Origin of the sequence: Paenibacillus sp. 203 (genome assembly GCF_037027525.1) — a bacterium.
In the GTDB taxonomy this organism is placed as follows: domain Bacteria; phylum Bacillota; class Bacilli; order Paenibacillales; family Paenibacillaceae; genus Paenibacillus; species Paenibacillus polymyxa_B.
The window spans coordinates 57,672-115,342 of record NZ_JAXCHD010000009.1 but is presented as its reverse complement, the minus strand read 5'-3'; the positions used below and the strand labels follow the sequence as shown (position 1 = coordinate 115,342).

Annotated in this window: 48 protein-coding genes and 1 pseudogene (2 of these 49 cut by a window edge); 17 read left to right on the top strand and 32 right to left on the bottom strand. The window is 45.3% G+C overall.

Features of this window, described 5'->3' with window-relative positions; all coding sequences use genetic code 11:
• The 8 genes from cydC to WA407_RS20245 form a co-directional block, all read right to left on the bottom strand.
• Positions 1 to 192: the 5' portion of a thiol reductant ABC exporter subunit CydC gene (gene cydC / locus WA407_RS20280; protein WP_336078250.1), read on the bottom strand. 1,575 nt of this gene lie to the left of the window's left edge; the window shows 192 of its 1,767 coding nt (coding positions 1–192); it begins with the start codon at positions 190 to 192; its stop codon lies off the left edge, out of view.
• Positions 173 to 1,933 carry a thiol reductant ABC exporter subunit CydD gene (gene cydD, locus WA407_RS20275; RefSeq protein ID WP_336078249.1) on the bottom strand — a complete coding sequence of 587 codons (1,761 nt, stop codon included), beginning with the start codon at positions 1,931 to 1,933 and terminating at the stop codon, positions 173 to 175. Before cydD ends, cydC begins: the two co-directional genes overlap by 20 nt.
• Complete coding sequence (gene cydB / locus WA407_RS20270; protein WP_061828918.1) at positions 1,933 to 2,946, bottom strand: cytochrome d ubiquinol oxidase subunit II; 1,014 nt, start codon at positions 2,944 to 2,946, stop codon at positions 1,933 to 1,935. Before cydB ends, cydD begins: the two co-directional genes overlap by 1 nt.
• Complete coding sequence (locus tag WA407_RS20265) at positions 2,933 to 4,339, bottom strand: cytochrome ubiquinol oxidase subunit I (protein WP_336078248.1); 1,407 nt, start codon at positions 4,337 to 4,339, stop codon at positions 2,933 to 2,935. The genes cydB and WA407_RS20265 overlap by 14 nt, the downstream gene beginning before the upstream one ends.
• Positions 4,340 to 4,741: 402 nt before the next feature.
• Positions 4,742 to 6,400: a response regulator transcription factor gene (locus WA407_RS20260; protein WP_336078247.1), complete on the bottom strand. Its 1,659-nt coding sequence runs from the start codon at positions 6,398 to 6,400 to the stop codon at positions 4,742 to 4,744.
• A complete protein-coding gene (locus WA407_RS20255; protein WP_336078246.1) occupies positions 6,393 to 8,183 on the bottom strand; it encodes a cache domain-containing sensor histidine kinase in 1,791 nt (596 codons plus the stop codon). The genes WA407_RS20260 and WA407_RS20255 overlap by 8 nt, the downstream gene beginning before the upstream one ends.
• A 162-nt stretch (positions 8,184 to 8,345) precedes the next feature.
• On the bottom strand, positions 8,346 to 8,927 hold the full coding sequence (gene def / locus WA407_RS20250; RefSeq protein WP_336078245.1) for a peptide deformylase: 582 nt from the start codon (positions 8,925 to 8,927) through the stop codon (positions 8,346 to 8,348).
• A 217-nt stretch (positions 8,928 to 9,144) separates the two neighbouring features.
• Positions 9,145 to 10,200, bottom strand: coding sequence for a YrpD family protein (locus WA407_RS20245; protein ID WP_061828923.1), 1,056 nt, complete (start codon positions 10,198 to 10,200; stop codon positions 9,145 to 9,147).
• A 217-nt stretch (positions 10,201 to 10,417) separates the two neighbouring features.
• On the opposite strand from WA407_RS20245, the gene WA407_RS20240 reads away from it, so the two are divergent.
• Positions 10,418 to 11,827, top strand: a complete 1,410-nt coding sequence (locus tag WA407_RS20240) for an RCC1 domain-containing protein (protein WP_061828924.1) — start codon at positions 10,418 to 10,420, stop codon at positions 11,825 to 11,827.
• Positions 11,828 to 12,010: 183 nt separating this feature from the next.
• Here WA407_RS20240 and WA407_RS20235 read toward each other — a convergent pair whose 3' ends face one another.
• From WA407_RS20235 to WA407_RS20215, 5 genes are all read right to left on the bottom strand, one after another.
• Complete coding sequence (locus WA407_RS20235; RefSeq protein WP_023990345.1) at positions 12,011 to 12,985, bottom strand: polysaccharide pyruvyl transferase family protein; 975 nt, start codon at positions 12,983 to 12,985, stop codon at positions 12,011 to 12,013.
• Positions 12,960 to 14,339, bottom strand: a complete 1,380-nt coding sequence (locus tag WA407_RS20230; protein WP_023990346.1) for a lipopolysaccharide biosynthesis protein — start codon at positions 14,337 to 14,339, stop codon at positions 12,960 to 12,962. Before WA407_RS20230 ends, WA407_RS20235 begins: the two co-directional genes overlap by 26 nt.
• Before the next feature lie 72 nt (positions 14,340 to 14,411).
• Complete coding sequence (locus WA407_RS20225; protein ID WP_336078244.1) at positions 14,412 to 15,365, bottom strand: glycosyltransferase family 2 protein; 954 nt, start codon at positions 15,363 to 15,365, stop codon at positions 14,412 to 14,414.
• A 39-nt stretch (positions 15,366 to 15,404) separates the two neighbouring features.
• The gene (locus WA407_RS20220) at positions 15,405 to 16,346 is read right to left on the bottom strand and encodes a glycosyltransferase family 2 protein (protein ID WP_235309915.1); all 942 of its coding nucleotides are present in this window, start codon (positions 16,344 to 16,346) and stop codon (positions 15,405 to 15,407) included.
• Positions 16,347 to 16,551: 205 nt separating this feature from the next.
• Complete coding sequence (locus WA407_RS20215) at positions 16,552 to 17,352, bottom strand: DUF1836 domain-containing protein (protein ID WP_254350666.1); 801 nt, start codon at positions 17,350 to 17,352, stop codon at positions 16,552 to 16,554.
• 206 nt (positions 17,353 to 17,558) lie between these two features.
• On the opposite strand from WA407_RS20215, the gene WA407_RS20210 reads away from it, so the two are divergent.
• Both WA407_RS20210 and bacA read left to right on the top strand, forming a co-directional pair.
• The gene (locus WA407_RS20210; RefSeq protein ID WP_172828279.1) at positions 17,559 to 18,947 is read left to right on the top strand and encodes a hemolysin family protein; all 1,389 of its coding nucleotides are present in this window, start codon (positions 17,559 to 17,561) and stop codon (positions 18,945 to 18,947) included.
• Between the two features lie 127 nt (positions 18,948 to 19,074).
• Positions 19,075 to 19,872, top strand: a complete 798-nt coding sequence (gene bacA, locus WA407_RS20205; RefSeq protein WP_081112421.1) for an undecaprenyl-diphosphate phosphatase — start codon at positions 19,075 to 19,077, stop codon at positions 19,870 to 19,872.
• Between the two features lie 134 nt (positions 19,873 to 20,006).
• Here the strand turns inward: bacA and WA407_RS20200 are convergent, their stop codons facing one another.
• From WA407_RS20200 to WA407_RS20170, 7 genes are all read right to left on the bottom strand, one after another.
• Positions 20,007 to 20,333, bottom strand: coding sequence for a thioredoxin family protein (locus WA407_RS20200; protein WP_254329506.1), 327 nt, complete (start codon positions 20,331 to 20,333; stop codon positions 20,007 to 20,009).
• Positions 20,334 to 20,543: 210 nt separating this feature from the next.
• Entirely contained in the window at positions 20,544 to 21,455 is a 912-nt protein-coding gene (locus WA407_RS20195; protein ID WP_254329505.1) for an aldo/keto reductase, read from the bottom strand.
• Positions 21,456 to 21,612: 157 nt separating this feature from the next.
• Positions 21,613 to 22,356 carry an alpha/beta hydrolase gene (locus tag WA407_RS20190; protein WP_336078243.1) on the bottom strand — a complete coding sequence of 248 codons (744 nt, stop codon included), beginning with the start codon at positions 22,354 to 22,356 and terminating at the stop codon, positions 21,613 to 21,615.
• 33 nt (positions 22,357 to 22,389) lie between these two features.
• A complete protein-coding gene (locus tag WA407_RS20185) occupies positions 22,390 to 23,370 on the bottom strand; it encodes a siderophore ABC transporter substrate-binding protein (protein WP_336078242.1) in 981 nt (326 codons plus the stop codon).
• Between the two features lie 12 nt (positions 23,371 to 23,382).
• Positions 23,383 to 24,141 (bottom strand): iron ABC transporter ATP-binding protein, encoded by a 759-nt coding sequence (locus tag WA407_RS20180; protein ID WP_028541804.1) that lies wholly within the window; start codon positions 24,139 to 24,141, stop codon positions 23,383 to 23,385.
• On the bottom strand, positions 24,135 to 25,085 hold the full coding sequence (locus WA407_RS20175; RefSeq protein ID WP_336078241.1) for an iron chelate uptake ABC transporter family permease subunit: 951 nt from the start codon (positions 25,083 to 25,085) through the stop codon (positions 24,135 to 24,137). Before WA407_RS20175 ends, WA407_RS20180 begins: the two co-directional genes overlap by 7 nt.
• A complete protein-coding gene (locus tag WA407_RS20170; RefSeq protein WP_235309909.1) occupies positions 25,075 to 26,028 on the bottom strand; it encodes an ABC transporter permease in 954 nt (317 codons plus the stop codon). The genes WA407_RS20175 and WA407_RS20170 overlap by 11 nt, the downstream gene beginning before the upstream one ends.
• Positions 26,029 to 26,353: 325 nt before the next feature.
• Here WA407_RS20170 and WA407_RS20165 point away from each other — a divergent pair, with 325 nt between their 5' ends.
• From WA407_RS20165 to WA407_RS20125, 9 genes and pseudogenes are all read left to right on the top strand, one after another.
• On the top strand, positions 26,354 to 27,031 hold the full coding sequence (locus WA407_RS20165) for a response regulator transcription factor (RefSeq protein WP_336078240.1): 678 nt from the start codon (positions 26,354 to 26,356) through the stop codon (positions 27,029 to 27,031).
• Complete coding sequence (locus tag WA407_RS20160; protein WP_336078279.1) at positions 27,028 to 27,945, top strand: sensor histidine kinase; 918 nt, start codon at positions 27,028 to 27,030, stop codon at positions 27,943 to 27,945. Before WA407_RS20165 ends, WA407_RS20160 begins: the two co-directional genes overlap by 4 nt.
• A gap of 109 nt (positions 27,946 to 28,054) precedes the next feature.
• The gene (locus WA407_RS20155; RefSeq protein ID WP_336078239.1) at positions 28,055 to 28,732 is read left to right on the top strand and encodes an ABC transporter ATP-binding protein; all 678 of its coding nucleotides are present in this window, start codon (positions 28,055 to 28,057) and stop codon (positions 28,730 to 28,732) included.
• Positions 28,729 to 31,272 (top strand): ABC transporter permease, encoded by a 2,544-nt coding sequence (locus WA407_RS20150; RefSeq protein WP_336078238.1) that lies wholly within the window; start codon positions 28,729 to 28,731, stop codon positions 31,270 to 31,272. The genes WA407_RS20155 and WA407_RS20150 overlap by 4 nt, the downstream gene beginning before the upstream one ends.
• Before the next feature lie 158 nt (positions 31,273 to 31,430).
• Entirely contained in the window at positions 31,431 to 32,108 is a 678-nt protein-coding gene (locus WA407_RS20145) for an ABC transporter ATP-binding protein (protein ID WP_336078237.1), read from the top strand.
• Positions 32,105 to 34,648, top strand: coding sequence for an ABC transporter permease (locus WA407_RS20140; protein ID WP_336078236.1), 2,544 nt, complete (start codon positions 32,105 to 32,107; stop codon positions 34,646 to 34,648). The genes WA407_RS20145 and WA407_RS20140 overlap by 4 nt, the downstream gene beginning before the upstream one ends.
• 309 nt (positions 34,649 to 34,957) lie before the next feature.
• Positions 34,958 to 35,483 (top strand): annotated as a pseudogene (locus WA407_RS20135) (sensor histidine kinase); the annotation flags it as partial.
• A 125-nt stretch (positions 35,484 to 35,608) separates the two neighbouring features.
• A complete protein-coding gene (locus WA407_RS20130) occupies positions 35,609 to 36,286 on the top strand; it encodes an ABC transporter ATP-binding protein (RefSeq protein WP_336078235.1) in 678 nt (225 codons plus the stop codon).
• On the top strand, positions 36,283 to 38,823 hold the full coding sequence (locus WA407_RS20125; protein ID WP_336078234.1) for an ABC transporter permease: 2,541 nt from the start codon (positions 36,283 to 36,285) through the stop codon (positions 38,821 to 38,823). Before WA407_RS20130 ends, WA407_RS20125 begins: the two co-directional genes overlap by 4 nt.
• A 108-nt stretch (positions 38,824 to 38,931) precedes the next feature.
• Here the strand turns inward: WA407_RS20125 and WA407_RS20120 are convergent, their stop codons facing one another.
• Positions 38,932 to 39,462 (bottom strand): GNAT family N-acetyltransferase, encoded by a 531-nt coding sequence (locus WA407_RS20120; protein ID WP_336078233.1) that lies wholly within the window; start codon positions 39,460 to 39,462, stop codon positions 38,932 to 38,934.
• A gap of 250 nt (positions 39,463 to 39,712) precedes the next feature.
• Between WA407_RS20120 and WA407_RS20115 the strand changes: the two genes are divergently transcribed.
• Positions 39,713 to 40,684, top strand: coding sequence for a ring-cleaving dioxygenase (locus WA407_RS20115; RefSeq protein ID WP_061828937.1), 972 nt, complete (start codon positions 39,713 to 39,715; stop codon positions 40,682 to 40,684).
• 164 nt (positions 40,685 to 40,848) lie between these two features.
• Here the strand turns inward: WA407_RS20115 and WA407_RS20110 are convergent, their stop codons facing one another.
• From WA407_RS20110 to WA407_RS20095, 4 genes are all read right to left on the bottom strand, one after another.
• Complete coding sequence (locus tag WA407_RS20110) at positions 40,849 to 42,546, bottom strand: M3 family oligoendopeptidase (RefSeq protein ID WP_336078232.1); 1,698 nt, start codon at positions 42,544 to 42,546, stop codon at positions 40,849 to 40,851.
• Between the two features lie 237 nt (positions 42,547 to 42,783).
• The gene (thiD, locus tag WA407_RS20105; RefSeq protein WP_013312022.1) at positions 42,784 to 43,593 is read right to left on the bottom strand and encodes a bifunctional hydroxymethylpyrimidine kinase/phosphomethylpyrimidine kinase; all 810 of its coding nucleotides are present in this window, start codon (positions 43,591 to 43,593) and stop codon (positions 42,784 to 42,786) included.
• A gap of 197 nt (positions 43,594 to 43,790) precedes the next feature.
• A complete protein-coding gene (locus WA407_RS20100) occupies positions 43,791 to 45,197 on the bottom strand; it encodes a DNA-binding protein (RefSeq protein WP_254350656.1) in 1,407 nt (468 codons plus the stop codon).
• Between the two features lie 246 nt (positions 45,198 to 45,443).
• Positions 45,444 to 47,354, bottom strand: coding sequence for a bifunctional 2',3'-cyclic-nucleotide 2'-phosphodiesterase/3'-nucleotidase (locus tag WA407_RS20095; protein WP_336078231.1), 1,911 nt, complete (start codon positions 47,352 to 47,354; stop codon positions 45,444 to 45,446).
• 257 nt (positions 47,355 to 47,611) lie between these two features.
• Here WA407_RS20095 and WA407_RS20090 point away from each other — a divergent pair, with 257 nt between their 5' ends.
• The 4 genes from WA407_RS20090 (at position 47,612) to phnE (WA407_RS20075) (ending at position 51,129) form a co-directional block, all read left to right on the top strand.
• Entirely contained in the window at positions 47,612 to 48,580 is a 969-nt protein-coding gene (locus tag WA407_RS20090; RefSeq protein WP_025722520.1) for a phosphate/phosphite/phosphonate ABC transporter substrate-binding protein, read from the top strand.
• A gap of 133 nt (positions 48,581 to 48,713) precedes the next feature.
• Positions 48,714 to 49,484 carry a phosphonate ABC transporter ATP-binding protein gene (phnC, locus tag WA407_RS20085; RefSeq protein WP_336078230.1) on the top strand — a complete coding sequence of 257 codons (771 nt, stop codon included), beginning with the start codon at positions 48,714 to 48,716 and terminating at the stop codon, positions 49,482 to 49,484.
• Positions 49,481 to 50,335, top strand: a complete 855-nt coding sequence (gene phnE / locus WA407_RS20080) for a phosphonate ABC transporter, permease protein PhnE (protein ID WP_336078229.1) — start codon at positions 49,481 to 49,483, stop codon at positions 50,333 to 50,335. The genes phnC and phnE (WA407_RS20080) overlap by 4 nt, the downstream gene beginning before the upstream one ends.
• Entirely contained in the window at positions 50,332 to 51,129 is a 798-nt protein-coding gene (gene phnE / locus WA407_RS20075) for a phosphonate ABC transporter, permease protein PhnE (protein ID WP_336078228.1), read from the top strand. Before phnE (WA407_RS20080) ends, phnE (WA407_RS20075) begins: the two co-directional genes overlap by 4 nt.
• A gap of 95 nt (positions 51,130 to 51,224) precedes the next feature.
• Here phnE (WA407_RS20075) and WA407_RS20070 read toward each other — a convergent pair whose 3' ends face one another.
• The 7 genes from WA407_RS20070 to WA407_RS20040 all read right to left on the bottom strand — a co-directional run.
• On the bottom strand, positions 51,225 to 52,355 hold the full coding sequence (locus WA407_RS20070) for an aminotransferase class V-fold PLP-dependent enzyme (protein ID WP_336078227.1): 1,131 nt from the start codon (positions 52,353 to 52,355) through the stop codon (positions 51,225 to 51,227).
• Between the two features lie 162 nt (positions 52,356 to 52,517).
• A complete protein-coding gene (gene cysW, locus WA407_RS20065) occupies positions 52,518 to 53,393 on the bottom strand; it encodes a sulfate ABC transporter permease subunit CysW (RefSeq protein ID WP_336078226.1) in 876 nt (291 codons plus the stop codon).
• A 92-nt stretch (positions 53,394 to 53,485) separates the two neighbouring features.
• Complete coding sequence (cysT, locus tag WA407_RS20060) at positions 53,486 to 54,319, bottom strand: sulfate ABC transporter permease subunit CysT (protein ID WP_235306376.1); 834 nt, start codon at positions 54,317 to 54,319, stop codon at positions 53,486 to 53,488.
• A gap of 78 nt (positions 54,320 to 54,397) precedes the next feature.
• The gene (locus tag WA407_RS20055) at positions 54,398 to 55,462 is read right to left on the bottom strand and encodes a sulfate ABC transporter substrate-binding protein (protein WP_250260385.1); all 1,065 of its coding nucleotides are present in this window, start codon (positions 55,460 to 55,462) and stop codon (positions 54,398 to 54,400) included.
• Between the two features lie 354 nt (positions 55,463 to 55,816).
• A complete protein-coding gene (locus WA407_RS20050; protein WP_336078225.1) occupies positions 55,817 to 56,500 on the bottom strand; it encodes a hypothetical protein in 684 nt (227 codons plus the stop codon).
• A gap of 218 nt (positions 56,501 to 56,718) precedes the next feature.
• Positions 56,719 to 57,111 carry a hypothetical protein gene (locus tag WA407_RS20045; RefSeq protein WP_336078224.1) on the bottom strand — a complete coding sequence of 131 codons (393 nt, stop codon included), beginning with the start codon at positions 57,109 to 57,111 and terminating at the stop codon, positions 56,719 to 56,721.
• 28 nt (positions 57,112 to 57,139) lie between these two features.
• A protein-coding gene (locus WA407_RS20040) for a leucine-rich repeat domain-containing protein (RefSeq protein WP_336078223.1) crosses the window boundary here: on the bottom strand, positions 57,140 to 57,671 show its 3' portion. The gene runs 518 nt beyond the window's last position; the window shows 532 of its 1,050 coding nt (coding positions 519–1,050); its start codon lies beyond the right edge, outside the window — the gene reads right to left on this strand; it ends in the stop codon at positions 57,140 to 57,142.

Below are 57,671 nucleotides of genomic sequence, written 5' to 3'. Positions count from 1 at the left end.
TGGAACGTACACCATTAATATATTTTCCGGTTTTAAGGCCGAACGGGTAATCAGATGACCGGACGTAAAGAGCAACGCGCCCGCACATCCAATGGCCAATGCACCCAAAAGAGCAGCTACCAGAAAGGCCCAAAAATATTGTCTCAGATACGTCACAAACCAGCCTTGTCTGCTATTGTCCGTTACTCTCATATCGTCCGTTCCCTCCTTCCGACATCCCCGTCAGCAATCGGTAATATGCCCCCTTACGGGCAATCAATTGTTGATGGGAACCTACTTCTTCCAGACGACCTTGATTCATCATCCAGACACAGTCCATATCTGGCATCCAATGTAGCCGGTGGGTGGCAAGAAACACTCTTTTGTGTTTCAAAACCGATAAAATCGTCTGTTTTAGCTCCCACTCTGTCTCAATATCCAGATGCGCCGTAGGCTCATCCAATAAAATGACCGGACGATTACTGAGCAATGCCCGCGCCAATGCAATCCGCTGCGCCTGCCCTCCGCTCAGTGTCCTACCCGCTTCACCAATGGGCTCATTCATTCCACCCGGAAGACCGTCTACCAGTTCACGCAGTTCAACCGCGTCAATCGCCCACTCTACCTGCTGGTTGGATGCCTCAGGTTCATAAAAGCGGATATTATCTGCCAAAGATGCGCTAAACAGGTATGGATGCTGTGGAATATACGCAATATGACGCTGCCATTCAGTTTTGGCTTCCCCAGCCAATCCGCATCCATTCAGGAGTAGCTCGCCTGAAGTCGGATCAGCAAAGCCGCCAAGCAGACTAAGCAGCGTCGTTTTACCTGCACCGCTAGCTCCAACGATGCCGATCATGTTCATGTGCGGTTCAACATGTGCAGACACATGTTCAAGCCGAGCCGAACCGTCTTCATTAAGGAGGCACACATCAGACAGCTCAAGAATGTCCTGTCCCGTGATGTCCAATCCTTTATCGTTAGCTGCCTGTTTATTCGGCTTGGTCGCATCATCCTCTGTACTGAGAATGGAGCGTATTGCTCCCCAAGCCTCCTTACCATCCAGTGAAGCATGATAGTCTGATCCCAACTGGCGTATAGGCATAAAATATTCTGGCGCCAAAATAAGCACCGCCAGCGCTGCCTCCAAACCCACCGAGCCACTAATCAGGCGCAACCCCAAGCCTACCGCGACAAAAGCGACCGATAGCATACTAAAAAAATCAAGGGCAAATGAGGAAAGAAACGCTACCCGCAGCGTGCGCATCGTTGCCGTGCGGTATTGGTCGCTGACCTTCCCAACCGTTTCCCCATGCTCTTGGCTACGACCCAAAAACCTTAGTGTCTGAAGTCCACGCAGCGAATCCGTGAAATGATGAGATAACAGACGATAGGAACGCCACTGCTTGTCTGCCTGCTTCCGTGCCGCCAAGCCGAGCAAAATAAAGAAGCCCACCAGGATCGGCATCGTAGTCGACAAAATCACACCTGAAATGACATCCAATGTGAAAACATACACAAGCACAAGTATAGTTACAGCCATCATGTCGATCATACGAGGAATGGACAGTTCCAAATATGTGCGAAAACGGTCCATGCCGTCCAGCGCTAGCGTCACCAACTTGCCGCTACCTTCCCGCGCTGCAAAACCCGGCCCCCGTTCGAACAAACGTGCAAGCAGACGCTCCCGTAAGGAAGCGCCTGAAGCTTCAGCAAAACGGCCTGCTGTCCGGCGTTGCAGCCAGATCGCCGTATGCCTCGTTGCAAAAGCAGCGAAAAACAACGCCAGTGAAGGCCAAGCCATCACCAGCGGATTTTTATCAAATAAAATCGTAATAGCCTTTGCCAAGAAGACTGCTTGTGCAATCACTGCGGCCCCCTGGAGCAGGGAAAGGGCAGCCAGTAGCAGCATCACTGGCCGAATGCCCTTTAATTCAAACCATGCCTTATCCATTAGTATTCCAAATGATCCTTCTCACTGAGACGCTTATGGAAAACAAAATAGCTCCATGCCTGATAAGCCAACACAAAGGGTAAAAGCGTTGCTGCAACAATCGTCATGGCTTTCAGTGTGTAATGACTGGAGCTTGCATTATAAATCGTTAAATCAAAAGCACTGTTAATCGAGCTCACCATAAATCTTGGGAACAAACCGACGAATAACGATACGAAGGTCAGTAAAATCACTGCACCTGTCATCCCGAAGGCCCATCCTTCACGGCGCTGCTTCAGGAAGTACCATGTCAACACATAGGCGACAATTCCCACCGCAACCGCAGCATACATAAAGGGACCGCGACGTGCAAATAAATCCGTTGCAAAATAAGTCCATACCACCATGCCCGCGAGTAAAATGCCCAATACCGGAAGAAACTTGGACGCGATCACACGAGCGCGATCCCGTACTTCTCCAATCGTCCGCAGGGAAATAAACGTCAGTCCGTGCATTAGACACATTCCGACCACTGTCAGTCCAATCCATACGGTGTATCCATTGAATACATCGGAAAATCCAGCTTTCAAATCCATGTTTTGCTGAATAGGTACACCTTTCACCAAAGCCGCAAAAGCCATACCGAACAGCATCGGCGGTAGAAAGCTGCCAATCAGAATGCAGGCATCCCACGTTCCTGTCCACCATTTCCCTTCAGCCTTGCCGCGGAACTCAAAAGAAACTCCACGCAAGATCAAACCTAGCAAAATAAAGACAAATACCAGATAATATCCGCTGAACATGGTTGCATAAAAATGCGGGAATGCGGCAAACATCGCACCTGCTGCTGTAATCAGCCACACTTCGTTGGCATCCCAGAATGGACCAATCGTATTGATCATCAAACGTTTTTGTTGGTCATTACGCGGCACCAATCCTGTGGCCATTCCTACGCCAAAATCAAAGCCTTCCAGAAAAAAGAAGCCAGTAAACAGCACAGCAATCAATAGGAACCATAAATCATTTAGCGACAATGGTGTCACCCCCTTGAGCAAAAGGATCATGAATTACCGTTTGTTGATGCGGCTCAATATCTGGACCTTTGCGAGCCGTACGGTAAAACAGAAACGCCAGCACACCTGTTAAAATTAAATACAATGTGGTAAATGAGATGAACGAGAACAACACTTCTCCAGCCACAACAGTAGGCGAAACAGAATCTTTCGTTTGAAGTAAACCAAATACAGTCCACGGTTGGCGACCTATTTCAGTCATGATCCAACCTGAAGTATTCCCAATGAATGGAAGGGATATCCCCCATATGATAAGACGGAAGAACCAGCGATGTGAACCTTCCAACTTTTTACGGAACGTCAGGTAAGCTCCGTATAAAGCGAGTGCAATCATGCCACATCCCGCCGCAATCATAATGCGGAAGCTCCAGAACGTGGTTCTTACTGGCGGGATATAATCTCCCGGACCATAGGTTTTCTCATATTCTGCCTGAAGCTCATTCATACCAGGCACAGAGCCGGTAAATTTACTATAGGATAGAAAACTCAAAGCAAAAGGAACTTTAATCTCAAAGGTATTTTCCTTTTTTCCAGGATCAATCCATGCGATAACTGTCCAAGGAGCGGGGTCACCGCTGTTCTCCCATAAGCCCTCACTGGCAGCCATCTTCATCGGTTGTGTTTTCACTAAATATTGAGCCTGACCATGACCAAACAAAGGAATAGCTATGGCGCTGATTAAGGCAACAATAATGCTCAATTTGAAAGAAGGTTTAAAAAAGTCCATATTCTTTTTTTGCATCAGCTTCCATGCACTGATACCCGCGATCAGAAATGCTCCTGTCGCAAAAGCAGCAAACAGCGTATGCGGAAATTCCCATAGCAGTTGTTCGTTCGTTAGCAGAGCGGCAAAATCTTTCATTTCTGCACGTCCATTTTGAATCTCATATCCTACGGGACGTTGCATGAATGAATTAGCAGCTAGAATCCACAATGCCGATAACATCGTACCGATAGATACCAACCACATACAGATTAAATGGACCGTTTTGGACAATCTTTCCCAACCGAAAACCCATAATCCGATAAAGGTCGATTCCAGGAAAAATGCAAGCAATGCTTCAATCGCCAGCGGCGTACCGAATACATCACCGACAAAACGGGAAAAGTCCGACCAGTTCATCCCGAACTGAAATTCTTGCAAAATCCCGGTGACGACGCCCAGTGCAAAGTTAATCAGCAGAAACGTTCCCCAGAATTGAGCCATTTTTTTGTACAAGTCATTTTTCTTGATAACATACATCGTCTCCATAATTGCCACTAATAACGACAATCCAATGGAGATCGGCACATAAACAAAGTGAAGAATCGTTGTGGTTGCAAACTGCAACCGTGCCAAATCCAATACGTCCATGATGTTGCTCCCCCCTGCACTTCTCTTAACAATGATTTATAGTATTTATAATCTGAAGTCTTCTCCATTTGTGATAGTATTCACATTCTTACATATGCAGCGGTCACTTTTTAGATAATGACTCACCAACTACCTTCACCATGGTTGTCATGATCCGGCTTCAGATTTATCCCCATTATATAGAATAAATTTAAATGAAATAGAATCGAAAATGTGAACATCGTGTCGAAGCTGTGTCATAATGGTGTCGATTTGATGAAAACACCCTAAACTCTATAATAAATGTGACATTTTCGATTGATCTATCCATTTTTTCACCATAAAAAAGAGTCTCTCTTCGTTCGGAGGTTATACCTCCGACATCTGCAAGAGAGACTTCATAGCGTTAAATCTAGGAATCTATCAACAGCCATCTGTTCCTCCATTCTTTTGAACCCGATTACGGTAGGAGGAAGGTGACATTCCAGCATACTTTTTAAATTTACTATGAAAATAATCTGCATTCGCATATCCCACGCGTTCCGCCACCTGGTGTACCTTAATTCCTTGTGCAAGCAATTCCCTTGCTCGCTCAATCCTCACCTTATCCAGGTAGGCATTAAAGGCCTCGCCAGTATGACTTTTGAACAGTTTGCCCAAATAGCCACTATTGTAATTGAACATATCTGCCAGTAACTCCAGTCGCAAATTTTCATCATAATGACTATGTATAAAGTCAATCATTTGTTTCATGATGATGCCCTTGCCACCAGATTCTGTCTGGCCAATCCATTGCAACACATGCTCCAGCGAGTGATCCACCAGCTCGCCCAATGTGGAATAAGCATATACATCGGTTATAAAGCTGGAGTGCTCCTCCAGCACGGTTCTGCTGTGATCCTGTCCGGCTGCATACTTGTTCAACGCCAGTGTGAATGTTTGGGCGAACGCCGCCTTGATTGCAGATTCTGTGCGATAAATCCCTGGAAATTGGTCTTCCATTTCCTTAATGACACGGGTTGCAGCTTCACTATTAGCCATATCTAGCGCATAGTACAGCTTTTCTGCATAACGTAGGGGATCATTTGTAGCACGATCAGACGCTCCACTCATTTCAGTCTCAACTGTCTCCAATTCGTATAGGTCTCCGGAAAGCATGACTCTTTCTGCCCGGAACAAAAACGTACGTTCTAACAATCGTAGTGCCTGCTCAAAAGATCTGGGAATGTCGTTAAGAATGGATACAGGATCACCGGCAGCCACATAAATTTCCGTTGCCCACGGCTTTAGCTCCTGTCGCCAAGTAGCCAGTAACTGAACAGCATCTTTCTCCGTTTTTAACGTGGCGGGAAGCAAAAGACCCATATATATTCCAGCCTCAAACACGATACCTCTGCCCTGCTCATGACACAATTCCGTTAGCCGCTGCTTTGCTGCCGACTGCCGAGCTTGTCGATCCCAGTCAGGAATACGTAAATCCAGCAGAATAACCTGATAGCTACTCCAGTCCAAGGCTGGTAACGCGGGCTGTTGTCCATGTTTTCCGTTACCGCTTTGATGTTCAGCTTGCTCGGATGCTTTGTGCAGAGAATCGCTGCCTTCTACGGCCTTACGAGCATGCTCTCGATGAACCGGAAACAATAATGCTTCGATCCAATTACGCTCATGGGAAGGCGTACTTCCCCATTTGCCGTCTTCTTTCTCGTCCTCAATGTTTTGCCATATCCGTTTCAACTCTGTCGTCATTTCTTCCTCATCAACTGGCTTCAGTAGATAGCCATCTACCCCGAAGCCCAAGGCTTGCCGTGCATAATCAAAGTCTGCATATCCGCTTAATATGAGAAAATGAAACGGCTCTCCGTTCTTTTCACGTATGCTTCGTATGACCTCCAGTCCACTCATCCCGGGCATACGAATATCTACAATGACCAACTCCGGCCGATGCTCTCCGAACTTATCCAGAGCCTCGCGTCCGTTCCCTGCCGTATCGACAATACGGAAGCCACAATTCCCCCAGTCAATAATAGAGGACAATCCTTCACGAATCGCAGGCTCATCATCTACAATCATTGCTTTATACATTTGACTCTTCCTCCCTTGGTATGGAAAAGTATACGGTTGTTCCTACTTGTAATGCGCTTTCAATATGCAGTCCATAACGTTCGCCGTACATCAATGTCAGACGTTGATGTACATTACGCAGGCCAATACTGCTCCCTTCCGGCTCATCCGCCCCCCTGATCCGATCTAGCAGACGGGTCAGTTGCCCAGCTTCCATGCCGATCCCGTCATCTTCTACTTTAATTTTCAACTCTCTTTGTTCTATTGTAATATCTACCTTCACGGTAACTGGCTCTTCCTTATTTTCCAGGCCATGAATGACTGCATTTTCCACCAGCGGTTGTATGATTAAGGGAGGAATCGACATGTCCGTCGCGCTTTCTTCCAAATTCACTTCATAGATCAAACGATTTCCAAATCTGAACTGCTGAATTTGCAAATAGGATCGCACCATATCCAGCTCCTGTAGTACCGTCGTTTTACCACTACCAATCTCCAGATTCCGGCGCATCAGCCTGCCAAGCAAACGCACCGTCGTTGCAATTTCCGCTTCCCCATTCAGATGTGCTTTCATTCGAATGGACTCTAACGCATTAAACAGAAAGTGCGGATTAATTTGGCTGGCCATCATTTTTAGCTTGATATCCTTTTGTGCCAATTCCAGCCTGTTGTTGTGCTCACTCGTCTCATAGACCTGCGCCATGAGTTGGCGAATACTACTCACCATATAGTTGAAACGGCGGGATAAATCCCCGATCTCGTCCTTTCCCTCCACACTCGATACCACATGAAAATCGCCCGCGGCTACCTTACCCAGCTCATAGCTCAACCGCTGTAGTCGTTTGGTAATCAGCCAGGAAATGATGGTGATTAGAATCAGTGCCATAACCAGCACTGCAAGAACACATAAAGCACCAATCAGGCTGATTCGGTTGGCTCCCTGTACAATATGCTCCGTCGAAAACACTGAAATAATCGTAAATCCGCTCACACTGGAGGCGGGCAGCAGCTCATCCACGATGATGTTGGAGGGCACTCCGTTGATTTTCGCTTCATATATTCCCTTACCCGCACGCTGGACGTCAAAGCCCAAATGTAAATCTCCCAACGTCTGACCCACCGACTGCGGACGAGTAGCTGCGACCACAATCCCGTTACGATCTGCAATCAATGTTTCAAAAGGCTCCTTGCTCAGCATATGATTCAACTCGGTCTGGCTCAGCGATATCATCAGAACTCCCTTGGTATTGTATTCGGGAAATGGAATTTGCCGTACCAGGCTCAGGCGATTAACCGGGTTATCTTCCTTATCCTGAATGTAAAACCAGTTAATCGCCGTCCCCTTCAAAGCCGTCTGGAACCACTGCTGCCGCTCAATGTTAGAGTCCACTGGAATAAACTCCAGATTATTGACAAGCGTCGGATTGTACGAATAGAACCGGATGGTAGCAACTTCTCTATATTGCTGAGTATACTCATTAAAATCCTTGTATTGATGATACGCATTCATCAGCTCTACCATACCCGGATACCGTCGGTTCGCCATCTCCCTCAGCCTTTTATCGAACATGAGCCCATTTGAAATATCCGTTGGCACACGCAGTAAATTTGCCGTCTGGCTCTTGATCTTTTCCACATTGTTTACCGTCTGGGCAATTGCACTATTCAATGCCTGCTCTCGCAAATAAAAAGTAACGCAACCGCCCACCACCAGCACCGGGATCATGACAATCAGTACGTAGGAGAACAGCAGCTTATTCCGCATACGCATATTATTCATCAAAAGCCGTACTCCACGATTCATGCCATCCCTCCCATAAGATAAGCGCTTACATTTTTATGTATTTTCACATTCTCTATCACAATCTACACGTTTCCAGTTTAAAGCTTCGTAACCTCTATATCTATATTTTTGTAAAATTTAAAAATGTGGCGAACGGAGTCACCACACTTTACAATTCCTAAACTATTTACGTACAAAAGGTTCGATATGCACTCCCTGCGGCAGCCTGTGCGGATCTTCCGGGTTGATACGGTCATAGAACATAATGCCGTCCAAATGGTCCATTTCATGCTGCACGACAACCGCTGCATAACCTTTGAAAGTCAATAGCTCCTGTGTTCCGTCTGGTAAAGTGGCCTTAATACGAATTTTTTCGTAACGCGGTACATATCCGGCTACGTACCGATCTACAGACAAGCACCCCTCTCCCTGTTCCAAATAAATCATGGACGTGGAGTGACTGACCAGCTTCGGATTAAACAATGCATACTCTACCGTTTTGTCCCCATCTTCATAATAAATAGCGCACATTCTTTTGTTCAGACCTACCTGATTCGCGGATAGCCCCACACCCGGGCGTAGATCATAGCGAGTGGCCAGCTCTTCATTTTGGCTATTTTTCAGATAATCTAGCATCCATTGCATCTGTTGCAGGTCCTCTTCAGACAGCGGCAGGCATACCGGCTCAACCTTTGTGCGCAAAATCGGTTCCCCTTCACGCACGATATCCTTCGTGAGAAGCATGTCCATCGATTGATTACTCATTCGTCAGCCTCGATTCATTTAAATAAATATACTTTCATGTTATTCTGCAAAAGTTAGGGAGTTCCCAATATTCCTACAAGTTTTATCCCATAAATTATATCTATTCATGAAATGAATTGTCAAAATGAAGCGGTAGTGGAGTGTAAGCAAACAATATGGCTTTTAATAAAAAAATAAAACCGCTCCTTAGAACGGTTTTATAAACTATACTAATATACTATTTTGAAAGCTTAAAAGATGCACTATTTCCACTAATTGTGACTTGAGTATTGGCTACTTCATCTTTAACTGGTGTTTTGGCTATCCCGTCAATTGATATTTCACTTAGAGTAGAATTCATCTGCCCGCTTGCTCCGGAACCAGCAATAGTTGCTAACAACTTATAATTAACTACACTGTTCACTCCAATATTTGATTTAGAAAAGATAGTGGTCAGCTTAGTATCACCATGTCTTGAACATCCAAGATCTGCACATATAGCAGTCCCCGCAAGTTTTAATCTTACAGCGTTATGTTCAACACCACTAGTATAGTTCCTCCATAAGTCTATCTGAACTGGCTGTCCAGTAATATACCCATTTTTATATTGTACCTGATTATAACCATCAAGTAGATATGAAGTTGACAGTGGATCGTCCCCACCTATTTTAAGATAAGGCTGCCAAACTCCCGGAGCATCTCCTTTACTATAAGCCAATCCTGCATCAACTTCCAATCCTCTTGCTGTAAACCCTGTATACATATATGGGGTTCCATTTGTAGCCAGCAAAGTAGAGTTACTTGATGTAGTAGTGGCCCTAGTCTCAATGTAGTTACCTGTCGTACTATTGACCAATACCCTTCCTCCAAATCCTCCTTGTATTGCTTGTGGTTTAATAACGTGTGTTTCCTCTCTACCATTTTCAACTGGTAAAATAATCAACTCTGGATCTTTAATTGAAGAATCCTCATAAAAAAAGAGGTTAGTATCGTCCAAATAACAGTAGTCAATAGTTTCATATGTAGAAGATTCAATAGATGCATTAAATGATTGACTATTTGCTTTTTCTTCTCTAACAACTTTTTTGGCTTGAATAATAAAGTTGTTTATCTTTTCCTGGCTAACCTCAGCATCATTTTTTACTGTAACATTTTTAGAATGTTCTAATCCATAAGTTGATTGCGTTACTGAATCGCTAACTTTTTCCGTAATATCTTCGTTATTAGCCGAAGCAGTAACACCAATTGAAGAGAATAACAGAAAGATAATTATTGAGAACTTTACCTTTTTCATTCACTCTCACCTCATCCTAATTTTTGAGAAAAATTTTTGCTATACTCCTTCCCTAATTGTAAAAATTTTCACCCAAAACATATAATAGTATTTCATTATTCATTTGTCTACATTTTTTATGGAAATAAATGCATACTCACTGGATTTATTTGCAATTTCTTTCTTGTTTATGGTTATATGATATTAGAAGTTATTTAAAAAAAGGAGAGAGCATATTTTGAAAAATCAAAATTCAAAGCAATGTTTCATAGCTTTATCAGTTATTTTACTAATTTTCTCCTCTTGCTTAGTTTCAAAAGAAGCATATTCAAACGAATATGTAAAACCATCTCCAGATATAGTTCAATTTTCAAGCAGTGGTGAACATACTTACGCTATTGACAAGCAAGGAAAGCTACTTGCATGGGGGCGTAATGAAGATGGGGAATTAGGCTCAGAAGACGGCATAAATCGTTCCGTACCTTCTCCTGTGGTTTCTATGTCATCTGATACTTTTAAACAGGTCACCACGGGTCGCTTTAGTTCTCTAGCCATAAAAACAGATGGTACCGTTGTTAGTTGGCAAAGTAAAAAAAATCAAGGTCGTAGTATTGCCCCTAAAACCTTCTCAAGCCTAAAAAATGTTGTTAAAATTGCTGCCGGAGGAGATCACTTTTTAGCATTAGATCAAAGCGGGCAGGTTTGGGGCTGGGGTGATAATTCTCGGGGCCAATTAGCCAACTTTCAGTCATCTTTCATCAATGAACCAACTTTAATAAAAGATCTACCCATGAATATTGTGGGTATAGCAGCTACGAATCAGGGTTCCTTTGCACTTTCCAAGGATGGAACATTGCTCTATTGGGGCGGCGACAATGAAGATGCGAATATTAAAGAACCACAGCTGCTTAAACAACTTAAAAAAATTAAAATGATTAAAAGTGGAGATTTTGCTATAAGTGCAATTGATATGAATGGCAACGGGTGGACATATAATCCGCTAGAGAGCAAAACCAAACAGTTTAAAATTCCACAGAAGTTAAAAGATATCTCTGCTCAGTTCGACCACACTGTTTCATTTGTAACAACTACTGGCGATGTCTGGATTTCTGCTGGTAATTCCAATCCAGAGAAAGTAAAGGGGCTTGCTAATATATCGGAAGTAAACTCTGGAAACGACTTTACAATCGTAAGAACGGAAAACAATAAATTATGGAGTTGGGGGAGCAACGTTAACGGTCAACTTGGAATTGACTCGACATTGAAAAATGTAAAGCAACCGACTATTGTAGTGAAGCCTATTCAATTGACCGTAGATGGCTCTACCATGGATCTGACTACCACTCCCAAATTACTGAACGGCTCAGTCTATGTTCCTTTCAGAGGAATATTTGAAAAATCAGGAGCTAAAGTCATTTGGAATAATAGCCAAAGGGATCATGTCACCATCACAAAAGGTAAACTGACTATAGAACTAGTTGTAAACCAAAATTTCGCATTGGTTAATGGAAAAAAAGTAAGTCTCGCTGCTCCTCCAAAATATATAAACGGGAGCATTTTGGTACCGATCAGATTCATTTCTCAAACCTTGGGTGCAAAGGTAAACTGGAACGCATCAAAATATGAGGTAACTGTCAATAATCAATAGAAGCCAAGAAAGAACGAGCGATCATCCCATTAAATATGAATAGCCTTAATAGTTCACAAGCTTAACTCTTAACTATTCTTATTAATTTAACACAAGCAAAAATCTCCTATACCAATGAAGTGGTCAGGAGATTTTTTGCCGTTATCATACCTTTGAAATTAATCTACGTATCTTTTCTTACTATTAAGATGGCTGCTCCAACGCACTTGGAGCTTCACTAAACAGCTGCGCCTTTGGATTCGGCTGTGTCCAGGTATTATAATATTGCGAGTTCTTGCCGTAGGAGTTGTCAATGACAACATGCGGCATATCAAGCAGACAGGCCAGAATGTGACCGTGCAACCGTGAAGTGCGAACCTCTCGGTAAGAGCTGAACAGCGTAACCGCTTTGTTCATGAGATGGTCTGTATACTTGTACCAGAATGTACGCGTAGGCAACGGACCACCAATTTTCTTATCCAGTCGATAAAACTTCTGGAAATAGACAATTCCCTTCACTTCCAGCGGAGTGAACAAAGTATCCCAGTCCAGCCGGTGAGCGGCATCTGCCTCGTCATCGAACTTCTTTTGTCCACCCACCGTTTCAATATCTGTGCGCAGGAAATACAATACATCCTTCACGGTTTCCGTAGTCGGCTTCAATGGCCAGAGCTGGTGTGCCATATCAGGACATAGTGTGATACTGCACTGGTTCAGCTTGTCCTTAGCCCACTGATAAGAGCGTGTATCCCGCACAAACATATGTAGATCCGGATGAGCATTGAACAAGGCAGCGACTTCATTAGCCTTCTGTTCAGATTGAAAGTGGATCGTCTGCGGCATAATCACAATTCGGTGGTTAGGGAAATCGCGAACGATGCGTTCTCGCAAATTTTGGTGATTTGAATAGAGATCGCCGAAGTTGCCGCCGCCGTGGCACACGATAATCCAGTCACCCGGAATTTGAAGTCGATCGGGAATATCCATAGCGCTATAACGGGCACGGACACGGATGCCATTATCCTTGAAGAACGCCTCGGTGCCTTTCATGATGAGTACATCCCCACCGTTATTATAGACGGGATAATCGACATAAATGATATTCGAACCTTGGGGGACTACGTCGAGAATGACGCTCAGCTTATTTTTCAGTTTAGCCATGGGATGCAAATTCGGCATCTTTCAGTTCTCCCTTCCTGCGCTTCTTTTGTATAGTCTGAATGACAAATGTAATATCACTTTTATCAAAAATGATCCGTGATAGCGGAACATTGAAAAACATCGGGAATGAGAACAGTGAGAACGCCAATCGTACACAAGCGCCTACAAGCAAAGCAATCGCAATGCCATCCAGACCAAAGATCGGTGTACAAATAAAAAATAGACCGACGGTGATCGCATAGGCTACAATTTGCCGGAACAATACCAGTCCCGGACGTCCCAGCGCGTTAAAGGCCGAAGCTAGAATCCATGAGCCGCCACCAATGATACATTCCAGTGACAGCAGGTAGAACGTTAGCGATGCTTCCAGGAAAGCGGGGCCGTACAGCAAACCCAGCATGTATCGTCCAATGAAGAGAGCAGGCACAATGACGATTAGCATCGCAGCCATAGAGATGCGAAAAGCACGTCCTACCGTTTCGACAATCTTGCTATGCTCCATCCCCGTCACTTTTGGAAAGGTAACGTTAGTGACGGCATTTTGCACCACATTGAACACACGAGACAAGGCGTAGACGACAGAGTACAGGCCGAACGCTTTGGGTGATAGCAGCGCCACTATAACGATTTTGTCCGTTTGTGTGGACAGCGTCCCCATCAGCTCCATCCCGTAAACCCTCGCTCCATAGCTATAATAAGGACGAAGCACTTGGCGGCTGGTAAATGGGCGGAAAGCACGCACATTCATATACTTGCGCAAACGGAGGAACGCCCACACTAATGCAAGGAAACTCGCGGCAAAATTCACTGCTCCTGCCAGCTGCACATTGAGCAAGCCCATCAGCCACAGTGTCACCAGACCGATGAAATTCAGTAACGGGTAGTAAAACAACAGACCATTATATACGCTAAACCGATCCAGTCCTTGCGACAATGCTGTCGTCAGCGCTGTAAGCACTGCCAGTGGTATGGCTGCCGCACAATAAAGCTGGGACAGTTGGATGATGTCCGCACCATAACCATTCAGCCACAGCGGCATGCATATCCAGGCCACAGCCCCTGCCAACAAGCTGGCAGGCAACTGAATCCAGAGCGACAACGCCAGCAGTTCTTCCGTCGTGCCTGTTTTCTTCTTGATGTTGTAAATTAACGACGTTGGTAATCCGAAGCTCAACACACTGCCGATCAGTGTAGGCCAGAACAGAACTGCCGCCAGTTCTCCTTTCCCCTCTACTCCGAGCATACGTGCGGTCAGGATGGAAGTCAGGGTCGTGACGATTAGCACAAAAAAATTGTTAAAGCTCGTGCGCATGATCGTTTTAGCGAGACTGTCACCCGTGAATACTTTCCTTGCTGCTGTCCATGTGCTCATGTTACGTCCAACTCCTGTTCCTTATTAAGCCTCTCGTCTCTATGCTCAATCGCGTCTTATGACGCACCTCCATCAGCCTACCGTTTTTTTGGAATTACGTTCAGGCAACTGTCCCCCGCCAACAGGCTCCTTCGGGCTTGAAAAGATCGCTTTCAGCGCTCTTCTATAGCCTTGAATGGCAGTATGATTTTTCTTGGGCTTTTCTCTCAAAATCTGATACAACGTCGTCCAGTATAGTGCTGCATAACCGATAGGCCCAGATCCCTCGTCACGCAGCAAATGAATATGATTCATCACCCGCATATAAGTAACCTGCTCCATATTGTCGCGTGAGGACGGCGATTCGTGATGAAGCAACGTAAGCGCCGGGTTAATGTACAATGGGCCGCTTTTCATCGCGATGCGCGAAAGTAACAAATCCTCGCCTACGCTATAGCTTTGCAACCAAGATACCGGCTCCAGACCGCGAATCGCCTCACGACGAAATGACATATTACAACCATGGAAAAACTGGGTTCTAAACGTCTTCTTGGCCTTATGCCAGTTATACATCGAGCCGGACTGACCGCTGAGGGACAGCCTTCCTTTGGACAAAGACTGCTGGAATGACAGCAAGCATCGAATTGTTCCCATGAAGCTGTTACTCATTCCCTGTGCGATACCGCCGACACCAGCGGCCTGCGGGTAAGCCTCATAGGTACGCATCAACTCATTCAAGTAGTTGCTCGGCAGCTCAACGTCATCGTCAAGGAACAAAATGATGTCACCCTGCGCAAGTTCAGCTGTCTTTACACGAGATAACCATAATCCCGGCTGCTCCTTACGATGATATCGGTAGGTAATTCCCGCTCTGCCCAACTGACGCTCATAACGTTCCAGCACATGTTTCGGCAGTTCTCCGTCGTCAATAATCCATAGCTCGGTTTCACATGCCTCCGGTGCTCCCCCAATGGCAATTGAATTGATGCATCGGGTCAGATCATCAACCCGATTTCGGGTGCACAGAGCAATGGACAAGCTTAACATCATACTCCCCCTTTATCCTGTCAATGTGTATAAAACGGATTACTGAACCGCCGGGCCTAAATATTCGTTATATTTTTGCTTGCGCGGGTTCAGAATGAACAACACCCCCTGCTTGTATCCATCTGCGGCATTAAAATTGCGACGCAGCGTTTCTTTGAGCATCAAGTAGGATAAGGTCCATAAAAGGGCTCCATACTGAATCACTCCAGCCTTTTTCAAGGCAAGAAAATAATAGTGGTTAATCGCTGTTGCCTTGGCTACTTTGCCCGCCTTATCGCGCGAGCTTGGGGATTCATGATGAATGATGGTTAAGTCAGGATTGATAACCAATTTGCCGTAACGGCTCGCCAACTGGCACATGTACAAATCGTCAGCCACGGCATAACTGGTCATCCACGGATACGGCTTCATGTCCCGAAGCGCATCCCTCCGAAATGACATATTGCAGCCATGGAAAAATTCTGTATCGAAAACCTCCGTTGCTTCGCCCCAACGCAGCAAAGAACCTGCCAGACTACTAGGCGAGAGCTTGCCGAGGGATGGAGACATCTGAAATGTCAAAACGCCCAGCAGCTTTCCTGCCCGGCTCGAATGTAATCCCTTTGCAATCCCTCCAACACCCACAATCGTTTCATCCTGATCATAGGTATCGAGCAAGCGCCGGATATAGAGTTTATCGTCCAGTTCTGCATCATCGTCAAAATACAGCACAATATCATACCGCACAAGGGACAAGGCCTCATAGCGGGATAACCAAACGCCGGGACGACTTTTTTTATAATATTTCAAAACGCTTTGAGGCAATCCGGATACCATGTGACGGTACTGCTCGATCTGTTGGTCGGAAATATCGCCGTCATCAACAATTAGCAGTTCTACAGCCGTATGCTCCAATTGCTGCTGTACTGCAATAGATTGTATACAGCGTGTCAGGTCTTCGATCCGGTTGCGGGTACAAATGATGATGGAGACATCGGACATGCCATTACCTCCTGTGTGTGTATCCAGATGCTTTGGAAGAGATATTCAAAGTTTTTCCAATTGCTGGATTATATATGTTTATTGTATCTTTGACAGCGTTTTAGTGTATATACCTCTTTTGTATACTTTTTCAGTCTCCAAAAGGGTAGACAATCCTCTAAAAAGAGCAAAAAAAATAGGATTGGCTTCTACTGCCAATCCTGATTTACCCTTGGAAGTCCAGGAACAACGTCGCATTTACATACCGACGTGCCATGGACAAAAAATAACTATTTTGTACCGCTACTGCTGCCACCAGCAAAGTATTACGCACCGCTTCACACTGGTTAGGGGTCAAATGCTGTAAACGACTGGTGTATTGATCAGCCGCCTGAACCAGCAACTCCTCTGTCGCACCTTCTTGACGCTGCTGTCCTGTAACGGAAATTCCGTTGTCTTTTGCAAAGCCTGCTACTGCCACATCAAGCAGTTGATCTCCGTTCGCATCCAGCTCCTCAAACAAAGTTGAATAGGCGGCGTACAAATCGACCGGCTGAATCAGATCGTCCGTATCATCTTCGGGTTGTTGGAACAGGATATGAAATAGCTGACGGATGGATTCAAAATCAAGACATGATTTTAAATCTTCTACAATGAGCAATATAGCTGCCTGGTTGACCGAGTATTTTTTGCCGATCTTCGGAGCGCCGAGAAATTCCTTGAAGTCGCGTTTGACCCAATTTTGCATAGAGGCCAGTGAGACATGGCTGTATTCGACCAGTTGACCCAGGGAAACAATCTCCTGCAGCGAAAAGGCTGCGCTATGCTTACCCTTGATGATTTTATCTAGCACAGGTGTCACGTCGGTGTATAAAAATGTCGGCATCGTGCTCCCGGAGCGGGCAAGATGGCTATGAGTGCGCCTCCAGGCGTCCTGCAGAACGGCCAAAGGCTGCAATTCGCGGCGACCTTCCATGGCCAGCAGCAAATGGGCCATATCACGACGAGTAAGGGTAAAAGACTCCATCTGCTTTCCTCCCTTTCTTGCATTTCAAGTTCATTTGAACTCATCATACGCCCTCAAACTAGGCTTGTAAAGCGAAGCAATGAGCCGTGCGGGTTCTATTATGCCTTATTTTCCGTGTAAATTGGAGGTAGGTGACCTGCTACGATTCCATATGAACCTTGTATATTTCCTTTTAAGTTCTTAAAATAAGTTCAAGTGAACTTAAAATGGAGTTCCTTAAAAAATTGAACGAAAAAGGGATGAGTGAAAATTATATGGGTATAGGTGTCAGTCTATTTTTGTTTGCGGTGTTGATTTTATTTAGTGCTTTCTTCGTGGCTACCGAGTTTGCGATTATTAAAATCCGTTCCAGCCGGGTCGATCAGCTGGTCGTGGAGAACCGTAAAAACGCACTGGCGCTACAAAAAGTCGTCAATAATCTGGACGGCTACCTGTCCGCCTGTCAGCTTGGTATTACGATTACAGCGTTGGGACTCGGCTGGCTCGGTGAACCGACCGTAGTCAAATTGCTGGAGCCTATCTTTCAACAGCTCAACATCAATGGGGATTTTTCACATATCCTGGCCTTTATTATTTCATTCGTCATTGTAACTTACCTGCACGTGGTGATCGGTGAACTGGCTCCCAAAACATTGGCGATCCGCAAAGCGGAAGCTGTCAGTCTGTTAACCTCTCCAGTCATCGTGTGGTTTAACCGGATTATGTATCCGTTTATTTGGCTCCTTAACGGATCGGCCAATCGTCTGGTTCGTCTGTTTGGTCTTCAACCGGCTAGTGAGCATGAAGAAGCGCACTCTCAGGAAGAAATTCAGATCATTTTGTCCGAAAGCGTGGAAAGTGGTAAGATCAATAACACCGAATATGGCTACGTAAATCGTATCTTTGCTTTTGACGAGACCGTTGCCAAGGAAATTATGGTGCCACGTACAGATATGGTATGCTTGTTTACGAATCGCTCGCTACAAGAAAACATGCTGACTATTCACGAAGAGCAGTATACCCGTTTTCCGGTGGCGACAGATAGCAAGGATCAGATCATTGGTATGATTAATACCAAACAGCTATTCCTTGAGTATGATCGCAATCCCGAGCTTGTTTTCGACAGCCTGATTCAACCGATCTTGACCGTTCCAGAAGTTATCCCCGTCAACACGCTGCTGAAACGTATGCAGAAGGAGCAGGTTCATATTGCTCTCCTGGTCGATGAATACGGTGGAACCTCCGGCCTCATTACCATTGAGGACATTTTGGAGGAGATTGTTGGCGAAATTCGGGACGAATTTGATAAGGATGAACGGAAGGAAATCGAGAAACTGACGGAGAACAGTTATTTGATGGATGGTAAAGTGATGCTTTCCGATCTGAGTGATCTGACTGGCTTGACATTGGACAATGAAGACGTGGATACTGTCGGAGGGTGGGTGTATAGCCGGGTTCCGGAACCTAGACAGGGCAAGGAATTCATAGAAGATGATGTGAAATTTATCATTCGTGAAATGGGTAAAAATCGTATTCGTCGGGTGGAGATTATTTTACACCACACATCCCCCGCATCTGAATTGGAAGCAGAATCGGACACTTCTTCCCGGGAGTGAACCGTGTGACCTGAGCGTTTATCTTTGCACTTGTGACACTTGCGTTCACTCCTACTGAAATGACATATTCCCAGGGCAGACGACTTAGGTCGTTTGCCCTGCACGCGTGTAAGGAGGAGCTAGTAAAGTGGATATTTTATCTTCTATTATTATGGGAATTATTGAAGGACTGACAGAGTTTTTGCCGGTCTCTTCGACGGGTCACATGATCCTCACGGCTAATCTTCTAGGATTAAACACAGAGAATGATACGGTCAAAACGTTTGAGGTTATCGTGCAATTAGGTGCTGTGCTGGCGGTCGTCGTATTATACTGGCGCAGATTCCTGAGTCTGTTTGATTTCAGACGCAAAATCTCAAGTCAGCCACGTCTAAACCTGTTACATATTATTTTAGCCATGATCCCTGCGGGCCTGATTGGCGTACTGTTCCGTGATGTAATCAAGCAATACCTGTTTGGTCCTGAAACGGTTTTATATAGTTTGGTGATCGGGGGCCTGCTCATGATCGCGGCTGAGAAATTCCATCCGCCTATTAGATCACATACGCTGGATGAGATCACGTACAAACAAGCATTTACCATCGGTGTGTTCCAAGTCCTAGCTCTGTGGCCAGGCTTCTCCCGTTCAGGCTCAACCATGTCTGGGGGCCTATTCGCACGTGTAAGTCATACGGCAGCCGCGGAATTTACATTCCTCGTATCGGTTCCGATCATGCTGGGTGCATCGGGCATTGATATGATCAAAAGTATGGATCATCTGTCTATGAGTGACTTTCCAGTGTTCGCGGCCGGCTTTATTACTGCCTTTATCGTCGGGATGCTGGCGATCAAAACATTCCTTGGTCTGCTCAAACGCTTGAGCCTGACTACGTTCGCCATTTACCGCTTCGTGCTGGCGGCTGTGTTCTTTTTCATTATTTTATAAGCCATTGTTTGGTACCCATAACCAATAACTAAAAAGGGATATCCATAGGGTCTGAATGATCAGCCTTGGATATCCCTTTTACTATTTTGCGGAAAGGATAGATCGTACTGAACTATCCCTATCATGCGTTCTGATTATTGTTTGGATTCCAGCGTAGTCAAATATTCCGAAATTTGAGCTGGCGTTTTAGCGTATTTGCTGTGCAAATGAGCAATTTTTTCGCCATTACGGAACACGAGCAGACTCGGAATGCCACGCACTTGATTTTCGTCGGCAATCGGCTGAAATTTCTCTGCATCAAGCGCATAGAAATGCTTATCCGCGTTTTCCTCAATAATACCGTCCATAAATTTATCCAGTGTCTTGCAATCCGGACACCAGGTTGTATCAAATTTCACGACGGTCAGACCGTCACCGTTAATTAAATCCTGATATTGCTGCTGAGATTCGATGCGTTCCATTCGTTGGTCCCTCCTAGAGTGTATTTATAACGTCTCCATATTCACATATGAATAATAAACCGAAGCTTATTCTTATATTGTAATGATTCTTTTATAAATTGCAACTGGGATAGGTACATGTTCGAGCGTGTACTTCGGTTATAGACTGAAATGTAGCGTTTATAGCTAGGAGCAACAGATGAACACGCTTTTGTACCATCATTGCCCTTATCAGCGGTATTGCGCATCATAACGATTGGCTCGGCTGATTTGCTGTAGCGTCTGCCGCTCTTGTTGAGTTAGCGGTGCAATATCCGCAGCAGAAATATTATGCTCCAATTGTCCCAAAGAGCTTGCACCCGGGATCACAGCAGCAACAGTAGGATGTGACAAGCTATAACGAATAGCTGTCTGCCCCATACTACGGTCCGACCCTGCAAATGCCTTTAATTGCTTACGCACATCCAGCAGCTCTGCTTCATTGTAGTCCAGATATCCCTTGGCTATCTTCCCTTCCCCTTCGTCAGCCAATACACCACTGGCCACAGGCCCACGTGCAATCACGCTAATTCCCCGCTCCTGAAGCAAAGACAGTACCTCTTCCTCTGCACGCCGATCCAGTAAACTATACTGATTCATAACACTAACGATATTCGAACGTTCAACATATTCACGGATGACATGAGGGCGAATGGAGGAAATACCATAGTAACGAATAACGCCCTCCCGCTGTAGTTGCTCAAAAGCCTCTACGGTTTCGTCCATCGGATCGTCAATCGTCCCTCCGTGCAGCTGATACAGGTCGATGTAGTCCGTTCCAAGGCGCCGCAGGCTCTCTTTAACAGCAGACAGAATATATTTCTTGGATGGGTCCCATCCCCAGCTCTCCTGCCCCGGTAGACGCCGATTGCCGACCTTGGTCGCCAGGATGACATCCTGTCGTCGTCCACGGATCGCTGCACCCACGATTTCTTCATTGCGTCCGTGCTGGTACAAATCTGCCGTATCCAACAGGTTTACGCCCCTGTCTAGCGCTTCATGAATCAAGTAAACACCTTGCTGCTCCTCCGTACCGACCGACATACATCCCAAACCAATCTCACCTACCAGCAAATCCGATGATCCCAGGCGGTTTTTTTTCATTTATGCTCCCCTCACTTCCAACAACGTATAACTTTAAATTTTTAATATTCCTCTATTATACGAAAAAAATATACAAAAAAAACAACCCTAAAGACATAGAGACTCCACGCTCTCCAATCCTTTGAGGTTGTTGTATGAGATTCGTATTCCATTCATGCTATCCGAACAGCCATTGGACAGCCTTAGGAAATTGACGCTGAAAACAATCCACACGATGTACCGCATCCTGATCCAGCTCAAGAAACACATCTTTTGCATCCAGTCCCTGTGTCCGCAGCACCTCGTGTGCCTGGAGGGTCAGCGGAACCATATCTTTTTGTACATTCGTCTTCCCTTCACCTTCACGGGTCCCGACAGATATATACAAGCGATGTGTCCCATCCATCACAGTTGAACATGATGCAGATTGCATATAATCGATCATACCGGGATACCAATACGAGCCCGAGATCGAACCGATGCGTCCGAATACATCCTTATACTTGAATACGGCATACATGGAAATTAATCCGCCCAATGAGGCGCCAATGATCCCCGTATGCTCCGGTCCGGTTTGTACCGGATATCTCCCCTCGACATACGGCATTACTGTTGTAACCACAAACGCCAGATAGGCATCTCCGCCACCGCCAAAAGCAGGTCTTCCTTCTACTAAAGCCGCTACCTTCCAAGGCGTGTAATCATCCAGTCGATTTACGGGCTCAATACCTACCAGCACCACACGGGGCAGCTCTCCCGTAGAAAAACCTCTTTCCAGCTCATCCAACCCGCTTAGAAATAAAGAGCTGCCATCCTGCACATATAGCACAGGATACAGCTCATTATGATTCATGGAGACGGGAGGTGTATAGACGTGCACAAGGTACCCATCTAATAGAATTTCATCTATATGACCTTTCATCCTACACAGTCCTCCATGATGTGAATGTATTCATTACAGTGCAGCATCCATTTCCTTGATCATTTCAGATACGGATTCCAGACCATTACCTGACAGGTACCAGTAGTTAGGATCAAGGTATACAATATGACCGTTTTTGAACGCATTGGTTTTCTTCACCAGTTCATTCTCCATGGTTTGTTTGCCTGTAACCTGTTCCTTGCCTTCTTCGACCACCACAGCCCCACGGTCAACGACAAAAATATAATCCGGATTTTTTTGCTGTACATATTCAAAGGAAACCTTTTGACCATGCGTGGATACTTTAATGCCAGGATCTACAGGGGTTACGCCAAAAGCATCATGAATGATACCGAAGCGAGATTGTGAGCCATATGCGCTCAGGCTTCCTTCATTCGTCAGCACGATCAGTCCTTTAGCTTTGCTCGCTACAGCCTTGTCATGTACGGCTTTGATGGAGCTATCAATCGCAGCCAGTTCCTGCTTGGCAGCATCCTCTTTGTCGAAGATTTGGCCTAGTGTTTCAACGTTTTTCTTAAAGGAATTGATATAATCCTTGGTGTCTACAGCCATCGAAATGGTCGGTGCAATTTTACTCAACTCTTTATATGCATCAGCTTGTCTGCCACCGATGATGATCAGCTCAGGAGACAGATCACTGATTTTCTCGTAGTCCGGCTCAAACAGCGTGCCTGCACTTGCATATTTGGAATCTTTAAATTTGCTCAGATACGTAGGAAGATCCTGCTGCGCTACTGCCGCAACGTCAACGCCCAGCTTATCCAGCGTATCCAATGAACCGAAATCAAAGACAACGACATTTTTTGGATTAACTTTGACTTGGACCGGGTTTTCATCCAGTGCGTGGTTGACCGAGATGGTTTTGGATTCCGTTGTTGCAGCAGAGGAGCCGTTTCCAGTCGCTTCCGGTGTTGCCGGAGCTGCTGTGCCACAGGCCGACACAATCAGTACCAATGCAAGCATTAGCGTTAAAAACATCATATTTTTCTTCATTTAACATTCCCCCTAAGTGAAATAAACGCAAATTTTATGGTCACCGATCTGTTGAATCGGAATATCCATATCGTACAAATCCTTTAATACCTGACTATCAATCATCTCGTCAGCCGTTCCTTGTTTTAGCAACCTGCCATCCTTCATCCCTACAATATAGTCTGAATAGCAGGAGGCAAAATTAATGTCATGCAACACGACCAGAATCGTTTTGCCGAGATCATCCACCAAACCGCGCAGCGTCTTCATAATCTGAACCGAATGCTTCATATCCAGATTGTTCAGCGGCTCATCCAGCAGGATGTATTCGGTGTCCTGAGCCAGAATCATGGCAATAAAAGCCCGCTGTCGCTGTCCCCCACTAAGCAAATCAATATGCTTATCTTTCATATCCTCCAGTCCCATGTAGGCCATAGACTGCTCCACCATTTTGCGATCCTCGCTGTTCAATCTCCCTTTGGAATACGGAAAACGGCCGAAGCTGACCAGCTCCTTCACGGTTAAGCGGATATTAACATCATTCGTCTGTTTTAAAATAGATATCTTGCGGGCTAGCTCCTCACTTTTCGTCAGGCTCACGGCCTGTCCGTCAATGAGGATTTCTCCCTCATCACTGTCAGTCAGGCGACTGATCATCGACAATAAGGTGCTTTTTCCAGCGCCATTAGGGCCAATAAAGGAGGTAATGGTTCCTTTAGGTACAGTGACGGATACCTGATCCACCACATTTTTATTCCCGTAGCGTTTAGATACGTTTCTGACTTCTACCATGACTTATTCTCCCGCAGCAAAAGATACAGGAAGTACACCCCCCCGATAAAGTTAATAATGACACTGACCGTTGTCGATAAGTCGAATACTCTTTCTGCCAGCAGTTGGCACCCTGCCAATGCAATGACGCTAACACAGATGGAGGCCGGAATAATATAACGGTGCTGATAGGTTTTCATCACCTGATAAGCCACATTGGCCACAATCAATCCGAGAAACGTAATCGGCCCGACAAGCGCTGTAGAAATGGAAATGAGAATCGCTACAATTACCAGCAGCCTTTTAATGATAAAACCATAAGGAAGACCCAGGTTAATCGCATGCTCCCGTCCCAGCGACAGCACGTCCAGATACTTGATGAATCTCCACGCATAAGCGAATACGAGCACAAGAATAAATACAGAAAGCCACAATAGCTCGGTATTTACGTTACTGAAGCTAGCAAAGCTCTTGTCCTGGATTTTCGCAAATTCGTTTGGATCAATCAGTACCTCCATAAAGGTAGATAAACTGTTAAACAGCGTGCCGAACACCAAACCAATCAGCAAAAGTACATAAATCCCGCGTCCATCTTTGCGGAAAATTAATTTGTATAGCAGTCCTGCGAACAGCACCATCAGCCCCACCGATATCAAAAAGTTCAATTCTTTGCTGGTCGAAATGAAAGGGACGGAACCAAATGCAAAAATAATCGTCGTCTGAATCAGCATATACAGTGAATCCAGCCCGATAATACTTGGAGTCAAAATTTTATTATTCGTAACCGTCTGGAAAATAACGGTTGCAAAAGCAATGGAGCCACCTGTCAGAATGAAGGCTGCGATCTTTTTCAATCGTCGTGGCAGCGCGTAATGCCAGGTATGCGGAAGATCTATAAACACGAAAGCAGCAATCAACACAAGCGCGGCAGCGGCTAATATTCCGATTTTTAATTTAGGATTCATAAGCCCTTCTCCTCAGCAGCAAATACAAGAACAACGCGCTCCCGATCACACCAACCGTAAGCCCTACAGAAATTTCATACGGATAAATGATCACCCGTCCCAAAATATCGCAAAACAGCACAAAGACCGCGCCCAAGATCGCTGTATGGGCCAGGCTTTTTTTCAGATTATCCCCCATATACATGCTGACCAGATTGGGTACAACCAGCCCCAAAAAGGGAATCGTCCCAACCGTTAAGATGACAACAGAGGATACCAAAGCCACGATCACCAAACCGACATTGACGGTGCGCTTGTAATGTACACCCAAGTTGGCCGCAAAATCCTCACCCATGCCTGCAATTGTAAAACGATTCGCATATATGTACGCCAACGCAACCAAAGGAACACTAAGATATAGCATCTCGTAGCGACCACTCATGATTAGAGAAAAATCCCCCTGCATCCACGAAGAAATGCCCTGGATCAGATTGTATTTGTAAGCAAAAAAGGTCGTTACCGAATTTAAAATGCCTCCAAACATCAAACCGACAAGCGGGATAAATACCGGGTCCTTGAAACGGATTTTATCCAGTATTTTCATGAAAATCAGTGTTCCCCCTAGAGCAAATCCGAAAGCCGTCAGCATCTTCGTCCAGAATCCCGCCGCTCCAAACACCATAATAGCCATCAGCACACCCAATCGTGCCGCATCCATCGTCCCTGCGGTGGTGGGCGATACAAATCGGTTTCGGGTAAGCTGCTGCATGATCAATCCACAGATACTCATACTCGCCCCTGCGATAATGATACTGATCAAACGTGGGAATCTGCTAATCAGGAGTACCTGCGCCTGATCGTTGGTTAAGTGGAACAAATCAAGTGGAGTTACATCATGAACACCAATAAACACCGAGGCGAAAGCCAGTATCAGAAAAACCAGTATTAAATAACGCAATTTCATCTCTAACTAAGGGAGCCTGTCCAATAACCTGTACCAAGCTTCGGCCCTGTCCTCCCCTCCAATAATGATAATCATTATCAAAAATCAACTAGCATAAATTATAGCAGTGATATTGTATCTGTCAAATTTTTTGCAATGAATAAACCATGTCAAAAAAGTGTTAGCAAAACCTGAATAGTCTAAAGAGCAAATGAGCAAATAAGAGCAATATCCTGTAAAATAGAGGCGGAAGATTTTGGGGCCCTCTTTTTCTATTTTTACTGTAAGCAGTTCTTGGAATTCGGGATTCATTAACTTGATGAATCAAAAAAACAGGAGGAAAATGATGAATCACATACTAATCGTCGAGGACGATATCGCCTTGAGTAACGGTATTGTTCTTGCTCTTAAAGAACCTAACAACGTATTTACACAAACGTATGACATAGCTACTGCAAAAGAACAATTGAATGTTACTGCCTTTGACCTAGTGATTCTTGATGTAAATTTGCCGGATGGAAGTGGACTCGACCTTTTAACCCATATACGTAAAACAAAAGCTTTCCCAGTCATTGTTCTGACTGCGAATGATATGGAAACAGATGTCGTCACTGGTTTTGAGCTGGGTGCTGACGACTATATCACCAAACCTTTCAGTCTTATGGTACTGAGAGCAAGAGTTGGTGTTCAGCTTAAGAAATCCAGATACTCGCTTGCAGACTCCATTCAGCTAGACAATTTTTCTTTTTCATTCGAGAGAATGGAATTTATTAAGAATGGTACACCTATTGAACTAAGTAAAACGGAGCAAAAATTGTTGCGCATCCTAATCAACAATCGAGGAAATACTGTTTCGCGTGATCATTTGATAGACAGCATCTGGACTGACGGGGCTGAATATGTAGGTGAAAATGCCTTGTCAGTTACGATAAAAAGGCTACGTGACAAGCTCGAGGATTATCCTTCTTCCCCACAATATATTAAAACAGTTTATGGGCTGGGCTACACATGGGCGTTGAAATGACAACACTCCTATATATATGTATTGGAATTACCGTTGTTGCTGTATGCACCGCTGTAAGTGCTATTATGCTTTATCGCAAGAGCATCCATAAAACAATGAAAACCATTGAGAACATGCTGGATGCCGCGATAAATGGCAGCTTCTCAGAGGATGTCTTTGATGAATCCGTTCTTTCTTCAATAGAAGCTAATTTTGTGAGATTTCTTTCCATTTGTTCCGTTTCCTCCAAAAATCTGCTTGCTGAAAAGAATAAAATAAATGAGCTGATTTCCGATATTTCACACCAAACGAAAACACCATTGGCCAACATCCTGCTTTATTCCCAACTACTTAGCGAATACGAACTATCACAGGATACCTCCACTTGTGTGAAAGCTCTATCAACACAGGCCGAAAAGCTTAACTTCCTAATCCAGGCATTGTTGAAAACATCGCGGCTTGAAACGGGGATTATCACGGTAGCGCCAAGACGAGAATCTGTTCATAAGCTCCTTGATGCTGCACTGGAGCAAATAACGCCAAAAGCAGATGCCAAAGGGATTTCAGTTATTAGGGAGGACACCGTTATTCATGCTTATTTTGACCTAAAGTGGACCAGTGAAGCTGTCTATAACATTATGGATAACGCTATAAAATATACAGAGACAGGCGGAAACATGGATATAAAAGTGATGGCATACGAATTGTTTTGTCGAATTGATATTACCGATAGCGGCATAGGCATTGCAGAAGAAGAACAAGGAAAAATCTTTACCCGCTTTTATCGCTCCCCTACTGTTAACTCGCAGGAGGGTGTAGGTATTGGACTGTTTTTAGCTAGAGAAATCATCGCTGCAGAGGGGGGTTACATCAAGGTACAATCACGCTACGGCCGTGGTTCTACCTTCTCTATTTTTCTTTCTATGGATACTTAATTCTTTCAATACCGTTAGATTTCAGAAAGATTGTAGAAAGATCAGTGTGTTAATGTCTGTACTGTAGATGACTACGATCCAGACATTTTTTTGTGGAGGAGAACGTAATATGGCTCTATTGAAAACTCAGGCATTAAGGAAGCATTACGGGAACGGAGATACTGCTGTTCATGCCTTAGACGGCGTGAATCTGGAGGTGGAAAGTGGAGAATTTGTCGCTATTGTTGGTACGTCCGGGAGCGGCAAATCTACCCTTCTCCATATGCTGGGTGGACTTGATCGTCCAACCAGCGGAAACGTTACGATTGACGGCAAAGATATTTCTTCACTGAAAGACGAAGAATTGACCATTTTTCGCAGACGAAAGATTGGCTTCGTGTTTCAAAATTACAACCTGGTACCTGTCTTGAATGTCTACGAAAATATTGTGCTTCCTATTGAACTGGACGGTAAAGAACCAGACAAAGCCCACATAGATAAAATAGTACATACCTTGGGCCTTGACCACAAAATGAATAATCTGCCAAACAATCTTTCTGGTGGACAACAGCAACGTGTAGCTATTGCCAGAGCACTGGCAGCCAAGCCCGCCATTATCTTGGCAGATGAACCCACCGGAAATCTGGACAGTAAAACGAGTCTGGATGTGATGGGACTGATCAAAGTATCCAGCCAGCAGTTTCGCCAAACGATGGTAATGATTACTCATAACGAGGAAATTGCGCAAATGGCAGACCGCATCATCCGCATTGAGGACGGTAAAATAGTAGGTGGTGAAGGTAAATGATCAAGGTAAAGAACAAAAAAGTAATCCGCAAGCTGGCAGATAAGAGCTATAAGGCCAACAAAACGAGGAACCTGATTGCTATTCTGGCTATAGCGCTTACTTCATTGTTATTTACAACATTGTACACCATGGGTCTTGGTACTATTGATAGCATGCAGCATGCAGCTATGCGGCAAGTCGGTGGAGATGGTCACGCTGTACTCAAATATATTAATGATGACGTGTTTGCAAAAATTAAGGACCACCCTTTGGTCAAAAAAATAGCATATAGGCGTACCTTGTCTGACGGTGTTTTGAACAAAGAGTTTCTAAAACGCCAAACGGAGTTCTGGTATTATGATGATGTGGCGCTAAAGCTTGGATTCATTGAACTAAGTGGAGGCCACAAGCCTATAGCAGAAAATGAAGTGATAGCGGATACTCAGACGCTACAATTGCTGAGAGTACCCTTAAAGGTTGGTGCACCTGTAAACTTGCAACTGGACATACGCGGTAAACAAGTTGAACGCAATTTCACCCTCTCCGGCTGGTGGCAGAGCGACCCAATGTTTAATGCAGGACAATTTTTTTCGTCCAAAGCCTATCTGAATGCGAATTCCACTGAACTACAAAACACATATAAAAAAGATCTCTCTAGTACAGGTACTATTCAAGCCTATATCATGTTTAACAATAGTCTTGATTTACGGGGAAAGTTGGATAAAGTAATCGTCGAAAGCGGGTACTCCCTTGATAAAGACGCGGTGAACTATGTAGCGAGCAATGTGAGTTGGGCATATCTTTCAACTAATTTCAGCATGGACACTGGTATAATCTTTGCATTCATTTCAGGTTTGCTGCTAATCGTATTTACTGGATACTTGATTATCTATAATGTCTTTCAAATATCTGTAATGCGGGATATTCGTTTCTATGGACTCCTAAAGACGCTCGGCACGAGCGGCAGGCAGATCCGCCAGATCATTCGCAGGCAAGCTTTACTCCTTTCAGTAATCGGGATACCGATAGGCTTAATCATAGGCTTTATAGTTGGTAAGTCACTTGTTCCACTGATTATGAACAACTCTTCAATCGCTAGTATCGAAATATCGGTATCCCCCAGTCCATGGATTTTTATAGGAGCGGCATTGTTCACACTTATTACGGTGTTCATCAGCATCTATAAGCCCGGCAGGATGGCCTCAAGTGTGTCACCTATTGAAGCAGTAAGATATGTAGATCGAGACTTTAAGAACAAGACATTATTGAAAAAAACTGTTAAAAAAGTAAACATGCGCAGCATGGCACATGCCAATTTGGGACGCAACAAAAAACGAACTCTTTTGGTGATTATCAGTCTCTCTTTGAGCATTGTGCTACTGAACACTTCATTTGCGCTCTCTCAAAGTATGGATATGGATAAATATTTGTCGGCCCGATTCAGTGATACAGACTTTCTTATTGGACATGCAGATTTGTTCCGACAAAAATATATTTATGATGAGAATGAGACTTCTGAAAGCTTTATTCAAGCCGTTCAAGCTCAGCCTGGATTTGAAGAAGGCGGCCGATTGTATAGTAACCAAAAAGAGTTAACGGTTGACAAGGCAAAGGATACTCCTACAGAAGATACCAATGGGGTTGATGCTTACGGCAATTATGTTTCACAAGTATACGGGCTCGAAGAGTTGCCTCTGCATCATCTACAATTGATCGACGGTGAGTTTGATTATGATAAGCTTGCTTCAGGTAAGTATATTCTAGAGGGAGTTGATCTCAACGACAATGGCAAACCTTATTTGGAATATATGCGTTACAAAGTGGGGGAAGAAGTTACTCTTCATAGCTACATGGGGACCAAAGAAGATCCACTAGACAAAGAGTATACAACACAACAATTCATTGTGCTTGGTCATGTAGCTATGAAAGAATCCAATTCTACTCGTATGCCATTCTATTATAATTTTTATCTTCCGGCAGAAATCTACAAGACATTGGCACAGCAGCCTACTGTAATGAGCTATGCTTTTAATGTATCTTCTAACAAGGAAGTAACCATGGAGAACTTCTTGAAAAATTACACCACAACAGTGGGACCTTTGATGGATTACCAATCCAAGTTCACTGTAAGAAGCGAAGTATCTGGTATGCAAAAGACAGTCAGATTAATCGGTGGAACGCTTAGCTTGATCATTGGTCTGATTGGGATTCTGAACTTTATTAATGCGATTCTAACTAGTATAATAACCCGACGGCAGGAACTTGCCATGCTACAAAGTATTGGTATGACGAAGAAGCAGCTACGTGGTATGCTGGCCTTTGAAGGAACGTATTATGTAGTTGGTACAAGCGTACTTTCTGTCTTATTAGCCTTCATATGTTCTTTTTTTATTGTAAGACCTATTAGTAACATGATATGGTTTTTTAGTTATCATTTTGTGATCTGGCCTGTATTAGCAGTATTACCTGTGTTGCTTGCTCTCGGGTTATTCATTCCGCTAATGGTTTATTCTTTGAGTAACAAACAAAGTATTGTGGAGCAGCTTCGGCAGGCAGAATAAGTTTTACGAGTTATAGAGGAAATTCGTTCTCTCTTCCGTTAGAAAAGGATTTCTTTCAACACTGTTAGATTTCAGAAAGATTGTAGAAAGATTAGTGTGTTAGTGTCTGTACTGTAGATGACTACGGTCCAGACATTTTTTTGTGGAGGAGAACGTATATGGCTCTATTAAAAACACAGGAGTTGAAAAAGTATTATGGTAACGGGGATCATACTGTTCATGCTTTAGACGGTGTGAACCTGGAGGTGGAAAGCGGAGAATTTGTCGCTATTGTTGGTACGTCCGGGAGCGGCAAATCTACCCTTCTCCATATGCTGGGTGGACTTGATCGTCCAACAAGTGGAGACGTTACGATTGACGGCAAAGATATTTTTACATTGAAGGACGAAGAATTGACTATTTTTCGCAGACGAAAGATTGGGTTCGTGTTTCAAAATTACAACCTGGTACCTGTCTTGAATGTCTATGAGAATATTGTACTCCCTATTGAACTGGACGGTAAAGAACCGGACAAAGCCCACGTAGATAAAATTGTACATACTTTGGGTCTTGGCCAAAAGTTGAATAACCTACCCAACCATCTATCGGGGGGCCAGCAGCAGCGCGTAGCCATCGCCAGATCATTGGCAGCGAAACCTGCGATTGTTTTAGCAGATGAACCCACTGGGAACCTGGATAGTAAAACCAGTCTGGATGTGATGGGATTGATCAAGGTATCCAGCCAGCAGTTCCGCCAAACGATAGTGATGATTACTCACAACGAGGAAATTGCGCAAATGGCAGACCGCATCATCCGCATTGAGGACGGTAAAATAGTAGGTGGTGCGACCCGATGATCAAAGTAAAGAACAGTAAGGCGGTTCGTAATTTATCAGATAAAAGTTTAAAAGCCAATAAAATCCGCAATATTATTGCGATTATCGCTATTGCCTTAACCACTTTGTTATTTACATCTGTGTTTACTATGGGGATTGGCGCGATGGAAAGTTTCCAGCAGGCAACGATGCGACAGGCTGGTGGGTCAGGGCAGGGTTATCTCAAATATATCAACGATGAGGAATTTAATCACATCAAAGACCACCCTCTTATTAAAGAGATAGCATATAGCCGCCTGTTAAGTGCAAAGGTGACAAACGAGCAATTTTTAAAGCGTCGTGCGGAGTTCTGGTATCATGACGATGTAGGGCTAAAGCTAGGATTGATTGAGCTAGAAAAAGGCCACAAACCAGTGGCGGAAAATGAGGTTATCGCGGACTCTAAGACCCTACAGTTACTGGGTACTCCCCTGAAAGAAGGCGCCCCATTGTCCTTGAAGCTTGAGGTTCACGGCAAAATGGTACAGCGTGAATTTATCCTCGCCGGCTGGTGGAAGAGTGACCCCGCCGCCATGATAGACAGAGGTCAAATTTATGCTTCTAAAGCTTATGTGGATGCACATGCCGAAGAATTACGCTACACATATAAGCAGGATCATGATATGACCGGAGCCATCAATGCAGTTATCATGTTCGATAACAGCTCGAACATCCAGGGAAAACTTGATCAAGTGATTACAGAAAGTGGTTATTCCCTTGACAAAAATGCACCGAACTTCATTGAAACTTCTATGAATTGGGCGTATCTTTCCAACACTTTCAGTTCGAACCCTGAAGCCGTCTTTCCCCTAGCCACTGGTCTGTTACTGATTATGCTTACTGGCTACTTGATCATCTATAATATTTTCCAAATCTCGGTGATGCGTGATATTCGTTTCTTCGGTCTTCTAAAAACCATCGGCACAACCAGCAGGCAAATCAGCAGAATCATCCGAAGACAGGCATTATTTCTTTCCTTGATCGGGATTCCCATCGGCTTGCTCGGGGGTTTTTGGGTCGGAAAATCGCTTATCCCTCTGCTGCTTATGAACAATTATAGGCACGCTGAGGTAACCCTATCCCCCAGCCCATGGATTTTTATCGGCTCCGCTCTGTTTGCAGTCATAACAGTTATGATCAGTGCATATAGGCCTAGCAGAATTGCAGCGACTGTGTCTCCAATTGAGGCAGTAAGATACGTAGACGGAGCTACCCAAAAGAAGAAGAAAAAACTAAAAAAATCAACTAACGGTGCTAAGATTCCCCTGATGGCTCGAACCAACTTAGGCCGCAATAAGAAGCGGACTATTTTGGTGCTGCTTAGCCTTTCTCTAGGTCTAGTGCTACTGAATACTACTTTTACATTATCCCAAAGTCTGGATATGAATAAGTACGTGTCTAAAAGCCATGACACTGACTTTCTGATTGCACATGCTAATTATTTTCAAGAACATTTCACAGGCCCTGACAATGCGACGACGGAAAGCTATATTCAGGCCGTACAGGCACAACCCGGTTTTGAAGAAGGTGGACGATTGTATAGTGGCAGCAATCTACTCGCTATCGAGCATAAAGAGAACAAAGAGGGGAAGGGGGAAATCGCCACTCCTGACGCTCGCGGCAACTTACCTGCAATAGTGTACGGGCTTGAAAATCTCCCCCTTCACCGACTACAATTAATTGATGGTGAACTTGATTATGGCAAGCTAGCTTCAGGAAAGTACATTCTGGAAGGGGTCAGGTTAGACAATTACGATAATCCTGAAATGGAACTATCCGTATACAAAGTAGGTGAAAAGGTTACTCTTCATAAGTATATGGGCACAGCAAATGCCCAGGAGTACACTAGCCATGAATTCACAGTGCTTGGTCATGTTGGCGTAAAATCATCCAATTCTGGTGTAGACGTTGCTAATTATACTGACTTCTATCTCCCGGCGGATATCTACAAGACGCTTGTCAAGAAGCCTGTGGTGATGAGTTATGCCTTTAATGTATCCGATAGTAAAGAAAAAACGATGGAGAGCTTCTTAAAGAACTATACCGAAATAAAGGAGCCAACGATGCATTATAAATCCAAATTCACCTCAATTGCCGAGCTTTCAGGTATACAAAAAACAATTTTGATGATCGGCGGTACGCTCAGTATTATTATTGGTGTGATTGGCATTGTTAATTTTGCAAACGCGCTTCTAACTAGTATTCTGACCCGCCATCAAGAATTTGCTATACTACAAAGCATTGGCATGACCAACAAACAATTAAAAACAATGCTTGTTTATGAGGGTCTGTACTATGTCCTCGGCACCAGCATATGCTCCATCTTATTAGGAAGCCTACTTTCCGTCTTGATTGCGAAACCCTTGAGTGCCCAAATATGGTTTATGAGTTATAAATTTATTATCTGGCCGCTGATCCTCGTGTTGCCTGTTCTGCTTGTGCTTGGGATCTGTCTTCCCCTTGCTATTTATTCTCTGAGCGACAGGAAAACTATCGTAGAGCGACTGCGAACAGCAGAATAAATCCCCCTGTAAAGAAAATGACCTGGTCAAAACTTTTGGCTGGGTCATTTCTTGGTTATTCAACAGTAGTTTAATACCTGCTCCCTGAACCATGAGCAAATAAGAGTATATCCTGTAAAATAGAAATAGAGAATTGGGCGGCTCTCATTTACATTTTTATTGTGAGCGGTTGTTAGAGCTCGGAATTCAATGACTTGTTTAACCAAAATACAAGAGGAGAATGATGAACTATATATTAATTGTCGAGGATGATATCGCCTTGAGTAACGGGATTGTTCTTGCTCTTAAAGAACCTAACAACGTATTTGTACAAGCTTTTGTGTGAAAGCTTTATCTGCACAGGCCGAAAAGCTTAACTTTCTGATCATGCATTAGTGAAAACTTGACGGCTTGAAACGGGGATTATCATGGTATCGCTAAGGCGGGAATCTGTTCAAAGGCTCCCTGATGCTGCACTGGAGCAAATAATGCCAAAGGGATTTCAGTTGTTATGGGAGATACCGCTATTCATGCTTATTATGACCTAAAGTGGACCAGTGAAGCTGTCTATAACATTATGGATAACGCTATAAAATATACAGAGACAGGCGGAAGCATGACTATAAAAGTGATGGCATATGAATCGTTTTGCCGAATTGATATCACTGACAACGGCATAGGGATTGCAGAAGAAGAAAAAGGTCAAATCTTTACCCGTTTCTATCGCTCCCCCACCGTTAACACGCAGGAGGGTGTCGGGATTGGACTGTTTTTAGCTAGAGAAATCATCGCTGTGGCGGGTGGTTACATCAAGGTACATTCATACTGCGGCTGTGGCTCTACCTTCTCTATTTTCTTTCTATGGATACTTAATTCTTTCAACACTGTTAGATTCCAGAAAGATTATAGAAAGATTAGTGTGTTAGTGTCTGTACTGTAGATGACTACGGTCCAGACATTTTTTTGTGAAGGAGAACGTATATGGCTCTATTAAAAACACAGGAGTTGAAAAAGTATTATGGTAACGGGGATCATACTGTTCATGCTTTAGACGGTGTGAACCTGGAGGTGGAAAGCGGAGAGTTCGTGGCCATTGTCGGTACGTCCGGGAGCGGCAAATCTACCCTTCTCCATATGCTGGGTGGACTTGATCGTCCAACCAGTGGAAACGTTACGATTGACGGCAAGGATATTTTCACACTGAAGGACGAAGAATTGACTATTTTTCGCAGACGAAAGATTGGCTTTGTTTTTCAAAATTACAACCTGGTGCCCGTTTTAAATGTCTACGAGAATATTGTGCTTCCTATTGAACTAGATGGTAAAGAGCCAGACAAAACCCACATAGACAAAATTGTACATACCTTGGGTCTTGACCAAAAGTTGGATAACCTGCCCAACCATCTATCGGGGGGCCAGCAGCAGCGCGTAGCCATCGCCAGAGCATTGGCAGCAAAACCTGCAATTGTTTTAGCAGATGAACCCACCGGGAACCTGGACAGTAAAACCAGTCTGGATGTGATGGGATTGATCAAAGTATCCAGTAAACAGTTCGCCCAAACGATGGTAATGATTACTCATAATGAAGAAATCGCACAGATGGCAGACCGCATCATCCGCATTGAGGACGGTAAAATAGTAGGTGGTGCGCCCCAATGATCAAAGTAAAGAACAAAAAGGTAATCCACAAGCTGGCAGATAAAAGTTTCAAAGTAAACAAAGCCCGTAACCTCTTTGCTATTGTTGCCATAGCACTAACCTCATTGCTATTTACAACACTGTTCACTATGGGGATTGGCGCTATAGAAAACTTACAACGGGCAACTATGCGACAGGTCGGTGGAGATGGACATGCCGTACTCAAATATATAACGGATGATGAATTTAATCATTTCAAGGATCATCCATTGATCAAGGAAATCGCTTATAACCGTATATTAAGCGACGGAGTTAAAAACGACAACTTCCTAAAACGCCGTACAGAGTTCTGGTATTACGATGATGTAGGGATGAAGCTCGGTTTTATTGAGCTTAAAGAGGGGCACAAGCCTGTCGCAGAAAATGAAGTGATTGCAGACTCCAAGACGTTGCAGCTATTGGATGTTCCACTGAAGATTGGAGCACCTTTGAGAATAAAGCTTAACATACGAGGTAAAGAAGTACAGCGTGATTTTGTCCTCTCTGGCTGGTGGAAAAGTGATCCTGTAGTTAAGGTAGGGCAAATATTCGCTTCTAAAGCCTATGTCGATGCTCATGCCAAGGAATTACAAAGCACCTATAAAAAGGATCACTTCTATACAGGAGCCATTTGTGCATATATGATGTTCGACAATAGTTTTGATTTGCGAGGAAAGCTCAATAAAGTGATTACCGAAAGTGGATATTCGCTTGACCAAGATGCACCGAACTATATCGCGAGTAATGTAAATTGGGCATACATCTCAACCAATTTTAGTCTAGATACAGAGACCATCATAGCGTTGACTTCTGCCCTGTTACTGATCATATTTACCGGTTATTTGATCATCTATAATATATTCCAAATATCGGTAATGCGAGATATCCGTTTTTATGGTCTTTTAAAGACGATCGGTACAAGCAGTAAACAAATTCGCAGGATCATCCGCAGACAAGCGCTGATTCTATCAGTTCTAGGAATCCCGATTGGATTGATAGCAGGTTTTTTTATTGGTAAATCGCTCGTGCCTTTTATTATAAATATGAGTAATTTTAACGGTACCATGATATCGGTATCTCCTAACCCATGGATTTTTGTCGGATCTGCTTTGTTCGCGCTCATTACCGTAATGATCAGCACTTTCAAGCCAGGCAGAGTTGCATCATCCGTATCACCGATAGAAGCAGTCAGATACACAGGCGGGGCAAACAAGAGCAATGGTAAGCTGAAAAAATCAACCGGAGGTGCAAAAATCCACCTCATGACTCGTTCCAACCTGGGGCGTAATAAAAAACGCACTATTTTAGTGGTGATTAGTCTTTCTTTAAGCTTGGTGCTTCTAAATACAGTATTCACGCTGTCTCAGAGTTTTGATATGGATAAATTTTTAGCCAAATTTAATGATACCGATTTTCTCATTGCTCATGCTGGATATTTCCAGGTTCCGAGCAGTTTTAGTGGACATGAAAATGAAACCACTGAAAGTTTTATTAAGGCTGTACAGGCACAACCAGGCTTTGAAGAAGGCGGTCGATTGTACGGTAATCCAACGGTTCTCACTGCTAAGAATACAAAAGGAATCACGGATGAAACTCAGAACACTGATGCTCGTGGCAACTTCCTTATAGAAGTGTATGGTCTTGAAGAGCTACCGCTACATCGGCTGCAATTGATTGATGGTGAGCTTGATTTTAAGAAACTAGCTTCCGGTAAGTATATCCTAGAAGGCGTCGAACTGAATGACAACGATAAACCCTACATGAAATTCACTCATCATAAAGTAGGAGAAAACGTTACTTTGCATAGTTATGTGAGTACAGCAGATGCTCCACCGGATAGAGAGTATATAACGCAAAAGTTTAGAGTACTTGGCCATGTGGGTATCAAATATTCCAATTCGGATCGCTTTCAGAGTTATAGCTTCTACCTCCCGGCGAATATATACAAATCACTTGTAAAACAGCCTACGGTAATGAGTTATGCCTTTAATGTATCCTCAAAGCAGGAAACGTCCATGCAGAGCTTTTTGAAGCGATACACAGAAACAATTGAACCAATGATGAGCTATGAATCCAAGATTACATCCAGAAACGCTTTATCAGGTATGCAAACTACTGTTATAATGATCGGCGGCCTGCTCAGCTTGATTATTGGCTTGATTGGTATCCTGAACTTTATTAATGCGATTTTAACCAGCATACTGACCCGCCGCAATGAATTCGCTATGCTGCAAAGTATCGGCATGACCAAAAAGCAATTGCGCGGAATGCTGATTTATGAAGGACTATATTATGTTGGGGCTACTAGCCTAACCTCTATTCTATTGGCAATCTTATTTTCTCTTTTGATTGTGAAACCGTTATGTAGCCTGCTATGGCTTTTAAGCTATCACTTTATAATTTGGCCACTGTTTGTCTCATTGCCTTTACTGTTATTGCTTGGGATACTTATTCCAGTAGCAGTCTATTCTATGAACAACAAACAAAGTATTGTGGAGCGACTTCGAGAATCAGAGTAGATGCACCTAAAAATAAGAAAGTAAAATACCCATACGCGTCAAAAAAGATGACTCCTGATCAATTCAGAGGTCATCTTTTTATGCATAGAAAGGTACTTTATATTTTAATCACAGTTCCCACTCTTCTCGTAAAAGCCCCATTCGGATCGAATCATAATACTCTCCATTATAATATCTGCACTTTCGAAGCCTGGCTTCCAGGGTCATGCCCAGCTTCTCTCCCACCTTCATCATCCGATGGTTTCCTGACCAGGTTGTAAAACCTACTCTTACTAGAGGTAATGTATTAAACAAATGTGTGATCCATAGTCGGAGTGCCCTCGTACCATACCCACCGCTCCAATACTGCGAATCAAAGATACCTATCCCCATTTCAAGCCATTGGGAAGGCTGATGCTCCCAATAGTAGCTAACCGATCCAATGACCTTACCCTCCACTTCAATGATCCAAAAGTCATCTTGCCCGATTCGCTTTTCCTTCTCTTTTAAATACTCCTCAAAAGAAAGTGGCTTATGTTCATAATAAGGTGCATCCCACTGCTTCCATTCCGGTGCTTCTTCCTTAAAAGTTAACGTCCAAAGAGCCGGCAGGTCTTCTTCTGTAACAGGCCTAATCGTTAAATCCTTATCCGTATACATTGAGTACACTCCTTTTATAATAAAATTCGTTCTATCTATATTGGGCCTTATTGGGCTTTATTGTATCTGCTTTTGCATTATTTCGAAATTCTAGTTTTGTCCGTCTTCCAAGCAAAGTCATAATTTAAGTTGACAAACAATCAAAAAACATATATCTTAATATCAAGATAATAAATATAAAGAAAAGTTTTTCGACTGTTTATTTTGTTTAGAAAAACCTAATCATATAAAAACCAAGGAGGATAATGACATGAAACTATTAGGATTGCATCACGTTTCGGCGATTACAGCAGCAGCGGCTAAAAATGTTGATTTTTATACTCAGGTAATGGGACTTCGGTTGATCAAGAAAACGGTGAACCAAGATGATGTTAGTGTGTATCACCTTTTTTACGGAGATGAGCGTGGAACTGCGGGTACCGAAGTCACTTTCTTTGAAATTCCACATGCGGGACAAACTCGTACAGGAAATAACAGCATTTCAGCTCTCTCCCTACGGGTACCGAATGACAAGGCACTGGATTACTGGAAAAACCGCTTCGAGCAGTTGGATGTAAAACATGGGGAAATTACGGATCAAGCGGGACGCCTGGCACTTTCGTTCGAGGATTTTGAAGGACAACGCTTCTTCCTCGTTTCAGATGAGCATGATCACGGAATGCGCGGCGGCACGCCTTGGGAGAAAAGCCCTGTCCCTGCCGAATACGGCATTGTAGGACTCGGACCGGTTCATCTGACTATTCCCAAAGCGGAGAATACCATTCTTATTCTTGAACAGGTTATGGGCTTCCGCAAAAAGGGCTCCTATCCTTCTCCTGTTGCTGGACAACCGGATGTGGTCATCTATGAAACGGGTGAAGGCGGTACAGGAACCGAAGTTCATCTGGAAGAGCGCAACGATCTGCCACAAGAGCGACCAGGACGCGGCAGTGTGCATCACGTAGCCTTCCGTGTTGAAACTGAGGAAGAGCTCAAACAGTGGGTAGACCGTATTGGGCAGCTGCAAATTTCCAACTCTGGTTTTGTAGATCGCTTTTACTTCCGTTCATTGTACTTCCGTGAGCCGAACGGCATTCTGTTTGAATTGGCTACCGATGGACCTGGCTTTGATACGGATGAAGAACTAGAGTTTCTGGGTGAATCGCTGGCGTTACCGCCATTTTTGGAATCGCGCCGCGCATCTATTGAAGCCAATCTCAAACCGCTTAACACCAAACATTAATTTAAGTTATATTTAATCTAAAATAAACACAAAGCCGGGACTTCTACATCATGTAGAGGTTCCCGGCTTTTCTCGTGCAACTGCTCTGCTTTCATTAAAAAAAGCATCTCATCTACAAGCTTTTCAGCTTTGACAGGTAAGCGAAATGCCCTTTTTAGTTATGCTTACAGCTTTTTATCATCCACACTGTTCAGCCATGCTTCGATTTCTCCGATTACAGAGGCGATACAGCCATCTTGGAACGGCGAGATGAGTCCAGCCAACTCAACCAATCCGGTAAAAGATCGACTTCCTCCGGCACGGCATAGCTTCAAATAATCTTCCCACGCAGCTGTCCGGTCGATACTCATGCGTTTCCAGAATTGGAACGCGCACAGTTGCGCGAGTGTATAGTCAATATAGTAGAACGGGGATTGAAAAATATGACCCTGTTTGTGCCAAAATCCGCCCTGCTCCAGATACTCGTTGCCTTCATAATCCAGATGCGGTTTATACTTACGTTCAATGGAGCGCCATGCGGTTTTACGTTCGGCTGGGGTCCAGTCTGGATGTTCGTATACGGCATGCTGGAATTCGTCCACGGCTACGCCGTAAGGCACGAACAGCAACGATGAGGATAGATGTTCAAAGTGATATTTGTCCGTATCTTCCTGGAAGAACAGATTCATCCAAGGCCATGCGAAAAACTCCATGCTCATAGAGTGGATCTCAGCCGCCTCCATAGTTGGCCAATGGTACTCAGGAATTTCAAAATGCCGGCTTTCATAGACCTGGAAGGCATGACCTGCTTCATGCGTCAATACGTCGATATCACCGGATGTACCATTAAAATTGGAGAAAATAAACGGCGTGCCATATTCGCTCAAAAATGTACAATAGCCTCCGCTTTGCTTGCCCTTTTTGCTGATCAAATCCATCAGTCCACGTTCGATCATAAAGCTGAAAAATTCACGTGTTTCCGCTGAAAGCTCCTCATACATGCGTGCTCCATTACGAATGATCCACTCCGGGTCACCTTTAGGCGTAGGATTGCCTGACAGGAAGTTGAAGCCCTCGTCATAATAGCGAAGCTGATCTACTCCGATCCGTTCGCGCTGGCGCTCCTTCAGCTTGGTTGCCAGAGGAACGATGTGCTTCAGCACCTGCTCGCGGAAATTGGCTACCATTTCGGCATTGTAATCTGTACGTCCCAAGCGGGCATAGCCCAATTCTACGAAGTTGTCATAGCCCAACTTGTGTGCCATGCGCGTGCGTACTTTCACCAGTTCATCATAAATCCGGTCCAGCTCGTCCTCATGCTCACTCATAAATTGATATTTAGCCTCGGAGGCCTGTTTGCGCGTCTCCCGGTTGGTAGCCATTTCAAAAGGCAGGAGCTGCGACAATGTGCGTTCTTCTCCCTCGAACGGGATCTTCGCTGAAGCAATCAATTGAGCATATTCCGAGGTTAGCTTATTTTCCTGCTGTAAATCCTCAATAATATCCGGATGGAACGACTTGAGTGCTACCTCGGCAATACTGAAAAGCTGGCTGCCCCATTGACTCTCCAACTCGGTTCGGAATGGAGAATCCACCAATGCCCGGTAGTAATCGGTTACATACTCCTGAATAACCGGCATGAAATCATCAGCATACTCTTGCTCCGCTTTGTAAAAGGCATCCTCCGTATTAATGGAGTGCCGAACTTCCACCAATTGCAATTGTGTTTCCACATTACTGCGCAGCTTGTTAATCGCATGAATCACTTCATTTTGACGTTCTACGCTGTCTGCTTCACGAAACTGCTGCAACAGCGTTTTAAACCGCTGTTCAATTTCAGGTTGCTCTGGTCGACTGTAAGCCATTTGGCTGAATAATGTCATTGCTTCGGTTCCTCCTTAAATGTAATAAATCTGATGCCTATTATACAGTACGATTAGACCAAACTGGAAGCTGCAATTCCAAAAAAATACAACCTTAAAAGCCGCAATACTATGTATTGCGGCTTTTAAGCCTCATCTAACTCTATATATCAAAAAAGTCATGATCTAAAACAATCTAATATATATTCAGCCTGATGGAGATTTATAAGTCTTTCTGAGATCACAGACCTTCATGCTTTATTGATTTTGCAAACGATGTGCCGCATGCAGGGTCGGACCGACGAATTCATTCAGCTTGAAGCTACCTTCAATGGCCTGTGTAATGAATCTCTTGGCCTGATCCACTGCTTCACGTACAGTCAGCCCTTGAGCCAAACCAGCCGTTACCGCTGCCGAAGTGGTGCAGCCTGCACCGTGGGTAAAGTTTGTTTTTACAACATCGGCTTCAAACCAGTCAAAAGTGATTCCGTCATATAGCAGATCCATCGCTTTACCTGCGCGAATTTTGCCACGGTCCTTGATCAGTACATGCTTAGCTCCACGCTCATGGATAATCGCAGCCGCTTCCTGCATCTGCTCCAGTGTCGTGATCGGTCCATTCTTCGCCAGTTGCGAAGCCTCGAACAAGTTCGGTGTTACCAGGTCAGCGCCAGGAATCAACAATTCCAGCATCGCCTCTGTATTTTCCGGCTGAAGCACTTCATCCGTGCCTTTGCAGACCATAACCGGGTCAATTACGATCCGCTTCAGATCATGCTTTTTCAAATGGCTGGCTACCAGCTCGATAATTTCAACGGAACCAAGCATACCGGTTTTCATCGCATCAAAACCGATACCTTCCAATACAGTACGCAGCTGCGCTTCTACCACATCCAACGCAACAGGATATACAAGATGATCCCAGGTTTTAGGACCCATCGCTACTACGGTTGTCAATACGGTCATACCATATACGCCAAGCTCCTGAAAGGTTTTCAGGTCTGCCTGAATACCCGCTCCACCGCTTGTGTCGGAGCCGGCTATCGTTAATGTTTTGGGAATCGTCATTTGTACATGCTCTCCTTCACTTTCTGTGCTGCATTTATCCTAATCCCGCTTGCGAAACTTGTCAACGCGCAAAACGGTCCTCTCTATGCTAAAAGTCACAAGCGACAGCAGCAGCTAAAAAACGAGAACATCCCCTTTTGAAACAGGAACATCCTCGCAATAACGTGTTATATGAAGAATTCGAATGAAATTTGGAATTATAAATATCCACCGGTACTGTGATCATAGGCATGATTCTTTTCATTTGCACGTACGCCCAGACACAGACTCTGATAAAGCTGCTGCTGTTCCGGTGTAGCAAAATTTCGATGCTGCTCAAATAAAGCCATACAACCAATGATATGTTCGGTATAGCTATTATCAACAGACAGTTGCAAGCAATGCAGTATTTGTCCCACTCCCTCGGGGTAATCGCCTTTTCGGAAATAATATTCCGCATACACCTTACAAAAGGATGCAAAGCGAAATGCATTAAAGTGCTTGCGATAATGAGTGTCCCATCGTTCCGGTGCAAGCTCCCAGAAGCTCTTGAGTTGCTGACTAAACAGTCCCAGTTCGGCATCCACGAAATAACCGAACCGGTTCGCCGATTCGAGCAAGGTGTTCAAGCCTTCCAGTGTCTCATCCGGATGCTCACGCAGGTAAGTAATATATTCATAGATTGCAGAAGTGTTGCCCATTTTAATTTCAATACAAAGTCGGTTGCCCTGTGCATATACACGATGTAGGTTGACCACTTTCCAGCCTTCTTCGTCTAAACCCTCAAACCAGCTCAAATCTGCATAACCCTCAATCCATTGCTTGGATTCCTCATATCTGCCCTGAAACTCATAGCAGCTGGCCTTGAGCAGATGCCCCTGAGCATAGTAATAAACGAGCGGTTTAAGCAGCTCCAGGTGCTCATCTCCAAAACGGTTCCGATTGCGATACAATGCCTGCGCCAGCTCTCTTAGTTCGTCCGCATACATTTCCATCTCGGACCATTGCATTTTTAAAGCAAACACTTGAGATAGCATATGTAAGCCTTCCAGTGCGTAAATTTCCGGTAGACGACTACGGTACAAATGGAATTGTACAGCAGCCTTCAAGTTCCGTTGGTTATCCTTAATCTGAATCTGGAATATACGGAAATAGCTGATCGCCAACCGTTCAGAGTGGGTATACTTCTCACTCTCGATGACACAATCATACAGAAGCATGGAAGCTTCATGTCTGCCATCCTCAAACATCGCTTCTGCGGTCTCAAAAATAGCAGGAACATTCGATAAATCGTCCATCAAATAGCCAAGTACACTGCGTATACACTCCAGCTTATTCAACTCTGAGCAACGCAGGAGAAACGGACGCAACCTCCTCCAGTGTGGTAAGGAATGAATAAAACATTCATCCACATACATCTCGAACAAAGATCCTTCTTCCAATCCCATGGCCTCTGTAATCAGATCAAGCTGATTGACTGAGATAGGCCGTGGCGGGTTCCGATTAAGTATACCGCTAAGTGTACCCGGATTTACCTTTGAAGCATCTGCAAAACATTGCATTGAAATGCCTTCACTTTGAATATACTTTTCTATTTCTGCGCGGATCGTGGTGTTTTTTTCCAAAGGGACACCCCCTCAAACGAATGATGGTGACTTTTTCATTACCTTTTAAACCAAAATTTGTTTAATCAAAGTATATGTCTATTTATACGAGAGGTCAATAACTTTAAACACGACTCAGGACATATAAAATCACGAATTTTGTACGATTTTAAAACTGTTTTATGAAAAAAGACCGTCCTCTGCGGGACAGTCTATTTCTATTATTTTGATGCTGTGGACTTATAGGACAAAAACTAGTTAGCAGTTCTACCGTGAACGTCCGAAATCGATGGCAAACTTAGCGTATCCCTCTAGCGTTAACCCTTCATAAAGCAACTCCGAATAGGCATTAGCGGCATCCGTAGCTTGCGGCGAGGTCAGGAACGTCACATGCGGACGCCCTGACCATGGGGCGAGGGACCAATGGCCGTCAGCTTTTGGCGTCAACGTCTCCATATGCCGCACGTATTCGGTCAGCACATGACGGTTCTCATCCGGTGAAGCAAGTATAATTCGCTCTCCACCCGGATTGACCAGCGCAGAGGAAAACGCACGATAGTTATTCGTAACAATCAGATAATTTCGCTGCATATCCATCGGTTCGCCATCAAAAGACATCTGAATGATTCTGTGTGCATCTGGGTCCTTTAGGCCCCCGTCAGCATCATATCTGGCTGGCTGTGTTACATCAATTTGATACCTGATGCCGTCGATGATATCGAAATTAAAGCTTGGAAAATCAGAATTAATCAGCTCTTGCTCTTGTTCTGCTGAAGGATCAATTTGCCGGAATTGTCCAGCAGACCACTCCAGCCATTCCCGGATTTCCGTTCCACTCAGTCGGACGACATGCAGCGTATTCGGAAAATTGTACAGATCAGCGATATGCTTGATCGCCAACGTCCCCGCCGGAATATGGGTATAGTATGATGGGCCATATCTGCCGCCTGTTTTAAAAGGAGCTGCTGCCGACAGAACGGGCAATCCTTCGTACTCGCTCCCTTGCATCTGCTGCTTCACATACCACATTTGCGCATCATTCACCAGCTGAACCGAAGCATCATCCATCACCTGAGCAAAAAAGCTGTTCACCGCCACCGTCGTCTGACCTACAGGTGCACGAATATACTCCAATGTTCCGGCGTGCTCTTCTGCTACCGCCAGCTGAATGGCAGTATCCGGTTGTACCAGCGCCTCCTTGCGTATCGGATCATACACCGGGCGTACCTCGGCAGCAGATGCAGCCACTTGCCACTTCCCTCCACTAAAGGTCAGCTCCAGATCAATGATACCCAGATGATCCCCCCAAAAGCCCGGCTCCACTGCTGGGATATCGTGGATGGTACCTCGCTCTACATCAACACCTGTTTTCCCTATAAACGAAGGTCCGGGAAATACTTTATGTGCATGACCAAACACAATGGCATCGATCCCTTCCACCCTGCTCAGATGCAGCACCGCATTTTCCATATCAAGCGTTTCGGGAATATCCTCTAAGCCTGCATGGGGCATGGCAATGATCAGATCGGCTCCCGCCGCCTTCATTTGTGGAATAAAGCGTCTTGCCGTTTCCAGCATATCTTTGACAATGATTTTTCCCTCCAGCCACGCCTTGTCCCATTGCATAATTTGCGGAGGGACAAAGCCGATGACCCCCACCTTCAACAGATGCTTACCGCCTGCTTCATCCTCTACCGCCTTATCCAGCAATAGATAAGGTGTAAAGTAATTTCGTTCTTGTTCTCCTGCTATATAAATGTTGGCATTCACATAAGGAAATTGCGCTCCTTGAAGGCAAGTCTGCAAGTATTCCAGTCCATAGTTAAATTCATGATTCCCGATATTACCTGCCTCATATCCAAGCAGATTCATGGCTTTATAGGCGGGATGCACCGCGCTTGAGTCCTGTTGGATTCGCTGTACAGCATAATCTCCCATTGGATTCCCCTGAATCACATCTCCGTTATCCAGCAGCAGGTGATTGGGCACCTCCGCCCGGGCTATTTGAATCAAGCTGGCTGTTTGCGCCAGACCGTAATGCAGCGTTTCCTGATCCGTATAATAATCGTAATTCCACAAACTGACATGCAAATCGGTTGTAACCATAATGCGAAATTTCACTCTCACAAGACTTACATTGTCTTGGTCTGCCTTTTCGTTAATATCCAAAATATCCAATCTTGTTCTCTCCCTCAGCTTCGGTCATAGAGCTTGAACAAGTCTAACAGAGCACTGTTAAGAGAATGTTAAAATAAACATTTCGCATAAATCCAGAAAACGGTTTTTACCATACGATAAATTTTACATCATTTTTACCAAAGTCAGGAGTGGTTTTAACCCTAGCTGTGGGACTAGCTGTTAAGATTTGGTTTGTCACAGCATTTACAGGTTTTTAATTTTATTTTCGTTATTACTATGTTTAGGGGGAAATTATTTTGTTCAAAAAAGCACTGACCTTGTGCATGACCTTCACACTGGCAGCGGGCCTAGCCGCTTGTGGCTCCAATGCAAGCAATAACAACAGCGCGTCCACTCCGGGTACAGATGGCTCTAAAAACGAAAGCACAGCCTATGTTCCTAAGGAGTTAAAGGTACAGTTCGTTCCTTCTCAAAATGCAGATACGCTCGAAGCCAAAGCCAAACCGCTCGAAAATCTACTCGGTGACAAGCTTGGAATCCCGGTGAAAGTAACGGTATCTCCTGACTACAATACAATTGTGGAAGCCATGTCTTCCAAGCAGGTAGATGTAGGATTCCTTCCGCCGAATGCTTATGTACTGGCCCACGATAACCGTAAAGCAGCCGATTTGCTGTTGCAAGCTCAACGCTACGGCATTGAAGATGCTACAGGCAAGGACACGACTGAAAAAGTAAACTTTTATAAAGCAATGATCGTGGTGAAAAAGGATTCTCCGATTCAAAGCCTAGCTGATCTGAAAGGCAAGAAGGTTGGCTGGCAAAATGTAACCTCCTCCGCAGGCTACGTGTACCCCGCAGCAGAGCTGAAAAAAGCTGGCGTGGACCCGGACACGGATGTGCAGGGTGTGACAATCAAAGGCCACGATGCTGCTATTCTGGCGTTGCTGAACGGTCAAGTTGATGCGGTAGCTGTTTTCCAGGATGCACGTAACACGGTGAAGAAGGAAATCCCGGATGTATTTGAAAAAACTCGCGTCATTCATTACACAGCTAAAATTCCAAATGACACCGTCAGCGTACGTTCTGATATGGATCAAGCGTGGAGAGACAAGATCAGCCAAGCCTTTATTGACATTGCCAAAGACCCTGCAGGCGGCGAGATCATTAAAGAAATTTACACCCATGTAGGTTATGAAAAGGGCGACGATAAAAACTTCGACTCCGTGCGTGAATACGCCGAAGCCGTTGGCCAAGCGGTTAAGTAATCGGAGCAAACAAGGTACTGTAATGAAGTAACAGCTACGAAACAGGCTTTACGAATGACAGGGCAGCACCGTCCATGTATTCATGGCGGTGTTGTTTTCATTCCACCCCATCGGGGGAGAAAGTTGGGAGCATATGATCGAATTCCGTAACGTATCGAAAACATACCCGAACGGCACCAAAGGGTTGGACCATATTAATTTGACGATTCAGGAGGGAGAAATGGTCGTCATCGTCGGCTTATCCGGTGCAGGTAAGTCTACCCTGCTGCGTTCCATTAACCGACTGCATGACATTACGTCCGGCGACATTGTCGTGGGTGGCAGGTCCGTCACGTCTGCTGGAGGCAGCGAGTTGCGGCGCATTCGCCGTGATATCGGCATGATCTTTCAAAGCTTCAATCTGGTTAAGCGTTCGACAGTGCTCCGCAATGTACTTTCCGGCCGCGTCGGCTATCATTCGACGCTGCGGACCATTCTCGGTCTCTTCCCGAAGGAGGATATCGAACTGGCACTAACAGCGCTGGAGCGCGTGAACATCCGCGAAAAAGCTTACAGCCGGGCAGATGAACTGTCCGGTGGCCAACAGCAACGCGTATCCATCGCCCGCGCCCTGGCGCAGGAGGCTAAAATCATTCTGGCGGACGAGCCTGTCGCATCACTGGACCCGTTGACCACCCGCCAGGTCATGGATGACCTCCAGCGCATCAACCGTGAAATGCAGATTACGACCATCGTCAATCTGCATTTCATTGATCTCGCGCGCGAATATGCAACGCGGATCATCGGATTGCGCGCCGGGGAAGTGGTCTTTGACGGCACACCGGAGGAGGCTACGGATGAGGCCTTTGCGGAGATCTACGGCCGGGCCATCAAGCATGATGAGCTGCTGGGAGTGGGATCATGAAGCCCGACTCTATTGCCCAGCCGCTCTCTTCGGCGCAACCGTCACCGCATGCTGGACCGCCACAGCCAAGCAAGCCGCCCGCTGGGCCACCTTTGCCAGGACGTTACAAGCGTTATGCCACCTGGATGATTTTTATCGTGGTGCTGGTAGCCTGCTCCATTCATACGGATGCCACACCTTACCAGTTGATCGTCGGCTTGCCGGAGATGGGCAAATTGTTGGGCGAAATGTTTCCACCCGACTGGAGCTACCTGCCTACCATCTGGAAACCGATGCTGGAAACGATCCAGATCGCCATTGTTGGCACGACACTGGGAGCCATATTGGCGATCCCTGTCGCGTTGCTGTGTGCCTATAATGTGATGCCGCGCAAACTGATTTCGCTGCCAATGCGCACGATCCTGAACCTAGTACGGACGATTCCTGATTTGCTGTTTGCCTCAATCTTTGTGGCGGTGTTCGGCATCGGGCCGTTTGCAGGGATGCTCGCCCTGCTCTTCTTCTCCTTTGGCATCATAGCCAAGCTGACCTTTGAGGCGATTGAAGCCATTGATCCCGGGCCGCTGGAAGCCATGACCGCTGTTGGCGCGAGCCGAATTCAAGTCATCGCCTTTGGTGTGGTTCCGCAGGCTCTTCCTTATTTTGTGTCGTACTTACTGTATACCTTTGAGGTTAATGTGCGCGCGGCTTCCGTTCTGGGCCTGGTCGGGGCTGGCGGTATCGGTCTGTTGCTTGACCGTTCTCTGGGGCTGTTCCGATATGATCGGGCAAGCATCATTATTCTACTGACCCTCGTCATCGTCCTTGCGATTGATTACGGCAGTAACCTGCTACGGAGGAAATTATTATGAATGATCCTACGCTTCGCAGACCTATTGGCTCCCGCCTACGCCTATGGGCGATAGCTATTCTGCTAATCATCATTTATATTTGGGCTTTTCGCGGGATGCAGTTTGAAGGATTACAGGGAACGGCTAAAAGTGTCTCTGTCGCTATATTGGACGGCTTCCTTCATCCCGACTGGTCGTTCGTCTACATCCCTGAGGGAGAGGATTTACTGCGCGGGTTGCTGGATACGCTGGTCATTTCAGTGCTCGGAACCTTCGTGTCCGCATTTATCTGCCTTCCGTTCGCCTTTTGGGCGTCCAGCAATATGACCCGTCTACGTCCCTTATCGGGTAGCGGGAAATTTGTGCTTAGTGTCATCCGGGTTTTTCCAGAAATGATCGTCGCCATCCTATTTATCAAAGCCGTTGGCCCCGGTTCGTTTGCGGGTGTGCTTGCCCTCGGCATTCATTCCATCGGCATGCTAGCGAAGCTTTTCTCGGAAACGATCGAAAGTGTCGATCACGGGCCTCAAGAGGCTTTGATCGCGTGCGGTGCCAACCGTTGGCAGGTGATATTCTTCGCTGTGCTACCGCAGGTGATTCCACAGTTTCTTTCGTATTCGCTTTACCGTTTTGAAATTAATATCCGTTCTGCTACCACGCTCGGTCTGGTCGGTGCAGGTGGTATCGGTACTCCGCTACTGTTTGCACTCCAAATGCGCAACTGGAACCGTGTAGGCGTTATCTTGCTCGGCATTGTGGTCCTGATCATTTTGACGGATCTGATTTCCGGCTGGCTGCGCAAACGGATCGTATAATTAGAATTCTAAACGTCCAAACGTCCAAAAAGCCTCTCCTGTGTAAAAAGGGGTGTTATACTCCCATTCACTCGGAAGAGGCTTTTGCCGTTCGTTCAACATCGCCCTGCCAGTTCATCTATGACCCGTCGGACTTCCTCAGCCGTATTGTAAAAATGCGGAGCCACACGGATAACATCCTTTCGTGCTGAAACGATCATATTTTGGCTTCTCAAATTCCTTTCCACAGCCGACACGTCGGCTACTTCAACAGCGAGCAGGCTTGGTAATGTGCCTCCCCTGTAAGGTACACGTATGTGTAACCCTTTGCGCCGTCCATATTCAACGGAAAAATCCACCAACTCACTCATATAAGCCTGAATACTCGTGACTCCAATCTCCAGCAGAAGCTTTAAGGCCGCATTGGCAGCAAAAATGCTAATGAAAGAAGGCAATCCCGTCTCAAAGCGTCGGGCTCCCGCCGCCGGAACCGGGTGAGCAATATCATACCGGGAAGCGGGCTCCTGCCCAAGCCAGCCTGTAAGACGGGGCTTGAAGCGGTCTATTCGGTCCTTGCTTACATAAAGAAAAGCCACGCCCGGAATTCCAAGCATATATTTGCGTGCTCCCGCGACCAAAATATCTACGCCCATTGCCTTTACATCCACTGGAACGATCCCTGCAGACTGATAAGCATCCACAAACAGCAACGCCTGATTTCGGTGAGCTATGTCTGCAATGGATTTTAAATCCTGCTGAAATCCGTTGGTATAGTTCACTTGTGACACCATAACGAGCGCAGTTTTCTCCGTAACATGCTCCTCATACTGCTCTATCGTCACTTCTCCCTCGATGGAGGGAATACAGCAGATGTGATTCCGGAACATCTCCTGTGCCTGCCAGATGTGTCCCACCGTCGGAAAGTCGGTGTCCGCATACACAATGCCTTCTTTTCCCGGTACATAAGGAAGGGCTGTGGCCACCCCGGCAATCGCCTCAGAGGCTGAGGACAGGACCGCAATTTCGTCAGGCTCCGCCCCAATGAGCTTGGCAAAATGCCCTCTAGCCTCCTCCAAACGTGCCATAGACAGATCGCCGTTATGACCGTGTTGCAGCAAACTTCGATGATATTCCTCAATGGCAGCGGAAACTGGCCTTGATACGGCCCCCTGGGAACAGCTCCCTACATGGATATGTGAGGACAGCACTGGAAACAGCTGACGGTAGGACTGAAACGGATGTTTCATTTTTCCCTTCGCTCCTCCTGGGCACACTAACGTGCCTTGATATGATCATTTTATTATCCATATAAGCCACCTTAGAACAAGGGCCTCTCTTCCCATCTTCTCGCCGTTAACAGACGATAGACGCAAAGAGAGGCCCTGAGGGATCATATACAAAATCATAAATTAATGCACGCGTTTGCGTCCAAACCAGCTTTTAAGCACCAAAGTAGCCAGAGCTAGTAACAATAACAACGAGGCCACCGCAAAAGATGCCGAGAATTGATATTCGTTATACAAAATTTCTACATGCAGCGGCAGTGTATTCGTCTCTCCCCGGATATGTCCAGAGACGACGGACACTGCACCGAACTCACCCATGGCTCGCGCATTACACAAAATGATGCCATACAGCAGACCCCACTTGATATTCGGCAGCGTCACTTTCCAGAAAATGCGCCAGCCGCGCGCGCCCAGCGTGACCGCCGCTTCTTCCTCCTGCTGTCCCTGATCTTCCATCATTGGAATGAGTTCTCGCGCCACAAATGGAAAGGTGATGAACAGCGTCGCTAAAATAATACCAGGCAGAGCAAATATAATTTTAATATCATGCTCGTCCAACCACGGTCCAAGCCAGCCCTGTGCGCCGAACACTAATACATACATCAGCCCTCCGACGACAGGAGAGATGGCAAAGGGTAAATCAATCAAGGTGACCAGCAAGCCTTTGCCGCGAAATTGAAATTTCGTGATCAGCCAAGCGGCAGCTACACCAAATACCGTATTCAGCGGTACCGTTATCGCTGCCACCAGCAGCGTCAACCGCAATGCAGACATGGCATCTGGGTCCCGTAACGCTTCGACGTAGACGCCCCATCCTTGCTTGAGCGCTTCGGTAAGCACGACGATTAGCGGCAATACCAGCACCCAGAGCAAAGCTAAAAAAGCAGCACCAATCAGCGTCCACTTCACCCAAGCGGCCTCGGTCGTGACCCTGTTGGGCGGTGCGGATGAAGGCACTGGTGCAGAAGCAAGCTCCTGCCCAGTTATTGCTTGTGACATGGTGTATCCCTCCTTAGAATGCGGGTATCATGCGCAGCCCTGCATGTTAACGTTAGATGATTACATTAGACAGTTGCGTTTAGGCAGTTACGTTAAACTGCACGGCGCCGTGACCAGCGCTGAATGCTGTTAATCACGAGTAACAGCACGAATGAAATCACCAACAGCATCAATGCTACCGCCGTAGCTCCTGCATAGTCATTTTGCTCTAGCTTGGACATGATGAGCAATGGAGCAATTTCCGTTTTCATCGGCATATTGCCAGAGATGAAGACGACAGAACCGTACTCGCCAATACCACGGGCAAAGGCGAGCGCAAAACCCGTCAGCAGCGGTGGCACCAGCTCCGGCACAATAACGCTGCAGAAGATACGCCATCTGCCAGCTCCCAGCGTAGCAGCGACCTCCTCCTCATCCTTATCCAGCTCCTCCAAAACCGGCTGAACTGTCCGTACGACGAACGGAATGCCAATAAACATCAATGCTAGCGTAATTCCCGTCTGTGAGTATGCCAGCCTCCATCCAAGCGGTTCAAACAATGAACCGATCCAGCCGTTCTGCGCATACAGAGCAGTCAAAGCAACCCCCGCTACGGCAGTAGGCAAAGCAAAGGGCAGATCAATCACCGCATCAAAAATTCGTTTCCCCGGAAACTCATAACGCACCAGCACCCAGGCTATCAATAAACCGAGAAACAGGTCGATCAGCGCCGCAGCCGCGGCACACAAAAAGCTTACCTTGTAGGAAGCCAGCACCCTGACATCAGTCGCCACGTCCCAAAATTTTTCCCACGTCAGTCCAGTTGAATTCAGAAGCAGTGCCGATAAAGGCACCAGCACCACCAGACTGAGATACAGCACACTATAACCCATTGTTAACCCGAACCCGGGAAGTACGCGTTTTCGGGTGGCTTGCACTTGACTCATGCTCTGTTCATCCCTCTCTGAATCCATTCACTATGACACTCGCGGCTACCGATCAATCGCCTACACAGTCCACCTATTTTATGAACTGCCGGGTACATAAATCTGGTCAAAAATCCCTTTGTCGCTGAAATGCTTCTGCTGCGTCTCCTTCCATGTCCCGAATACATCCTTCAAGGTTACGAGCTCCAAATTAGGAAATTGATCCTTGAACTTTGCCGTCACACTCTCCAGTGTTGGGCGATAATAATTTTCGGCAGCAATGGTCTGCCCTTCTTCACTGTATAAATATTTCAGGTACGCGTCCGCCACCTCGCGTGTACCTTTTTTATCTACCACCTTATCGACTACTGCTACCGGAGGTTCAGCCAATATACTGATCGATGGATACACGATATCGAATTTATCCGCACCCAGCTCCTTCACGGAGAGCAATGCTTCATTTTCCCATGCAATCAGCACATCGCCAATTCCACGCTCTACGAAAGTCGTTGTCGCTCCACGTGCTCCGCTATCCAGTACCGGCACATGCTTATACAGGTCCTGTACAAACTGCTGGGCTTTAGCTTCATCGTTATTGTTCTTCTTGAGCGCATAGGCCCAGGCTGCAAGATAGTTCCAACGTGCCCCGCCCGAAGTTTTAGGATTCGGTGTAATAACTTGCACATCGCCACGGATTAAATCGTCCCAGTCCTTGATCCCTTTCGGGTTCCCTTTGCGCACCAGTAACACGATGGTTGAAGTGTACGGGGCGCTGTTATGCTCATATTTACTTTGCCACCCCTCTTTAACAAGTCCTTTTTCCTGTAGCGCATCAATATCGTAGCCCAGGGCCAGAGTTACCACGTCCGCATCCAGCCCGTCCTGCACAGAACGACTTTGCTTGCCAGATCCTCCATGAGATTGCTTGATCGTAACCTTCTGTCCTTTCTCCTTCTCCCAATGGGCGGCAAACGCTTTATTATATGCCTCATACAGCTCACGGGTCGGATCATAAGAAACATTGAGCAACTCCACTTCCTTGGAACCGGCAGCAGAACTACCATCCGCCTGCGTCCCTCCCTTGCTTGCCCCGCAAGCGCTCAGCATAATCGTTAAAACCAAAGATAGTCCGAGAATAAGTCCACTTTTCCATTGCCTTTTCATCAAGACACCCCGCATTCTATGTAATTTGTATTCATTTACGCCTGTTATTTACAGACATAATCAAAAAAAGAGCGGAGAATTCCCTGATGCAGCTCTGATAGGTCAAACCTGTCGCGTGGACAGTGTCTGCCTGCTGTTCCTAGAGGTTCTCCGCCAAAATGGCGAGATCATACTTTAATTCTTTAATTCCTACCTGTTTAATGAGTTATATGGATATAATACGAGAGTTTAGGAGTGATGTCAAACCTTTTTTTGGTATGTATCATCTGTACTTTTCTTTCTTTAAAGGGGGGCAGTCAGAAACATGATATATGTTTCCGACCGTTTAGAGGTCATTTACACACGGAGGACGACTTAGTTGGCAACCGTTTCAAGATTAATCGAAAAGACTCCAAAAAGCTTCGGATTGTCCGTAGCTCTTCTCAACCACAGTTCACCCGAACCCACCATGACTCCCTGATAATTAACAAACAAATCATCTGTCTTTTGATTCACCAGCGCCTCGCGAATTGCGTCCGTAAAAATCTGATCATACTTGGCCATAAAATCTTTCTTATTCGGAATCGTTAGCGACTTTTCACTATCATTAACACGCAGAGGGTACAAAATATAATCGGCCACTTTCTCCTTGTCATTGTCGGCAACTGCCTTCTGCAGCGCTTTGAACATGTTCAAAAACGCTTTAGGATCTTGAATACCTGCTACCTCAAATGGATTTTGCGATGGATTGGAGACTGCCGGAGAAGAAGATGTATCCGATGAAGCAGCTGGAGCCGAAGGAGCTGACTTTTGTGCATCCGTACCGCTGTTTTCTGCACTCTCGCTCTCTTTCGCTGCTTTGTCACTTTGGGCTGAACCGCTACGATTACCACCGGCTCCGTTCTCGATCACACTTGTACTACTTCCAGTATCAATGGTTTCAGCATTCTTATCCTGACCACAGCCAGTAAGTGCTACAAAAGTAAGTGTAAGTAAAATGGCTGTGAGTGACAGCCTCCGTGACATCTTTTGACTACCGAATTCATGGTTTTTGGGCACAACGGGTCATCCTTTCTGCTTTCTGCTCTGACCTATTCTGTTCATTAAGTCTTCAACCGTTCTATTGTAACATAAGTAGACTAATGACCGCATGTCGCACCCTTTCTGGAAGGAGATTACAGTGTAATATATGCGAAGGTTTTAACGTTTCCTTGCGATCCATCGTCCGTACTTACTTTCAAAATCATCTCTTTCAAGGAGTCATTTGCAGCTTCGTCCTACCCCTCTGGCTTTACAAACAGCAGATCGTGGCGTTCTCCCGGCTGCAACGTTTGGCTGGAAAACCCGCTCGTTGACCCTTGCAAGTCTAATCCATTCGCACTATTGAGCTTGTATTGTACGGGTTGCTTGCCTGTATTCTTGATACTGATATACAACTTGCGCCCCTCTTCAAATCTAAAGCTCGTTTGTCCTTGTCCTCCAAATTGCATCTCCTGGTCATGTACAACGCGTTTCGCTGCACTTCCTTGCTTACTCTGCATACTAAGCGGAACAGTCGAATGACTCTGATTTACTTCTGTAATAGTTGATGTAGGAACGCTCATATTAGCAAAAGTGGCATAACCCACAATTGCCCCTGCAAACCCCATCCAAACCCATTTCTCCATCATTTGATTCCCTCCTTTTCTTATCTATCCTTCAGTCCTCACCGTGATTGCACAGATGGAACGGCTTATCTTCTATAAGGAAGCGATCCAGCCAAGTCATTTTATATATAAAGTCGGGTGCCGATTCGATGAATCCGTTCACAATGTCCAAAGAGCGTAGATTGTTCAAGTTTTGTATTTCAGGAGGCAACGTACGGATTCCGCTATACTGGATATCCAGATACTCCAGTTGTTGCAGCTCTCCAATTTCAGGAGGCAAATGCCGGAATGCCAGCTCCTCTTTGGGTATTACTTTGACATCTGGTGCCGGGCGATCATAGCATCCACAGCTGATCCTCAGGCTTTTGAGCCGGGTCAGCTTGGCAATATCAGCCGGTAGCTCTTCCAAATCCGCTACTTGTATCGTCAGTGACTCCAACGATTCCAATTCGAACAAAGCATGCGGTAGTGTTCGTATATCCTGCTCGAAAATGGTCAGATGCTTCAGAGAATGCAGTTCTCTAATCCGTTCCGGTATCTCCCTCAAGCCAAACGACATAAGCTCCACTCGATCCGGTTGATGC

Coding starts and splice junctions, on each gene's coding strand:
- cydD (WP_336078249.1), bottom strand. CDS start 1,933: ATGGATAAGGCATGGTTTGAATTAAAGGGCATTCGGCCAGTGATGCTG.
- WA407_RS20265 (WP_336078248.1), bottom strand. CDS start 4,339: ATGGACGTATTGGATTTGGCACGGTTGCAGTTTGCAACCACAACGATT.
- WA407_RS20260 (WP_336078247.1), bottom strand. CDS start 6,400: ATGTATAAAGCAATGATTGTAGATGATGAGCCTGCGATTCGTGAAGGA.
- WA407_RS20255 (WP_336078246.1), bottom strand. CDS start 8,183: ATGAATCGTGGAGTACGGCTTTTGATGAATAATATGCGTATGCGGAAT.
- def (WP_336078245.1), bottom strand. CDS start 8,927: ATGAGTAATCAATCGATGGACATGCTTCTCACGAAGGATATCGTGCGT.
- WA407_RS20245 (WP_061828923.1), bottom strand. CDS start 10,200: ATGAAAAAGGTAAAGTTCTCAATAATTATCTTTCTGTTATTCTCTTCA.
- WA407_RS20235 (WP_023990345.1), bottom strand. CDS start 12,985: ATGCCGAATTTGCATCCCATGGCTAAACTGAAAAATAAGCTGAGCGTC.
- WA407_RS20230 (WP_023990346.1), bottom strand. CDS start 14,339: ATGAGCACATGGACAGCAGCAAGGAAAGTATTCACGGGTGACAGTCTC.
- WA407_RS20225 (WP_336078244.1), bottom strand. CDS start 15,365: ATGTTAAGCTTGTCCATTGCTCTGTGCACCCGAAATCGGGTTGATGAT.
- WA407_RS20220 (WP_235309915.1), bottom strand. CDS start 16,346: ATGTCCGATGTCTCCATCATCATTTGTACCCGCAACCGGATCGAAGAC.
- WA407_RS20215 (WP_254350666.1), bottom strand. CDS start 17,352: ATGGAGTCTTTTACCCTTACTCGTCGTGATATGGCCCATTTGCTGCTG.
- WA407_RS20210 (WP_172828279.1), top strand. CDS start 17,559: ATGGAGTTCCTTAAAAAATTGAACGAAAAAGGGATGAGTGAAAATTAT.
- WA407_RS20200 (WP_254329506.1), bottom strand. CDS start 20,333: ATGGAACGCATCGAATCTCAGCAGCAATATCAGGATTTAATTAACGGT.
- WA407_RS20195 (WP_254329505.1), bottom strand. CDS start 21,455: ATGAAAAAAAACCGCCTGGGATCATCGGATTTGCTGGTAGGTGAGATT.
- WA407_RS20190 (WP_336078243.1), bottom strand. CDS start 22,356: ATGAAAGGTCATATAGATGAAATTCTATTAGATGGGTACCTTGTGCAC.
- WA407_RS20185 (WP_336078242.1), bottom strand. CDS start 23,370: ATGAAGAAAAATATGATGTTTTTAACGCTAATGCTTGCATTGGTACTG.
- WA407_RS20180 (WP_028541804.1), bottom strand. CDS start 24,141: ATGGTAGAAGTCAGAAACGTATCTAAACGCTACGGGAATAAAAATGTG.
- WA407_RS20175 (WP_336078241.1), bottom strand. CDS start 25,085: ATGAATCCTAAATTAAAAATCGGAATATTAGCCGCTGCCGCGCTTGTG.
- WA407_RS20170 (WP_235309909.1), bottom strand. CDS start 26,028: ATGAAATTGCGTTATTTAATACTGGTTTTTCTGATACTGGCTTTCGCC.
- WA407_RS20165 (WP_336078240.1), top strand. CDS start 26,354: ATGAATCACATACTAATCGTCGAGGACGATATCGCCTTGAGTAACGGT.
- WA407_RS20160 (WP_336078279.1), top strand. CDS start 27,028: ATGACAACACTCCTATATATATGTATTGGAATTACCGTTGTTGCTGTA.
- WA407_RS20155 (WP_336078239.1), top strand. CDS start 28,055: ATGGCTCTATTGAAAACTCAGGCATTAAGGAAGCATTACGGGAACGGA.
- WA407_RS20150 (WP_336078238.1), top strand. CDS start 28,729: ATGATCAAGGTAAAGAACAAAAAAGTAATCCGCAAGCTGGCAGATAAG.
- WA407_RS20145 (WP_336078237.1), top strand. CDS start 31,431: ATGGCTCTATTAAAAACACAGGAGTTGAAAAAGTATTATGGTAACGGG.
- WA407_RS20140 (WP_336078236.1), top strand. CDS start 32,105: ATGATCAAAGTAAAGAACAGTAAGGCGGTTCGTAATTTATCAGATAAA.
- WA407_RS20130 (WP_336078235.1), top strand. CDS start 35,609: ATGGCTCTATTAAAAACACAGGAGTTGAAAAAGTATTATGGTAACGGG.
- WA407_RS20125 (WP_336078234.1), top strand. CDS start 36,283: ATGATCAAAGTAAAGAACAAAAAGGTAATCCACAAGCTGGCAGATAAA.
- WA407_RS20120 (WP_336078233.1), bottom strand. CDS start 39,462: ATGTATACGGATAAGGATTTAACGATTAGGCCTGTTACAGAAGAAGAC.
- WA407_RS20115 (WP_061828937.1), top strand. CDS start 39,713: ATGAAACTATTAGGATTGCATCACGTTTCGGCGATTACAGCAGCAGCG.
- WA407_RS20110 (WP_336078232.1), bottom strand. CDS start 42,546: ATGACATTATTCAGCCAAATGGCTTACAGTCGACCAGAGCAACCTGAA.
- thiD (WP_013312022.1), bottom strand. CDS start 43,593: ATGACGATTCCCAAAACATTAACGATAGCCGGCTCCGACACAAGCGGT.
- phnC (WP_336078230.1), top strand. CDS start 48,714: ATGATCGAATTCCGTAACGTATCGAAAACATACCCGAACGGCACCAAA.
- phnE (WP_336078229.1), top strand. CDS start 49,481: ATGAAGCCCGACTCTATTGCCCAGCCGCTCTCTTCGGCGCAACCGTCA.
- phnE (WP_336078228.1), top strand. CDS start 50,332: ATGAATGATCCTACGCTTCGCAGACCTATTGGCTCCCGCCTACGCCTA.
- WA407_RS20070 (WP_336078227.1), bottom strand. CDS start 52,355: ATGAAACATCCGTTTCAGTCCTACCGTCAGCTGTTTCCAGTGCTGTCC.
- cysW (WP_336078226.1), bottom strand. CDS start 53,393: ATGTCACAAGCAATAACTGGGCAGGAGCTTGCTTCTGCACCAGTGCCT.
- cysT (WP_235306376.1), bottom strand. CDS start 54,319: ATGAGTCAAGTGCAAGCCACCCGAAAACGCGTACTTCCCGGGTTCGGG.
- WA407_RS20055 (WP_250260385.1), bottom strand. CDS start 55,462: ATGAAAAGGCAATGGAAAAGTGGACTTATTCTCGGACTATCTTTGGTT.
- WA407_RS20045 (WP_336078224.1), bottom strand. CDS start 57,111: ATGATGGAGAAATGGGTTTGGATGGGGTTTGCAGGGGCAATTGTGGGT.